48 protein-coding genes and 1 tRNA gene (1 of these 49 only partly in view) are annotated in these 49963 nt (G+C 53.3%); 34 read left to right on the forward strand and 15 right to left on the reverse strand.

Annotated features, from left to right (window positions below; all coding sequences use genetic code 11):
• Positions 1-643 carry the start of a radical SAM protein gene (locus VFA09_14565; GenBank protein ID HZU68497.1) on the reverse strand. It extends 695 nt beyond the left edge of the window, so 643 of the gene's 1338 nt are visible here — the first part of the coding sequence; it begins with the start codon at positions 641-643; the stop codon falls past the left edge of the window.
• A 184-nt stretch (positions 644-827) separates the two neighbouring features.
• On the opposite strand from VFA09_14565, the gene VFA09_14570 reads away from it, so the two are divergent.
• The 10 genes from VFA09_14570 to VFA09_14615 all read left to right on the forward strand — a co-directional run bounded on the left by VFA09_14570 (position 828) and on the right by VFA09_14615 (position 9061).
• Positions 828-1259, forward strand: a complete 432-nt coding sequence (locus tag VFA09_14570) for a YtxH domain-containing protein (GenBank protein ID HZU68498.1) — start codon at positions 828-830, stop codon at positions 1257-1259.
• A 42-nt stretch (positions 1260-1301) separates the two neighbouring features.
• A complete protein-coding gene (locus tag VFA09_14575; GenBank protein ID HZU68499.1) occupies positions 1302-2081 on the forward strand; it encodes a hypothetical protein in 780 nt (259 codons plus the stop codon).
• A gap of 82 nt (positions 2082-2163) precedes the next feature.
• Positions 2164-2958: a YsnF/AvaK domain-containing protein gene (locus tag VFA09_14580; protein HZU68500.1), complete on the forward strand. Its 795-nt coding sequence runs from the start codon at positions 2164-2166 to the stop codon at positions 2956-2958.
• 125 nt (positions 2959-3083) lie between these two features.
• A complete protein-coding gene (locus tag VFA09_14585; GenBank protein ID HZU68501.1) occupies positions 3084-3869 on the forward strand; it encodes a YsnF/AvaK domain-containing protein in 786 nt (261 codons plus the stop codon).
• 454 nt (positions 3870-4323) lie between these two features.
• Positions 4324-4653, forward strand: coding sequence for a MarR family transcriptional regulator (locus tag VFA09_14590; GenBank protein ID HZU68502.1), 330 nt, complete (start codon positions 4324-4326; stop codon positions 4651-4653).
• A gap of 12 nt (positions 4654-4665) precedes the next feature.
• Positions 4666-4950, forward strand: a complete 285-nt coding sequence (locus tag VFA09_14595; protein HZU68503.1) for a hypothetical protein — start codon at positions 4666-4668, stop codon at positions 4948-4950.
• 166 nt (positions 4951-5116) lie between these two features.
• A complete protein-coding gene (locus VFA09_14600) occupies positions 5117-5770 on the forward strand; it encodes a sigma-70 family RNA polymerase sigma factor (GenBank protein ID HZU68504.1) in 654 nt (217 codons plus the stop codon).
• A 14-nt stretch (positions 5771-5784) separates the two neighbouring features.
• Positions 5785-6153: a zf-HC2 domain-containing protein gene (locus tag VFA09_14605; GenBank protein HZU68505.1), complete on the forward strand. Its 369-nt coding sequence runs from the start codon at positions 5785-5787 to the stop codon at positions 6151-6153.
• A gap of 42 nt (positions 6154-6195) precedes the next feature.
• The gene (locus VFA09_14610; protein ID HZU68506.1) at positions 6196-7086 is read left to right on the forward strand and encodes a hypothetical protein; all 891 of its coding nucleotides are present in this window, start codon (positions 6196-6198) and stop codon (positions 7084-7086) included.
• Positions 7087-7510: 424 nt separating this feature from the next.
• On the forward strand, positions 7511-9061 hold the full coding sequence (locus VFA09_14615) for an ATP-binding protein (GenBank protein HZU68507.1): 1551 nt from the start codon (positions 7511-7513) through the stop codon (positions 9059-9061).
• A 245-nt stretch (positions 9062-9306) separates the two neighbouring features.
• On the opposite strand, the gene VFA09_14620 is transcribed toward VFA09_14615, so the two are convergent.
• A tRNA-Leu gene (locus VFA09_14620) sits at positions 9307-9390 on the reverse strand.
• A gap of 135 nt (positions 9391-9525) precedes the next feature.
• Entirely contained in the window at positions 9526-10521 is a 996-nt protein-coding gene (locus VFA09_14625) for a GAF domain-containing protein (protein ID HZU68508.1), read from the reverse strand.
• A 215-nt stretch (positions 10522-10736) separates the two neighbouring features.
• Between VFA09_14625 and mnmG the strand changes: the two genes are divergently transcribed.
• The 3 genes from mnmG (at position 10737) to VFA09_14640 (ending at position 15008) form a co-directional block, all read left to right on the forward strand.
• Complete coding sequence (gene mnmG / locus VFA09_14630; protein HZU68509.1) at positions 10737-12809, forward strand: tRNA uridine-5-carboxymethylaminomethyl(34) synthesis enzyme MnmG; 2073 nt, start codon at positions 10737-10739, stop codon at positions 12807-12809.
• Positions 12810-13164: 355 nt separating this feature from the next.
• Complete coding sequence (locus VFA09_14635; protein ID HZU68510.1) at positions 13165-13848, forward strand: response regulator transcription factor; 684 nt, start codon at positions 13165-13167, stop codon at positions 13846-13848.
• Positions 13849-13898: 50 nt separating this feature from the next.
• On the forward strand, positions 13899-15008 hold the full coding sequence (locus VFA09_14640) for an ATP-binding protein (protein HZU68511.1): 1110 nt from the start codon (positions 13899-13901) through the stop codon (positions 15006-15008).
• 61 nt (positions 15009-15069) lie between these two features.
• On the opposite strand, the gene nfi is transcribed toward VFA09_14640, so the two are convergent.
• The 4 genes from nfi to VFA09_14660 form a co-directional block, all read right to left on the reverse strand.
• Positions 15070-15792: a deoxyribonuclease V gene (gene nfi / locus VFA09_14645; GenBank protein ID HZU68512.1), complete on the reverse strand. Its 723-nt coding sequence runs from the start codon at positions 15790-15792 to the stop codon at positions 15070-15072.
• A 7-nt stretch (positions 15793-15799) separates the two neighbouring features.
• Entirely contained in the window at positions 15800-16558 is a 759-nt protein-coding gene (locus tag VFA09_14650; GenBank protein ID HZU68513.1) for a class I SAM-dependent methyltransferase, read from the reverse strand.
• A gap of 17 nt (positions 16559-16575) precedes the next feature.
• Positions 16576-17292 (reverse strand): hypothetical protein, encoded by a 717-nt coding sequence (locus tag VFA09_14655; protein HZU68514.1) that lies wholly within the window; start codon positions 17290-17292, stop codon positions 16576-16578.
• A gap of 163 nt (positions 17293-17455) precedes the next feature.
• Positions 17456-18694, reverse strand: coding sequence for a toll/interleukin-1 receptor domain-containing protein (locus VFA09_14660; protein HZU68515.1), 1239 nt, complete (start codon positions 18692-18694; stop codon positions 17456-17458).
• Between the two features lie 181 nt (positions 18695-18875).
• On the opposite strand from VFA09_14660, the gene VFA09_14665 reads away from it, so the two are divergent.
• The 12 genes from VFA09_14665 (at position 18876) to VFA09_14720 (ending at position 30410) form a co-directional block, all read left to right on the forward strand.
• Positions 18876-19637, forward strand: coding sequence for a vWA domain-containing protein (locus VFA09_14665; protein ID HZU68516.1), 762 nt, complete (start codon positions 18876-18878; stop codon positions 19635-19637).
• Between the two features lie 17 nt (positions 19638-19654).
• On the forward strand, positions 19655-20593 hold the full coding sequence (locus VFA09_14670) for a serine/threonine-protein kinase (protein ID HZU68517.1): 939 nt from the start codon (positions 19655-19657) through the stop codon (positions 20591-20593).
• 196 nt (positions 20594-20789) lie between these two features.
• On the forward strand, positions 20790-21083 hold the full coding sequence (locus tag VFA09_14675) for a WXG100 family type VII secretion target (protein ID HZU68518.1): 294 nt from the start codon (positions 20790-20792) through the stop codon (positions 21081-21083).
• Positions 21084-21099: 16 nt separating this feature from the next.
• Entirely contained in the window at positions 21100-21480 is a 381-nt protein-coding gene (locus tag VFA09_14680) for an EsaB/YukD family protein (GenBank protein HZU68519.1), read from the forward strand.
• Positions 21481-21495: 15 nt separating this feature from the next.
• A complete protein-coding gene (gene eccCa / locus VFA09_14685) occupies positions 21496-25626 on the forward strand; it encodes a type VII secretion protein EccCa (protein HZU68520.1) in 4131 nt (1376 codons plus the stop codon).
• Positions 25627-25639: 13 nt separating this feature from the next.
• Complete coding sequence (locus VFA09_14690; protein ID HZU68521.1) at positions 25640-25939, forward strand: WXG100 family type VII secretion target; 300 nt, start codon at positions 25640-25642, stop codon at positions 25937-25939.
• A 19-nt stretch (positions 25940-25958) separates the two neighbouring features.
• On the forward strand, positions 25959-26957 hold the full coding sequence (locus tag VFA09_14695) for a WXG100 family type VII secretion target (GenBank protein ID HZU68522.1): 999 nt from the start codon (positions 25959-25961) through the stop codon (positions 26955-26957).
• Positions 26958-27035: 78 nt separating this feature from the next.
• Entirely contained in the window at positions 27036-27851 is an 816-nt protein-coding gene (locus tag VFA09_14700) for a hypothetical protein (GenBank protein ID HZU68523.1), read from the forward strand.
• Between the two features lie 13 nt (positions 27852-27864).
• Positions 27865-28116 (forward strand): WXG100 family type VII secretion target, encoded by a 252-nt coding sequence (locus tag VFA09_14705; protein ID HZU68524.1) that lies wholly within the window; start codon positions 27865-27867, stop codon positions 28114-28116.
• A gap of 20 nt (positions 28117-28136) precedes the next feature.
• A complete protein-coding gene (locus VFA09_14710; protein HZU68525.1) occupies positions 28137-29123 on the forward strand; it encodes an alcohol dehydrogenase catalytic domain-containing protein in 987 nt (328 codons plus the stop codon).
• Between the two features lie 157 nt (positions 29124-29280).
• Positions 29281-29586 carry a hypothetical protein gene (locus VFA09_14715; GenBank protein HZU68526.1) on the forward strand — a complete coding sequence of 102 codons (306 nt, stop codon included), beginning with the start codon at positions 29281-29283 and terminating at the stop codon, positions 29584-29586.
• Between the two features lie 359 nt (positions 29587-29945).
• On the forward strand, positions 29946-30410 hold the full coding sequence (locus tag VFA09_14720) for a nuclear transport factor 2 family protein (protein HZU68527.1): 465 nt from the start codon (positions 29946-29948) through the stop codon (positions 30408-30410).
• Positions 30411-30483: 73 nt separating this feature from the next.
• Here the strand turns inward: VFA09_14720 and VFA09_14725 are convergent, their stop codons facing one another.
• A complete protein-coding gene (locus tag VFA09_14725) occupies positions 30484-31443 on the reverse strand; it encodes a TIGR03560 family F420-dependent LLM class oxidoreductase (GenBank protein ID HZU68528.1) in 960 nt (319 codons plus the stop codon).
• Between the two features lie 60 nt (positions 31444-31503).
• On the opposite strand from VFA09_14725, the gene VFA09_14730 reads away from it, so the two are divergent.
• Positions 31504-31725 (forward strand): hypothetical protein, encoded by a 222-nt coding sequence (locus VFA09_14730; protein HZU68529.1) that lies wholly within the window; start codon positions 31504-31506, stop codon positions 31723-31725.
• A gap of 77 nt (positions 31726-31802) precedes the next feature.
• On the opposite strand, the gene VFA09_14735 is transcribed toward VFA09_14730, so the two are convergent.
• The 3 genes from VFA09_14735 to VFA09_14745 form a co-directional block, all read right to left on the reverse strand.
• Positions 31803-32207: a VOC family protein gene (locus VFA09_14735; protein ID HZU68530.1), complete on the reverse strand. Its 405-nt coding sequence runs from the start codon at positions 32205-32207 to the stop codon at positions 31803-31805.
• A 129-nt stretch (positions 32208-32336) separates the two neighbouring features.
• Positions 32337-33041 (reverse strand): 16S rRNA (cytidine(1402)-2'-O)-methyltransferase, encoded by a 705-nt coding sequence (gene rsmI / locus VFA09_14740; GenBank protein ID HZU68531.1) that lies wholly within the window; start codon positions 33039-33041, stop codon positions 32337-32339.
• An 83-nt stretch (positions 33042-33124) separates the two neighbouring features.
• Positions 33125-34699: an AMP-binding protein gene (locus VFA09_14745; protein HZU68532.1), complete on the reverse strand. Its 1575-nt coding sequence runs from the start codon at positions 34697-34699 to the stop codon at positions 33125-33127.
• A gap of 639 nt (positions 34700-35338) precedes the next feature.
• On the opposite strand from VFA09_14745, the gene VFA09_14750 reads away from it, so the two are divergent.
• The 3 genes from VFA09_14750 to VFA09_14760 all read left to right on the forward strand — a co-directional run bounded on the left by VFA09_14750 (position 35339) and on the right by VFA09_14760 (position 38969).
• Positions 35339-36721 carry a tetratricopeptide repeat protein gene (locus VFA09_14750; GenBank protein ID HZU68533.1) on the forward strand — a complete coding sequence of 461 codons (1383 nt, stop codon included), beginning with the start codon at positions 35339-35341 and terminating at the stop codon, positions 36719-36721.
• Positions 36722-37129: 408 nt separating this feature from the next.
• On the forward strand, positions 37130-37939 hold the full coding sequence (locus VFA09_14755; GenBank protein HZU68534.1) for a hypothetical protein: 810 nt from the start codon (positions 37130-37132) through the stop codon (positions 37937-37939).
• 19 nt (positions 37940-37958) lie between these two features.
• Entirely contained in the window at positions 37959-38969 is a 1011-nt protein-coding gene (locus VFA09_14760; GenBank protein HZU68535.1) for a hypothetical protein, read from the forward strand.
• Here the strand turns inward: VFA09_14760 and moaC are convergent.
• Positions 38966-39484: a cyclic pyranopterin monophosphate synthase MoaC gene (gene moaC, locus VFA09_14765; GenBank protein ID HZU68536.1), complete on the reverse strand. Its 519-nt coding sequence runs from the start codon at positions 39482-39484 to the stop codon at positions 38966-38968. The genes VFA09_14760 and moaC overlap by 4 nt on opposite strands.
• 336 nt (positions 39485-39820) lie before the next feature.
• Entirely contained in the window at positions 39821-41179 is a 1359-nt protein-coding gene (locus VFA09_14770) for a helix-turn-helix transcriptional regulator (protein HZU68537.1), read from the reverse strand.
• 412 nt (positions 41180-41591) lie between these two features.
• Here VFA09_14770 and VFA09_14775 point away from each other — a divergent pair, with 412 nt between their 5' ends.
• Together VFA09_14775 and VFA09_14780 are read left to right on the forward strand one after the other, a co-directional pair.
• The gene (locus tag VFA09_14775) at positions 41592-42401 is read left to right on the forward strand and encodes a phosphatase PAP2 family protein (protein HZU68538.1); all 810 of its coding nucleotides are present in this window, start codon (positions 41592-41594) and stop codon (positions 42399-42401) included.
• 154 nt (positions 42402-42555) lie between these two features.
• Complete coding sequence (locus VFA09_14780) at positions 42556-44349, forward strand: penicillin-binding transpeptidase domain-containing protein (GenBank protein HZU68539.1); 1794 nt, start codon at positions 42556-42558, stop codon at positions 44347-44349.
• 19 nt (positions 44350-44368) lie between these two features.
• Here VFA09_14780 and VFA09_14785 read toward each other — a convergent pair whose 3' ends face one another.
• Positions 44369-44860 carry a transcriptional repressor gene (locus VFA09_14785; GenBank protein ID HZU68540.1) on the reverse strand — a complete coding sequence of 164 codons (492 nt, stop codon included), beginning with the start codon at positions 44858-44860 and terminating at the stop codon, positions 44369-44371.
• Between the two features lie 265 nt (positions 44861-45125).
• Here VFA09_14785 and VFA09_14790 point away from each other — a divergent pair, with 265 nt between their 5' ends.
• From VFA09_14790 to mnmE, 3 genes are read left to right on the forward strand one after another with little or no spacing between them, the layout of a single operon-like run.
• On the forward strand, positions 45126-45386 hold the full coding sequence (locus VFA09_14790; protein HZU68541.1) for a hypothetical protein: 261 nt from the start codon (positions 45126-45128) through the stop codon (positions 45384-45386).
• On the forward strand, positions 45387-46250 hold the full coding sequence (gene fdhD / locus VFA09_14795; GenBank protein ID HZU68542.1) for a formate dehydrogenase accessory sulfurtransferase FdhD: 864 nt from the start codon (positions 45387-45389) through the stop codon (positions 46248-46250). It abuts the gene before it with no gap.
• Positions 46251-46286: 36 nt separating this feature from the next.
• Complete coding sequence (gene mnmE, locus VFA09_14800) at positions 46287-47687, forward strand: tRNA uridine-5-carboxymethylaminomethyl(34) synthesis GTPase MnmE (GenBank protein HZU68543.1); 1401 nt, start codon at positions 46287-46289, stop codon at positions 47685-47687.
• 3 nt (positions 47688-47690) lie between these two features.
• Here mnmE and VFA09_14805 read toward each other — a convergent pair whose 3' ends face one another.
• Entirely contained in the window at positions 47691-49298 is a 1608-nt protein-coding gene (locus tag VFA09_14805) for a phospholipid carrier-dependent glycosyltransferase (GenBank protein ID HZU68544.1), read from the reverse strand.
• Positions 49299-49963 lie beyond the last annotated feature (665 nt).

Genomic DNA, 49963 nt, shown 5'->3' on the forward strand with positions numbered 1-49963 from the left:
GATCGTATTCAATCCCTGGCATGACTTTGAGGTGTAAATAGCCCTGGTAATGGTAGCGCTTGCGCACGATCTCTGCCGTATCGATGATCTTATCCTGCGTCGTCACGCTGCCCCGGATGATACCTGATGAGAGGAACATTCCCTCGACCTGCCCCGCGCGTTGCAGTGTATCCAGACCCGCCGCCAGTTCATCCGGCGTGAAGGTAAGACGCTTCGCCTTACTGCGCCCGGCTCGAAAGGGGCAATAATTGCAATTTCTTTCGCAAGCCGTGGTTACCATTGTCTTGAGGATAGGCTTGCTCCCTTTAGGGGTAGACACATTCGTAATGCATTCTGCCAGGCTATGAGACTGGTAAGGCACGCGTTTCTGTTCCGCCTGTGGTTGGTCGCCAGCCGGTTCGTATTCTGTGGCATCGCCCATCAGTGCCAGCTTTGTCAGCGTATCAGGAAGCGTTTGCACTAGCATGGATATAGTATAACGAACTTGTGTTCTATAGTCAATAGGCGGCGCATAAAATTCCAGGCTTGCGTTCTGCGAAATATTTAACATATTGAAACCAGGAAACGAGTACGACCATGTACTCTTTTGATAAGGAATGAAGGTCGTCTGATTGCTCAAACCCTCGACAGTAGGGGCGACCATGGCGGTCACCCTGGAGTTCAATCTTTACGAACACTTCTTCCTTCTCAGCCTTGCATTCGTCACATGCAAGAGTTCTCATAGAACGATGCGCGAACGAGCTGAAAAGCAGGTCATCCATCCTTCTCTTATTAGGAACAACATGAAATGGATATGACCTGACAACATGAAGAAAGGAGGTACATACATGGGTCGTTTTCTTAATGGCGTCTTCATCGGTATAGGAATAGGACTGCTGGTCGCACCGATGAAAGGTGAAGAGATGCGCCGTCTGCTGAGCGCACGCTACCAGGTGTTGCGTCGTAACCTGCCAGACAATGAGCAACTGAAGCAGGTAGGACAACAGGTAGTGGCAACGACGACGCAGACGGCTGGCCAGTTAAAAGGCTACGCGCAGCAGGCGACATCACAGGTCAAGGCCACTGGCAGCAGCTTAGCTGACCTGGCCCAGCAAGCTGCCACCAACGTGAAGCAGACCGGGCAGGATGTTGCCAACGCTACCAAACAGGCCGCGACATCTCTCATGCCAGGCGGGCAGCAGTCTACAACCACTGCTGAGGAAGAGCCTGAAAAAGAGATTGTCTTTATCGACGACATGGCTCTTGATGAGACGCCATAGGCCTGGTTTTGGAACGTTTCATCGAGCTAGAAGGAGGAGAACATGATTACGAATTGGGGCACAGCGATATTTAACGCGTTAAGTAACGCCGTCAACCTCATCCTCACTTTCATCCCCAGGTTGATCGGGTTTCTGGTCATCCTGGTCGTTGGACTGATCATTGCCACATTGGTTAGCAAAGCGTTGACCTTCCTGTTGCGCAAGATCGGTTTTGACCGGCTCTCGGATCGCATTGGTCTGACGCGCTTCGAGCAGCGCATGGGTGTGCGGATGGATGCTGCCGGCATTTTAGGCAAGATCGTGTACTGGTTCATCCTGCTGATCTTCCTGGTTCCTGCGGCGGATGCGCTCGGTCTTCCCACCGTGAGCAACATTTTGAACACCCTGGTGGCCTACATTCCGAATGTCTTTGTGGCCATTTTGGTGCTGTTCCTGGGCAGCCTGGCCGCCACCGTCGTGGCTGACCTGGTACGCGGAACGGTGGCTTCCGCCAACATTGGCAATCCCAACATCCTCGCGGGCATTGCGCGCTGGGCCATCATCGGCTTCGCCGCGCTTATCGCGCTGGAGCAGTTAAAGATTGCCCCGGCCCTCATCAACGAACTGTTTGGTGCCATGGTAGCCGCGCTGGCGATTGCATTTGGCCTGGCCTTTGGACTGGGCGGACAGGATGCAGCCCGCCGCTGGCTCGCGCGCGGTGAAAGCACAGTGAGCAATGCTGCCGAGCAGATCGACCCGCAACAGGTCAAGGAGCAGGCACGTGCTGCCGCGCAGGTGCAGGAAGATCAGATGCGGCCAGGAGTCAGACGCGTTAGCCGGTGAGACGACACCTGGTGGCCTTGCTGCTTGCAGGTTGGAAGCACGAGGCAGGCTTGCCAAAACGTCTTCTGAAAGGAGCATATGCGTGGCAACGACGGAACGTCCCATGGTGCTGGGCGTCTTTCGAGATCGCTCCCTGGCGCAACAGGCCATCGATGAACTCCGACACGCGGGTTTTCGAGACGATGAAATCTCGGTAAATGGGCATGCGGCCAGAGCTGGAGGTCTTATCGACCATCTAGCAAGCGCAATCACCGGGCATGAGGCGGCAAATGGGCAGCTTTCTGCTGAACTGGTAAGCAAGGGCGTGCCCGAAAATGAAGCGGACTACTATCAGCACGAGTTAGAGGCTGGCGCTACCGTGGTCGCGGTCGAGTCCTATGGACACCAACAGCAAGCTCAGAACATCCTGCACCGCTTTGGCGCCTATGACAGCAGTTCTCTCCGCGAGGAGGGTGATCGCGTCATCCCGGTACGCCAGGAGGAACTGCAGGTTCATAAGCAGGCAGTGGTCACCGGTGAGATCATTGTTCGCAAAGAGGTCATCACCGAGGAAAAAACCATCACCGTGCCTGTGACCCGCGAGGAACTGGTCATTGAGCGCCGTCCTGTTCCTGGTCAGCCATCGGATCAACCGGTGTACCAGGGTGAAGAGATGCCTATCGAGGTTCTCAAGGATGGCGGAACGCTCAGGATTGTGCTGCGCGAGGAACAGGTACGCGTTGAAAAGCAGACTGTGGTGAAGGAAGAGGTCTTCATCAGCAAGCGACCGGTCCAGGAGCTTAAACGCGTCCAGGAAACACTGCGACGAGAGGAAGCGCATATCGAGCGGACCGGTCAGGTAAACATGCATGGGAATGATGTGGAGGATGTCTCATAGTAAGGGCGCACCCTTGAGATCGCCCTTTTCTCCTGCCTTTCCCCACATCAGAGCTGAAGGCAGAGGGACTTCACTGTCTCCTGCCTTGCAAACGTAGTGAAACAACGACGAAAAGGAGCATACTGATGACAACAATGAATCGTTCAACCGTGATGGGCGTCTTTGCAGATGACGCTCAGGCACAGCAGGCAATGAATGATCTGCAGCAAGCTGGCTTTAGCTCGGATCAAATACGGTATTCGGTGCGTAGGGGCGGTAGTGGGATCACCGACTCGCTTGAGAATCTGGGCTTACCAGAGCAGGAAGCGACCTTCTATAACCAGGAGTTTGAGGCCGGGCGCACAGTGGTGATGGTCATGACGAATGATCGCCAGCAAGAAGCATATGATATTCTACGCCGCTATGGAGGGTATGACTTTAACGGCCAGGCTGCCCAGGCTGGTGGGTATGCTTCCACTCCAGCGAGTACGCAGACGGCGGACTACACTTCCACTGCAACAGGGACAGAGGTAGAGGATGCGCAGCGGCTCAAACTGCGTGAGGAGCAACTGCAGGTCCAGAAACAGCCGGTGGAAACCGGTGAGGTACGCCTGCGCAAAGACGTGGTGGAGGAGCAAAAGAGCATCGATGTGCCCGTTACCCACGAGGAAGTCTACATCGAGCGGCGACCCGGCTCTGGGCAGCCCTCTGATGCGCCGATTGGCGAGAGTGAGACCTATCGCATTCCGGTCCGTGAGGAACAGGTGACGACTTCCAAGCAGACCGTCGAGACGGGCGAGGTTGCTATTGGCAAGCAACCAGTCCAGGAGACACAGACGGTCTCTGATACAGTCCGCCGCGAAGAGGCACACATCGAGCAGGAGGGCGATGTCGATGTGCAGGGCACAGATGGGGAGTCCATCTCAGGCTAACTCTCCCAAGTAGGAGAAACCTCTGGGGAAGGCTTAGTGGCCTCTCGCCTCTTCTGCTGTACAGAACAGGGAAGGATAAATTGCATCCTTCCCTGTCCATTATCGCGCTATTTCAAGCGTGACTGCCTTCGCCAGCACATCTTCACCACTCATCTCCGTAGCTGGTAGTAGCCTCTCCAACCTGTCATGAATCATTCTCCATATCCATATCCTCTATCAAGTGTGGCGCTTTCTTTCAAGCGGTGATTACGTTCCTATTGCCCCTCGCCGCTGCCATCTCCAGACCGGTCCGCACCAGCGTCACAATAGCAGGCGATACAGAGGACATATCGAGTGACTTTTTCAAAAAAAAGCCGTCTAATCGGAATATCCTACCCTTTCCACAAGAAGAATGAGTCATGGAAAAAGATAGGAGACACAGGTGGCCCTAAGCAAAGGAGAGTACCTGTTCAGCATGAGTTGTATTGACATTGACTATCAATGGTCGGAGATGAAAAGGATGGTTATGGTTCCCCAGAAGTCTAACACTGTGACATCACGCCAGGTTGAGGTGCTGGTAGTGGTGTCACGTTCTACCTCCTGTTCTATAGGAATGATTGCATCTGCCTTTGGTGTGAGTTATGCTGCCGCATCAAAAATGATTAATCGCCTGGAAGAGAAAGGCTTAGTGACCCGTTCTCTTCATGAGATGGATAGACGCTCTACCGTTATACGGATTACAGGGAAAGGTACTCAGATCTTGCGCCTTTTTGATGTCCGTATCGATAAGGAAAAAAGTGAGTAGAAAAGATATATTATGGAACAGAAACAGAACATTCTGACATCAGCTCAGCAAACGTATCTTCCTGCCATACGCGATGCTTCTCCAGTATTTGAGCATTCGCTGCGCAGGATTCCTATCGTTGCGATAGACGCACCTGACATTGTATGCGGAGTAGCATACCGCATAGGAAGCACAGGAAAGAGCGGCAACGATCTGGCAATGTACCGCTTGAAGCTGAAGACGAGTTTTAGTAGCTTGAAGACAGCAACCCTTCCTGGCTTCTTCGTCATCGAGAATGGTATTTTTGTCGAGTTATGAAAGGTGTTTCCGGGGGGGCAGGTAGGGGCGTACCCTTGAGGTCGCCCGCCTGCCGCCCGTCTAGACAAGCCATATAACTAAGCGTATAATACTCCCGGTCATGGTTGCTCGTAAGCTCAGGCGTGTCGTGTCATTTCTGTCTCATTGTAAGGAAGTAGTTCACAGTATGGCGGCACTCACGGATGAAGACCTGGTAGCGCGTTGCAAATCTGAGTTGCCTCGGAATACTCGCAGTTATGAGATCCTGGTGCAACGGCATATGAACCGCGTCTATAGCCAGATTTACCAACTGGTTTCTAACAAGGAAGAGGCCGAGGACATCACTCAGGAAGTCTTCGTCAAGGTCTACCATGGCTTGCACAAATTCGAACAGCAGGCATCGTTTTCAAGCTGGTTGTACCGCATTACCGCCAACACCACCATAGATGCGCTCGATAAAATCAAGCGTCGTCCTAAAACTATCCGTCCTGGAAATAACCGCAATGGGAGCGAACATGACGAAGATAATGACCCCCTGGCATCTCAAGCCACGCCCATAGCAGGTCCTGAGGAGAGCGTCATGCGGGCGGAACTCAGAGAATGCATCAGGAATGTGCTTCAAAAGCTTGATCGTGACCAGGCGCGTCTCCTGGTGATGCGTGATCTCAATGATGTCAGCTATGATGAGATTGCAAAAGCGCTTCAGGCAAGCCTGAGCGCCGTCAAGATGCGCATTCACCGCGCGCGCCTGGCCTTCCAGGAAGCTTTCAACCAGCTCTGCGGCAGATATCTGAATTTCACCGTTCCCTCTCGCCTTAGTCCTAAGGAAAAAGCCAGATAAAAAGGAGTGAAACCATGAACTGTGAAGAGTTAACTCAGTTATTACCGGATTTAGTTGACGGTACGCTTCCAGACGATCTGCGGGCCGAGGCCGAAGCCGCTCTATCTCAATGCCCAGACTGCCAGCGCGAGCTAGAAGCTGCTCGCCAGATTCGAACGTTATTTGCCGCGCTTCAAGCTGAAAATGTTCAACTTCATGTACCGGCCGGGTTTGAGGTCAGGCTACTGGCGCGCATCCACAGGCAACACAGCGGATTAGAATTGCTGGATTTGTCATCAAAAACCTTTGCCATGTGGGTGATAGAACTCATCAATCTGATAGGCGGTCTCGTTGCCCCGCCTTCTGTGCCAGGAGCAACCCGCTCTCAGGCGACTGGAGCCTGAGAGCGCAATTATTTCCAAATTTGGAAAGGGGAAGGACCTGCAATGGATTTTCAGCCACTTGTCAACTCACTTACCCAAACCTTTCTCGAAATCATTAATTTTATTCCACGCCTCATTAATGGCTTAATTATTCTCATTATTGGCTACCTGATAAGCTGGCTGGTGCGCTGGATTGTACGCTTTATCCTCCGGCACATCGGCTTTGAGCAAGTAGCCGAACGTACTGGCATCCACAACACGATGAGAGGAATGCGAGTAAACACAGGCTTGCCCGAAATAATAGCTCAAATCGTCTTCTATTTCCTGCTGCTGAGTTTTGCGGCATCGGCGCTACGCTTGATGGCGTTTACCGCGGTGGCCGACTTGCTGGACAATGTACTTAGCTTCTTACCGAGGGCCATCGGCGCAGCCCTGCTGATCATTTTTGGCTCAATGCTTGCGCGCTTCCTGGGCAATACCATCATGACCATAGCTGATAATGTGAATATCACATATGGCAGAGTGCTGGGCAGAATTATCGAATATATGGTGGTGGCATTTGTGATCGTGCTGGCAGTTTCAACGCTCGGAGTAGATACCACCATTCTCACCACCAGCCTCACCATCATCATCGCCTCAGCGGGCCTGGCAGTGGCTCTCACCTTTGCATTGGGATCGCGCGAGTCAGCTCGCAACGTCATAGCCGGTTATTATGTAAGGCAAAACTTTCAACCCGGCCAGCAGCTTACACTCGGTGATTATAGCGGTACGGTTCGCACGACTTCTGGCGCCTACACAGTCCTTGAGGTAACTGGCGAAGAGGGCCAGCTCAGAACAATTTCGCTGCCCAACTCTCTACTGCTGCAAAGTGCGGTTGCGGGCCAGGAAACCAGTTCTGAGGCCACGAACCAGGCGAATGACAAAACTGAGGGGTCAGATAATCCAACTGAGTAGGGCGGGAGGGAATCGAACCCTCACGGACTCACCGTCCCGGAGATTTTAAGTTCTACCTTCAGCGCGGCGGTGAGGTCTTTAAGCTCTCGCGTGAGATGGGACATAGCACGGTACAGGTAACAGAAATCTATCTCAAAGATTATCGTAGTTCTGAAGCCCGGCGTGAACACACGTCATATTCTCCTATTGCTGAGATTGACTCGGTGGGGAAGAAGAGGAGGAAAAAAGAGCAATAGTGATTCCCGTTTACATGCGTTCTACATCCGCTACCTGTCCGATAATTTCATCAGACTTTTCCAATATCGGACATCAATTAACGGGCACGAAAAGTTCTAAAACGTAAAATATGTACAAAAAGAGAGGATATCGGACAAGATATCGGACAAGGTATCGGACAGGTGGCGATAAGGCGGGAGAAGGCTGTTTGAAGTTACTTGTTTCTGCTACAATGAAGCTGTTCAAGGACACCGGGTTTTATGCTGTGGAGGTCGCAATGGCAAGGTTAAATGAAATAGCTCTCAGGCGTTTGATTAAAGGTGGTGAGACCGCTACCGTTGAGTTCAAAGTAGCGGTTCCCAGACCTGTCGAGATGGCTGAAAGATTGTGTGGTATGGCTAATGCCCAGGGCGGAATGATTATTATTGGAGTTGAGGATGCAGAGCGTAAAGTAGTGGGTGTCCCTGAAGAGCGCATGGCACTGACAAAGGATGTGATAGTAAGAGCTACTCGCCAGATCATTAAGCCTGCGCTGGTACTTGATCCCCCTGAGCCTGAAATTTATGAAATAGATGGAAAGCAGTTAGTAGTTGCCACAGTGCCCTCAAATAATGGATCTATCTATCAGTCAGGCGGAGTTTGTTGGGTGAGGCTTAGTACACATACTGTGCCATTAAGCGTGTCCGAATTAATCGAAATGGCCAATGACCGTGCGCTTATCCATTGGGAATTGCTGCCGGCTCGCAATGCTGTCATGGAAGATATTGATTTAGAGAAAGTAGAAGTTTATTTACGACGGCGTTCGATGGGAGGCCGACAAACTGGTCGTTTTGAGGATATAGAGCAGGTATTGATCGGCATGGAGTGCGCTGTTGTCGTCGATGGAAAAGTAGTTCCTACGAACGCTGGCATATTGTTCTTCGGGCATGAGCCACAAATGCGAATAATGCAAAGCGAGATAGATTGTGTTTTATTCCGTGGAGCAATGGGGGCGAGCCGCTATACTGATAAGAAAGTCATCATGGGAACGGTGCAGGAATTAATAGATGGCGCAGAGACTTTCCTGCGGAGCTATATGCCAGTGGAGGGAAAGGTAGAGGGATGGAAGAGGGTTGATATACCGGAGTATCCAGTCGAGGCACTGCGAGAGGCGCTTGTAAACGCGGTCATACATCGCGATTATAGCCGGTACGGAGAAAGCATACGCGTGTTTTATTATGCCGACCGCATTGAAATACACAGTCCAGGTATGCTTCTTCCGGGGGTCACGGTTGAACAGATGGCAAAGGGGGAGGTGCAATCGAGGCTGCGCAATCCTGTGTTAGCGAATTTGCTGAGGGATGTTCCGGGTTATATGGAGCGCATTGGAAGTGGCATTCGATTTATGTTGGACGAGACCAGACGTGTGGGGCTTCCCGCCCCTCAGTTTCGGGAAATGAGCGAGTTTATCGTTACTTTTCGCAGTGCTGCTATCTCACCTGGCTTGAGGACGCGAGAGCTGCGTATGAGCGAAACTTTGTGGGATGATGAACAGTTGCCGCCTTTGCCCACCTCGGCTGAGGAGCTTTCTGACCAGGAGCGAAGGCTAGCAAAAGCGATAGTGTATGTTCATGAACATGGCTTCATCACGAATGGTTTGTATAGAGAAATAACGGGTACGACAGAAAAAAGGGCTTTTCGTGATTTGGAAGTGCTAGTCGAGCGTGGAAGATTAAAGCGTATGGGCTCAAAACGGGGGAGGCGGTACGAACTACCATAGGGAACATCGATAGGGATGGTTCCGGTGGTTAGGGCAGTACAGGAGAGGAGTAGGATGAAGGAAGAGCAATAGCAACTTCCCAGTAAAAAAGATGAACAATAGCCCTCCACAGCGGAGATTGATGCGTCTCCGTTGCGGAGGGCTATTGTCTCCATAACGGAGACTTTATAAAAATGCACAAAAAACAGTCCCCGTTGTGGAAACTGTTCTTTGTGAATCGGCTCTAGAAGGGCTTCTAGCCTGAGTAGGGCGGGAGGGAATCGAACCCTCACGGACTCACCGTCCCGGAGATTTTAAGTCTCCTGCGTCTACCATTTCGCCACCGCCCCTCGCTTGCCTGTCATTGTACCCACTCATGTCATTCTGAGTGAGTGAGCCGAAGCCCTGAGCGCAGCGAACGGGGAAGAATCTACGCGCCATGATAGTATCATGCTCCGCGAAATTCGTCAATCGTCTTCTTCCGCTTACTCCGACTTGAGCGGCAATTGCAACAGTTCATCCTCTAACCGTTGCCACACGATGCGTTCGGCATCCATCACATTGATGGACCGACCGGCTTTATAGGACTCCAGCATCACCTCTGAGATGCGCTGCCGCAACTGGGCAATATATGCTTGCTGTTCTTCTAGCGAAGGCATGGGCAGCAGTTCAATATCCTCTGGCGCGTAGAATTCGTCTGCTTCAAAAGCCAGCACCAGCAGGTCTGCATAGTTCTGGATAAGCTGCAGGCGAAAGGGCAGGAAATAGTGCGGCTGTGTGCTTGAGACAAGCAAACAACCGGCTAGACGCCCTTGAAATATAATCGGGCACGCAGCCGCACTTTCCTCAAATTCAGTCCATCTTTCGGTGAACTGAATCTGGCTCTCGTTGCGATCCTGGATCGTCATCAGGCGCTGCGAGGTCAGCGCGTATCCTGCCAGCGACTCTATCCCCAGGAACAGGGAGCGTTGCTCGATATTTGTGTTCCAGGGCCTGGTGCCGCGCCCTGTTCGTTCGCGCAAGCTCCGTACTTTACTGCCATGAGCCGGCGGCATGCATTGCGCTATCGTGATCTCCATACCCAGCAGATTGGAGTCGAGTTGTCCAAGTGCCTGCTGTAAAATAAGGTTGCTGATCGACCAGAAGCGCTGTTGCTTCACGGTTGTCGCGTGCGCCCGTAATACGCTTGTATAGAATGCCGAGGGAATCTCCTGCAGGGACTTCTCGTCTAGGGGGTCTTGTATCAGGCGCGCCATATCTGGAAATTCTACTATCAACAAATTTGTCATCGACTCGCGATATTTTGCAGGAATAGCCCGCAGGAGCTGCTGCAGATTCTGCACGCGTGGCTTCGTCTCATTGTTCGCCCAGCGAATTAAAGTCATCGGGTTCATACCCAATTCGTTCGCAATGCGTTGCCGTTCCTGGCTATCTGAAATAATGGTTCCCAGCAATGCACGCCATGTTTGCGTTTCTTGCATATAAATTCACTCTTTGCCCTAATAACCCCTGGTTGCTCCTGTTGGGGATAATGATAGCAGAAAAGGCAGCATCTCGCAAGGGGAAGCGGTTCTCTTTCCGTCTCATGGATATTGACGGATGATAAGGACAGGAGCATAATACATAGCAGAAATAGTATGAAAAATCGTTCACATCTCTGGTTTTCTCATGAAGAGAGAGTAAAGGTCGCCGGTGTATGAGCAACGGAATTGAACAGTATGTCCCTCCCGCCGAACACATCATGCGGGGAAGATACGAGGTGATTGTCGTGGGAGCAGGGCACGCGGGCTGTGAGGCTGCGCTGGCCTGCGCGCGTATGGGACGCAAAACGCTGCTGCTTACCATGAATCTGGATAGCATCGCCTTGATGCCCTGCAACCCCTCGATGGGCGGGCCTGCCAAGGGGCATTTGCTGAAGGAAATAGATGCTTTAGGCGGCGAGGCCGGACGTAATACCGACCGCACGTTTATACAGATCCGCCTGCTCAATACTAGCAAGGGACCGGCGGTGCAGGCCTTGCGCGCCCAATGCGATAAACAGGCCTACCGGCTTGCTATGAAATTTGCCCTCGAAAGCCAGCCCAACCTCGAATTGAAACAGGCCACCATCACGCGCCTGCTCAGCCATGTTGGAGATGATGGACGGACTGTGGTAACGGGTGTCGTCACCAGCAATGGCTGGCAATACGAGGCGGGAGCGATTATCCTGACCACCGGCACGTTTATTAATGGCCGTCTCGTTGTAGGAGAAAAGACGCAGCCCGGTGGACGAGCCGGTGAAGGCCCGGCCCTGGGCATCTCCGACTCCTTGCGTGCTATGGGACTGGAAGTGCGGCGCTTTAAGACCGGTACACCTCCGCGCATCGACGCCCGCACCATCGATTTCAGCAAAACGGAGCCACAGCCGGGAAGCCGCCTGCCGCTCTACTTTTCGCAGGATGAATCCGCGCGCCAGGATGTGCAACTGCCCGGTGGCCGTCCAAATCCCATCTATCCCGTTACCGATGAAGACCTGTATGGATGGCGACCGCAATTGCCTTGCTACCTCGTTCATACCAACGAACGGACGCACCAGGTCATTCGCGATAATTTGCATCGTTCGCCGTTGTATACCGGCATCATAGAGGGAATTGGCCCGCGCTATTGCCCCTCCATCGAGGATAAAATCGTGCGCTTCGCCGATAAGAGCCGCCATCAGATTTTCCTGGAGCCAGAAGGCTGGCGTACCGGCGAAGTCTACGTGCAGGGAATGAATACCAGCCTGCCGGAAGACGTACAGCTCGCCATGATGCGCAGTATCCCGGCCCTCGAACATGTCGAGATGATGCGCGTTGGCTATGCCGTCGAGTACGATTATGTGCCGCCCGACCAGCTCTTCCCCACCCTGGAAACCAAACCCGTCGCCGGTCTTTTCCTTGCCGGCCAGATCAATGGCACCTCCGGCTACGAGGAAGCCGCGGCGCAGGGAATTATGGCCGGTATCAACGCGGCCCTGCGCGTGCGCGGCGAAGCGCCTTTTGTACTGGGCCGTCACGAAGCCTACATCGGCGTGCTGATCGATGATCTGGTGACGCGACCCATGAGCGAACCATATCGCCTGCATACCTCGCGTGCCGAATATCGCCTCCTGCTGCGCCCAGATAGCGCGGACCTCCGCCTGAGCGACTACGCCTATCACTATGGCCTGATCGATGAGGCTCGTTATGCGAAAGTGATACAGAAGCGTGAGAGCATCGCTCGCACACTGGAGCGCCTCCCGGCGGTCGTTTTCACCTCTTCACGAGCAACCGAGGCGTATGCGCAGCAGGTTGGCATCGCCCCGCTCGGTCAGATGCTTTCGGCCCGTGATTTGCTGCGCCGGCCTGAGGTCAGCTATACGCAGGTAGCGCAACTGGCGCAGCTTGTAACAGGCGATTCCGGGCAAGAATTGCTGCCTGGACTACCCGAAGTGGCCGCACAAGAAGTCGAATTGCAGATCAAGTACGAAAGCTACGTGCGCAAGCAGGAACAGATCGTGCATCGCGCTCGTCGCCTGGAAGAGCATCTCATACCCGAAACCATCGATTATGAAGCCGTCTCGCATTTGCGCACGCAGGCTCGCCAGAAACTCACACGAACTCGCCCGCGTACCATCGGCCAGGCATCGCGCGTCGAAGGGGTCACCCCTGCGGATATCGCCATTCTGATGGTCTATCTCGAAAAGATGCGCTCCACAGAATTATCCGGCGCTCAATCGTCCGGAAAGGGAATAGCCGCAATGGAGACTTGACAATCTCATGTATATATGTGTAACATATCCCACGGTATCAGAACGCACTTGCTCGCGTTCCTGTAGGGACAGCGGCTTGTCCCTGTCCTGGCTCGCAAATAGAACCGGCATCGCGCATTTTCCCCCCAATGCCGTGCCAGAGTACAGCGAAAGTTTAATCATCGCTCGCATAGCGTAATAGCTGTGGCGCTATCCAGGTTGTGAAGCTATTCATTGTATGGATGCATGTGATAGAACAACCGGCAAGTAATGATAGATGACATGTAGTGGTGCCCCTTGTGGGTGCCAGGTTCAGTCGCAGAAATCCTGTAGGGGCAGTGCCTGATGCCTGTCCTGACTCAAGAGGGGGAAAAACGTGTATATTCTTGTCGTAGATGATGACCGTTTCGCAAACACGCTCGTTCAATTCGTACTCAGCAAGGAAGGCTATGAAGTCGAAACCACCGACAACCCACGTGGCGCCTTGCAGATGATTCAGAAGCGCGAACCCGACCTGCTCATTCTTGATGTCATGATGCCCTATATCAACGGCTTTGAATTTTCCAAAACACTGCGCGCTCAGGGATATGAGATCCCCCTCATCTTCATGACTGCGCAGGATGGCATCGAAGCGAAATTGCAGGGATTTAATATCGGCGCCGATGATTACATTTGCAAACCCTACAATCACCAGGAACTCGTTGCTCGCGTGCAGGCCGTCATGCGGCGTATCAAAAAGCAGAGCAAATTGAACGTAACCAGCCTGCGGAGTGGCCGCATCGAGCTCTTTCCCGCGGAACTCAAAGTCGTTTTATCCGATGGCACATCCGTCTTGCTCACTCCTACCGAGATGCATGTCTTACGTTCGCTTATGGCATCCACCGGTCAGGTTGTGCATCGCGACCAGCTGCTATCTGAAGTCTGGAACGACAATGAAAGCAACAGCAATATCGTAGACGTGTATATTCGTCGCCTACGTATGAAACTCGAAAACGATGCCGAAAACCCGCAGTACATTGTCTCAGTACGCGGGCTTGGCTACAAGTTCCAGGCCAAATGAGGGCCGGTATTTGAAAATATATCTTCACAGGTGGAAAGAGGAAACAGCAGGTGAATCGTCAATATCTGGAGGCCCTATTTATCAACTCACCTAACGCAGTTGTTGCTATTGATCAGCACTTTCAAACGCTCGACTACAATCCTGCCGCCAGTAGCACCTTTGGATGGGAAGGCGCAAATATCCGCGGTCGTCTCTGTTCCGATGTTCTGAAGTGCCAAAATCTCAACGGCATGGTTCTTTGTGGCACCTCCAGTTGTCCATTGCAGCGCGTAATGCAGAGTCAGAAAGCGCTCGCCAACGAATCGCTGCTGATCGGTACAATCTCCGACCACACGCATGAATATTCCATCAGCGTCACACCGGTCAATGTGGATCAGGACGACGATGATAGCGATAACTCAGGTGTTGTCTTCAGTGCTCGTGATATGTCCGCTGTTCGTATCGCCAACCAGCTGCGTGCCAACTTCGTCTCCATGGTTTCGCACGAACTGCGCACCCCCTTGAACTCGGTGCATGGCTTCATCGACCTGCTTTTGCAAGGACATATCGGCCCCCTTACCGCTGAGCAACAGACCTACCTCGGCTATGCCCAGGAAGGCGTCCAGCAACTCATTTCCATCGTCGAAGACATACTCTTCCTGACACGTTCGGACTCAGGGCAATTTGAAATTCGACCGGAGCAGGTCAACCTGCGCGTCCTGGCACGGCAGGTCATCAACAGTTTGCAGCCGCAGGCCATCAAAGCCGCCGTCATCCTCAACAAAGACATTCCCGCGCCATCACCCATTCTCTACGTCGATCCCCAGCGTATGAAACAGGTTCTCAACAACCTTGTCACCAACGCCATCAAATTTACACCGCCGGGGGGAACCGTCACCATTCGCGCTCGCCCTTACAACGAACACTTCCATATGATCTCCGTTGAAGACACCGGCTATGGCATTTCCGTCGAAGACCAGCCGCATATCTTCGAGCGTTTTTACCAGGCCAATCATCACCTGCAATCGAAGATGGGGGGCTACGGCCTTGGCCTCTCCATCGCCAAATTGATCGTCGAACAACATGGTGGGCACATCGGCTTCGATACCGTACACGAAAAAGGTACCACCTTCTACTTTACCGCGCCCTTGTATGTAGAAGCATCTTCGCCTGTACCATAGGAACCTTGATCCAGTAAGGGCCGGGGTGGAGCAAGCTCCCCTCCCCTACTGCTCTACGCGCTCATTCCCACAATCGTTCCTGTTCCACAGCCTCCGGCTCGCGCCACGCGTTATCTTTCGATAGCTTATCCGCCTGGCGTGTCGGCTCAGGCAGGCGATAGCCCTTATCACAGGCCATCACGTAACGAATGCTCGTCTCAAGACTGATGCGATGCCCCAGCGAGATAAACATCGGATTCACGCCCTTGCGCGTGCGCAGCGCCGCTCCAAGCACCTCATGCTTACGCCTGTCAACCAGCGGAACCCAGGAGCCAGGCTCGTTGCCCAGCGCCTCTTTATCGAAATCTCCGCGCAATATTGACTTCGCGCACCCAATCGTCGGCAAATCCAGCCACAGCCCCAGGTGCGATGCGATCCCCAGCCGCCGTGGATGCGCGATGCCCTGACCATCCACCATCACCAGTTGCGGGCGCTGTTTCAGCTTGCCAAAAGCTCCCAGGATACACGGAATCTCACGAAACGACAGCAGACCGGGGATATAGGGCATGCGCACCGGCTCTTCATACACATGCCGCTCCACTATCTCCAATTCTGGAAAAGAGAGCAGCACTACCGCAGCGCGCGCCATCTCGCTCTCCTCGTTAATCGCCATATCCACTCCAGCGATGAAGCGCATCGGCTCCTCGATGCGATCCTCGCGTATCACGCGCGCCGCCAGTTCGCGCTGCAAGGCCACCGCCTCGGACGGCTCTATCACCCATGCATGTAAAGGTTGTATCGACATACGAATATCACCGTGCTTCTGTTAAAAAAATCATCCGCGGGCTGTTCATTTCGAACGATCCCAGGTGAAAATCACCGTAGACCTCTTTCACCGCGAAACCCGCCTGCTCCAGCAACAGTTCCATCTCACCGCGCTCAAAAAGATATAGCTGCGTCTTGCTGATCGTCCGCCGCATAACTCCGCCCTGCTCATGCACATCGTAAAAATGCGTCAATTCTAACAGGTGCTGCCGGTTAGACGAAGCGGGGCTGACAAAGTGTGATACGAAGGCGCCATCCTCGCGCTGCCATGTCCCCTGGTGCAGCACCTGCCCGCTCAGATTCTCCATATAGCGGGCATCCGCGTTGCTGATATCCAGGATGAACTGCCCGCCTTTTACCAGCGCATCGCGAATGCCGCGCAGTGCCTGCTGCTGCTGCTTGCGAGTGACCAGGTGCGCAAACGACCCTAGCGCCACAAAAGCCATATGAAACTGCTGCTTCAAGCGCAAGTCGCACATATCCTGTTGCACCAGCGTGCAGTGGCTCATCATCCCTGCCTGCTGCAGCCTCTGTTCCGCCAGGCCCAGCATCTGTGCCGAACTATCCACACCCGTCATCTCGTATCCTGCCTCCGCCAGCGGCAGCAATAACCGCCCGCTGCCACAAGCCAGCTCCAGTATTGTTCCAGCGCTTAGCCCGGCATAATTCAGGTACATATCGATATCTTCATCGAAGTGCGCGTGCTCGATATCGTAAAAAGCCGCTATCTCATCGTAGTCACTCATGCCCATCGTCGCGCATTCTAGATCTCGTCATACGAGCTGATCTTCCACCCGTCGCTTGTGAATGTGAACTTGAGATGAACCGTATAGGTCGAACCTTGACTACGAGTCACCGTCACTGTAATGCTATTTGGATCATTTGAGTCGGCAGCCACAGAGAAATTCGTCACCTGGCCCAGGCTTGCATCCCTGGATGTTGCCGCCTGCGTATACAAATCCTGCGTCAGCGGCTGCCCGTTCGATGCCACCAGGTTGCTGTCCAGGTATGAATACGCCGTCGTGTAGTCCTGCGCCTGGATGGCGGCATAATATGCTTGAGCGGTTACCTGTGCTCCCTCTGCGCTTACTGCCGTAGCGGTTTGGTCAACCGAAGTGGTGACAGTATTCACGGTATTTTGCACCCCTTTGCCGATCAGGCCAAAAACAAGCGCGCAGCCTCCACAGGCAAGCAGCAGGATTCCCGCGATAATCCCCAGCACAATCCATAGCGTGCGATTCGACTTCTTCGGCTGCGGTTGCGCGTAACCAGGAACCTGCGGCGGGACATATGGCGGAGTGCCATATTGCGTGGCCGCGTATGGCTGTGGCTGCTCATAGGGCGGCTGCTGGTAAGGTGGCTGTTGATAGGGCGGTTGCCCGTATGGATAAGGGGATTGAGGTTGCTCATATGGGTTCTGGTAATCAGGTGGTTGCCCATATGGATTGGGGGATTGAGGTTGACCTGGATCATTATACATAGGAAATAAAGACCTCCTAATTTGTTCGTAAATCAGCTTTCTGTTGTTCGAAATCTCGCGTCAACAGTATAGCGTTGCCTGAGCTGATTGGCAAGCCATGAAAAAGACCCTCTCCCATGGCTTTGCCGTAGGACAGCGCCTTGGGCCTGTCCGCCCCGGAGTTCTAAATTGCCCATACTTTCATGTTGCTGAACTCCACCTCTGTTGGGTCTGAGAGGTCGTATGCGTACATCCCTATCTCGCCTGACTGGAAACTTGCATCTGATTTAATCACAAGCGACTGCCCATTAGCATAGAGATACAAAAGGTCTTTGATTGCGATCACCGTCAGCGTGTAGGTTTGATGAAGCTGAACAGGTAAAGGGCTTGGATTTGAGATCGGGCGGCTCTGGCCTGCTGCTTTCCCTACCAGCAAATTGTAATGCTGCTGCGCGATATCCAGCGAGAAACGATAAAAATCGCTCAGCGAGTTATTAGCGCGGAAGAGAATCCCGCCGGCATCTCCCGAAATAATCTGCATCTGCACCTGGTAGGCAAAATTACTGAAAGACGTAAAATGCTCAAGGCAGTTTGTATAACTGTATTGCGTCGAAATAGACACAACATAGCTGCCATTTTGGAAAGCACATCCGCCGGTATCGTCCCAACGATATATATCCTGCTTGCTCAAGGAATCTGCCAGCGTGGGAGAACGCCTCGTTATGTATGAAAAGAGTTGAACCGGGTCGGTGGGCAGGACAGTGGGAGTGGGTGTGACGGCACGCCTTGCGCCTGTTTGACCGCGCGCGATAACCATACCACTGAAAATCAGCAGGAAAATCAGTATCAATGCCAGAGCAGCCGCCAGGCCGCGCCTGCCCGTCAAAATCGAAAGCGCCGGGAAAGTACGAATGGCCGAACTCTTCCTGCGCCTCTCGCGTAGTAGTGCCGTCAAGGGCTGCCTCGTCTCTTTTGGCAGGACAGCCGGTGGTGGCGCCTGTAATCGCACCAGGTTGAGCGTCAGAGCGATTGCGGCCAGCGCCCTTGCGTAGTCCTCGCTGGCATCGAATACACGCGCGGCAGACCATGCCGGAGATAGAGCCTCAAGCGGCAATGGCGCCGGCAACACCGCCAGCACCCCTCGCAGGCGCTGCTGCCCTGCCAGCTTCAGCGCCACCTCCACTTCTCGTTGCACCTGCCTGGACTGTAAGGCATCCGGCGTCAGAATCACAAGCATCCACTGGCAGCGCGAAACCTGCTCATAAAGGTACGGATCGGGTAGAGTGGGAGGAAAACGTGAGCTGTCAGCTACAATTTCGGCTCCCCGCGCCTTCAGGTCCCTCATGCATTGTGTCGCAAACAGGTAATCAGGATGCATTCTATTCGCGGCGTAATAGCTGACGAAAATACCAGGACCCCCCATCTTGTATCTCCTCCCTCGAAAAGTTTCAACATATGATTGCACTTCCTTAAATGGCATCAGTAGTATAACAGATTTGCAGGTTTCAGCACAGCAGGTGTACCTCTTGCGCTCATGCTTATCCACTGGTACAATGGGCCGGAAAAAACCATCCAGGCTTTCTTTCATTGGAAGAAGAATGCTCATGTATACGCAACCCGCCACAGCGCACGCGCCAGCCCTCATCACCTACCTGGTAGATGCCGGCGCTTCAATGAGTGATCTGGCCGGCACAACAACAAAAATGGATATCGTCAATGCAACTCTCTACAAAGCCTTGCAGATCATGGCTCAGCGATCCATGCGCGAAACCCTCGTCTTGCCGCGTTACCGCGTCGCCATTTTTGCCTATAATAGCGTTGCTGTCGTCGACGTACTGGATGGCATGCGCAACCTTCCTGACGTCATCGAAGCTGGAAGGCCCATCATCATCCCTGGCAGCGAAAAAACAGATATGGCAAGAGGTTTTACCGTGGTAGAGAAATTTTTACAGGCAAACATGCTCGCATTCCAAAATAGTCCTCCACCGCTTGTCTGTCATATCACAGATACTGCCCCCTCACAACAAGAATGTTCCACCGTCATGCCTATCGTGCGGCGCATTCAGGCCATGCAGGTTGACGATGGCCCTCTCCTGGTAGAAAATATCTACCTGGCGGATGATGCGTTGCGGCCCGCGGTCCAGGATTGGCGGCAGTGGGGAGGCGTATTGAAAGAAAAACAACTCGCCAGCAACGGCGCAAAATTGCTCTATCGCCTCTCATCATTTCTGCCGGCCACCTATCGCCAGAACATCAACCAGTATGGCTATGCCCTGCAAGCGGGCGCGGCGCATTTCTTCCCCGGACTGCATCCTGACCTCGTCGCGCTGGCATGTATGGCTTCGGTTGTCGTCCCCATCAAATAAGAAAAGGAATTGCTACAGTGTTGAGTTTTCAACCCGCGCCGGGAATGCCGCTACGTATCGCATCAACGCGCTATGAATGTACCGCGCACCCACTCTTTGCTCACAGCGCCTTCATCATCGAGGGCAGCGAATCGTTCGTCTATCAACTGCGCGACCCGGCACGCAACACCCTCCATGCCCTCAAAGTCCTCAAGCCCTCCTATCGCGGTGAGTATATCGCCCGTCGTGCCATCGACCTGCGCCCTCACCACAATCAACCCGGCCTGCTCCTCTGCAATCGCATCTGCCTCACCACAGAAACAGCTCCTGACGCAATCAGCGTATTTCCCGACCTCCAGTATGCCATCTTCATGCCCTGGGTGGACGCGAGAAGCTGGTCTGGACTCATGCAGAACAAGGCCGCATCGGCAGCCTACCGCCCCGCAAACGCTCGCACCCTCGCGCTCCAAACCGCTCGCGTCCTGCGCTACCTGGAAGCGCATCACCTCGCGCATACAGATATCGCGGGCAGCAATATTTTCCTCGCGCCCGGCCTCAACCAGGTCCAACTGCTTGATCTTGAAGGGATGTATTACGAAGGCGCCATCCCCCCGGCGCTGCCCAGCCGCGGTTCTCCAGGTTACCGGCATCCACGCTTGCCGGGCAACGGGCAGTATTGCCTTGCCGGCGACCGCTTTGCCGGAGCCATACTCCTGACCGAAATGCTCACCTGGTGCGATCCCGTTGTGCGCGCATTGATCGCAGACCAGAGCGAATCCCTCTTTCAACCCCAGCAACTGCAAACAATCGACAACCCTCTCTGGCAGGCAGTGCGTACCTCATTGTCCGCAATTGATGCCTCGCTCCTTGCCCTCTTCGACCAGGCGTGGGCCTCATCCCAACTGAGCGATTGCCCCGAATTTACGCGCTGGAACCAACACCTTGAGCGCATAGCCGCAGCCCCCATCACACGGTAATATTTCACACAATGGTAGGAATCTTGTCCAAAACGTTGACTTTTTGACAGTTGATCGAGTAAAATCACAATTGTTCAATCCTTCGTGGAGGGGGATTCTTTGCTAGTGAAAAAGCCCTATGCCGAATAATCGGCGCCTCACATTTCTAGCAAATTGATTTTTAGTTCGTACAGTACCAATGAAAGGCAGGAATCTCATGTCAGGTCGCATTATGGTAACCCCCGAGGAACTGCAACAGGCTTCCTCCCAGTTTAATGCCAAAGCCGCCGAACTTGAACAGATGTTGCAATCTGTTCAGTCTCAGATCGAATCGCTGCGTTCAACATGGCAGGGCCAGGCCGCGGCTAATTTTGATGCTCTTATGGCCCAGTGGACGCAGGATGTGCAGGGCATTAACCAGGTTCTGAGCCAGGTCAGCCAGCATTTGAATCAGGCTTCTCACGCCTATTCCGATACCGATACCAGCATTGCGCGTGGTTTCCAGGCCTGATTATTCTTGATCAGGTATGCAAACGCTGCTCGTTACAATTATCGGACCTCGCCGTACTATTGATCTGGAGATGCCGGGGGAAGTTCCGATCAGGGAATTGATACCGATCATTCTTGCTCTATGTGGGCCAACAGCTGTTTCTGGTCCACATAGCGACCCCTCGGTCTGGGGGCTTGGAGTAGTCGACGCGGATAGACCCCTGCCATCGTCCAGTTCTTTAAGTGCCGAGAAACTTGTCAATGGTACCATCTTGCAGCTGCAAGAGCTGTCAGCATGGAGCGCTAACCGGCGTGTACACAAAAAAGCGTTCATGCCCAGGACCATTACTCCTACACCGGCAACCGGCGGCATTGGAGTAAGATGGAGCAAAGACGGCCTCCTCAATGGAAGCGGATAGAAAGAGCGAATCTCAATGCAGGGCACAACATTTTACCGGCTTGCCAGAGAATATCCTCCCCGCCTGCCCGACCATGAGATACTCATCAGCCCGCCGCCTGTATTCCAGGCTCCTCAATCAAATGGTGCGGCCTGGCTGCAATCGCTTATTCCTCTCGTTATTGGCAGCCTGGGCTCGCTTGTCCTCTTTGTCGTCTCTCGTGATAATCCCGTCATCATCTATGCCATGATCGGCGTCCTGCTGCTCTCCGCCGGCCTCACCGTTGGCATGCGCCTATGGATGCAGGTCTCGGTGAAAAAACAGCAGCGCGCCCAGTACCAGGCCTATCGCGAATCCCTCGCCTTGCAAGCCGCCGAACTGCGTACCATTGCCGCGAAGCAACGCCAGGTCAGCCGCCAGCTGTATCCCGATCCAGAGCAAATTGTAGAGATCGTCGACCAGCGCATCAGTTTATGGGAACGCCGCGCTGAGGATGCCGACTTTCTCGATGTACGCATCGGCACCGCCTGTGTTCCCCTCTGCTGTCCTGTGCATCTCAATCTGGGGAGTGATCCTATGGGAGCGCACATGGCTAGAAAAAATTTCGATCCCGATTTGCTTGCGGAAGCAGAACGGCTCGTCAGTACCTATAAAGAACTGGGAAACGAACCGTTTGTCGTATCACTGCGCACCGCCGGCACCCTCTCTATTACCGGCCCCTCTACAGCCACTCGCTCTCTTACACGCGCCATCCTCTGCCAGCTTTCCGCGTTCCAGGCCCCGGAAGATGTCTCCATCATGACCTATGCTCCCGCAGAGGCCCTACAGCACTGGAGCTGGCTCAAGTGGCTACCACATGCCCGCCGCCTCCGGCAGGTCAAGATCGACAAACAGCGGGCATCCGAACCCCTCTACCTGCTTGCCTCAACGCTTGATGAGTATCGCGACCTTCTTAACACCCAGATACTTCCCGAGCTGGCACGCCGCCGTGAAACTCCAGAGGAGAAGCAGCAGGGAGCCGAACAACAGGTCGTCAAACCGCACTTTATTCTCATCTTCGATGGCTTCACGCCGCGTCTGCTTGCCCAGATTCCCGAACTTGATGATCTATTTCGCAACGCCGCCAGGCTCGCCGTTACCATCATCTGTCTTGTTGACGGTCATGCCACCGAGCCATTCACACGCCAGGCGCGCATCTCCATCTCGCCAGATCGCAAGCTCACATTCGAGCAAACCATGTATGGCGGGAAAAGGGTAGAGCATATTCAGGCCGACGGGTGCAGCGTGCAAATCTGCGAACGCATCGCCCGCGCTCAGGCCCCGCTCACCCTTGCCGATAAAGGCAATGTCCTCGACCTTTCACAGGATGTGCGCCTGCTTGACCTCCTGCACATACGCGCTCTGGATGATATCCAGGTGCCTGCCGTCTGGAAGCCGCGCGCCAGGAAAGAGGTTCTCAATATTCCCATCGGTTCTCGTGCCAATGGTGAGCCGCTTTACCTCGACCTGAAGGAAAGCGCCGAGAAAGGCATGGGCCCGCATGGCCTGATTATCGGCACCACTGGCTCCGGCAAAAGCGAACTGCTGCGCACCATCGTCACCAGCCTGGCCCTCACCCATGATCCCGAAACCGTCAACCTGGTACTCGTCGATTTCAAAGGCGGTGCCTCCTTTGCCGAACTCGCCGCCCTCCCTCACGTCGCGGGCGTCATCACCAACCTGCAAAATGACCTCCGGCTCATTGATCGCATCTACGCCTCCCTCCAGGGTGAGTATACTCGTCGCCAGCGTGTCCTGCACGAAGCTGGCAAGCTGGACAACATACGCGAGTATCACATCAGGCGCCAATCGCATCCCGAAATGTTGCCTCTTCCCCATCTCATCATCATCGTCGATGAGTTCGCCCAGTTGATCAGCAATCGCCCCGAATTCCTCGATCTCTTCATCTCAATCGGCCAGGTTGGGCGCAGTCTCGGCATGCACTTGCTGCTCGCAACCCAGCGCCTCGAAGAGGGCCGTCTCAAGGGACTCGAAAGCTACCTGCACTATCGTATCTGCCTGCGCACATTCAACAAAGCCGAAAGTACCACCGTCATCGGCAACTCCAACGCCTATTACCTCCCTTCTATTCCTGGCGTTGGCTACATCAAGACCGGGTCAACAGACAGCGAGCTTTTCAAAACCGCCCTGATCTCTTCACCCTACCTGCCTGAAAAGAAGCATCGTTCGCCCGCAGCCTTTATTCGTGAATTTACCTCTACCGGCCAGCTCGTTCCCCTCTCCATCTTGTATGGACTCTCCACCGGGTCTTTTATCACCAGCAAAGATGGAGTCGATACGCTTTCAACCGAAATGGATATCGTCATCAGACGCCTGGCTCAGGGCGCAGCCGCGGCCCGTTTGCCGCGCGTCTATCAGGTATGGCTTCCTCCTTTGCCGCCAAACCTGCGCCTCGAAGCAGTGCTCGACCGTGCCAGGCTTTATACGGCACAGGGGACAGATAATAACGGCCATACGCAGTATATTCCTCTGGATGGAGGCGCGTGGCGAAGAGAGCCGCCTTTTGGTATGCTCAGCACCCCTGTAGGACTGCTGGATAAGCCGCGCGAGCAGGAACAGGTTCCCTTATTGCTTGACTTCTCAGGCTCTGGTGGTCATCTCGCCATTATTGGCGCTCCTCAATCGGGCAAAAGCACGCTCTTGCGCACCATTATCGCCTCGTTCATGGTCACGCATACGCCGCGTGCTGTCCAATTCTATTGTATCGACCTTGGCGGAGGCTCCCTGCGTATCTTCCAGAATACGCCGCATGTCGGTGATATTTGCAGTGACCCCCGCCACGAGGGAGAGAAGATACGCCGCATGGTTCGCCAGATGCGCAAGATCATCGAAGACCGCGCCTTCCAGTTTCGTGAGTGGCGCGTGGATACTATCAATATGTACCGCTTGCGCCGCCAGGAGGGTGAATTTGCCACCGAGCCATTTGGTGATGTCTTTCTGGTCATCGACAACCTCGGTCAACTCCAACGTGACTTCGAGCAGCTGGACCCTGATATCACCGAGATCATCGCCAACGGCCTCAATTACGGCGTGCATGTCATCCTGGCCACCAATCGCCGTGCCGAGATTCGCCCTAAAGTCTCCGATAACATCGGTACCTATATGGAACTCTACATCAATGATCCCGGTGAGTCCCTTTTCGGCAAGGCCCTGGCTGCCTCCATACCCCCTGGCGTTCCTGGCCGGGGCCTCTTCAAGGATGCGTTGCAGGAGAAGCTCCAGTTCCAGGCCGCGCTGCCCTGGATCAACAGCCGCAATGGCACGATGCAAGACAGCCTGGAGGCGCTTGTCCGGCGGGTGAGCAGGGCATGGACCGGTAAATTCGCCCCGCCTGTCCGTTTGCTCCCGGCCAGTGTCGGATGGCAGGATATTCCGTCCGTCTCCTCCTGGCATTCGGGCGTGCCGGTGGGACTCGATGAATTCCGTCTCGATCCCGTCTACATCGATCTCATGTCCGGCGACCCCCATTTCCTCATCTATGGGGATACGGAATGCGGCAAAACCACTTTCCTGCGTACCTGGATGGTAGGCCTCAAAAAACGCTATAGCTCTCAGGAGGCGCAGTTCGTCATCGTCGATTACCGCAAAAATCTGCTCGATCTCGCCGAGGGTGACTACCTCTTCGCCTACACCTGCACGCAGCAGATGGTGAAGGATGCTGTCGATAAACTGAAAAAAGAACTTGAAAAGCGCGTCCCGTCGGGTGGAGCGCTCTCACTCGAGCAATTGCGCAAGCCGCAGAAATGGACAGGGCCGCATTACTTCGTCTTTGTTGATGATTATGAATCGGTCGTTGGCGCCACAGGCAGTCCATTGGCCCCATTGCTCGATATGCTGCTCAATGGGCATGATCTTGGATTGCACCTGATCATTGCGCGGCGCGTTGGAGGCGCCAGTCGCGCGGCTTTTGAGTCTATCCTGCAGCGCTTGAGAGAAATGAGCAGCCCCGGTTTGATTATGAGCGGTGACCCACAGGAGGGTGCCTTGATTGGCACTCAACGTGCCAGCGTACAACCTCCGGGCCGCGGCTATTATATCCGGCGCAACCAGCCCCCAACGTTGATACAGGGAATTTTGACCGCGCCGGAACTCATGCAAGTGAATTAGGAGGGAAAACACAATGTCTGTCGAAGGAACCCATATTGATATTACCCCCGCGCACCTGCGCGATACCGCATCCCTTTTCTATAAGGCCTCGCAAGATACATTTCTTCTGCTGGAGGACCTCAATAGGACCGCGCAACAACTCATCGATGATATGTATACCGAACTGCACCAGTCACCCGGTGCTCTCCAGGTGCTTTGCAGCCGCTGGCGTGAGGCCACTCTCAGCCTCAGCAACGCGCTTGAACTGGTAGCGAAGAATCTCACTGTGGCCGCCGACAATTTCGAGGCAACGGACCGCACCGTTATGCCGTAGGGAAGCAGAGGAGAAAAACATGGCAGACAGCGCAAAATTGGCATATATAGCAGGTGAACTGCAATCCAGGGCTGGCACCTTCACCAACGCCGCCGAGTCCTTGCGACAGCAGGCCACTCGGCTCAACTGGGCCTCGCAGGGGCTTACAAATGGCTCCTGGGCCGGGCAAGGCAGCCAGGCTTTTCAGAACGCCTGGAACCTCTACCACCGCGACACCACCCGGGCTGCCGACGCCCTTGATAGCACCGCTCAAACCCTTACCACCTTAGCCGGTCGTCTCAATGCACAGGTGCAGGCCCTGTACCATGCTCAGGAACTCGCGGCAATCGGTATGGGCGCGGCAGCCGCCATCGCTACCGCTGCGGCGGAAGTAGCGATCTTCAGCGCCGACTTTGAAATAGGCTCCATACTTGATGCCATCACCGGCGGCATACAGGTAAGCAACGAGCTGCTTACTTTGCTCGAAAATCCGGGAGTGCAGTCGGGTATCAACGACTTCCTTTCCTCGTGGGAATATGATCCCGGCGAGGGAAAGGTCGGCTTTAGTGCCGATGGCTCCATCTGGCAACCGGTAGAAGATAAGAGCGCTGGAAATTTTGATGGCGTTCCCACCAGTAACGACTTATCAGTCAAGGTCGGCTATAGCAAACTTGATCTGGGCATAGAGCCAGGAGATAATGGAGAGACAGACGTAGCTTTCGGCGGTGAGCTCGCGCTGTTGAACATCTCCGATGAAGCCCGTCTTGGCAATGAAAACCTCGGCTTAACCGGCAGCTCAGAAACGGAGGCGCTGGGCGTTGATGGTGAACTCGGCTGGCACGATAACTCTCTGGGCGCGACAATCGGGGGAACCTGGATCTCCGAAACGGGTAGCGTTGGAGCGAATATTGGCGGTATAAATGTAGGAGTGAATGGTACCATTGGCCTGAAAGCAGAGCTTGGATTCGAGATAGGCGAACATACAGAAATCAAATTACCTTTCATCTCGTTCGGTTTCTCAATTGGTAAGGCTCTGTAACCACCCTGTAGGGACAGCGCCTTGTGCCTGTCCTATCCAACTTGCGCCATCCTTCTATTGGAGAGAAAAGGTACTCAAATGAACGAACTATTCCTGAATCAAGCCGAATTACTTGCCGCGTTGGATGCCGTCTCCGCGCGGGCGCTGGTCAGCATCAGCCGGGAGAAGCTGTTTCCCACGGATATAGATGAACGCAGGACTGTCCTCGAACGAGGAACAGAGTCCCTGAAGCAGCGCGGGATGCTCCGCGTCGATACAGATAACAAGGCTGTGCTGGACGCGCAACTCGCCACCATCATCAGCACCATGGCATTTCCGCGTATAGCTATCGCCGTTGTCACGAATGATCAGCAGGCCGGTCTGAGGCTCCTCTGGTTCTATCAGGCCAGAGACCATATCATTGAACACGGCCTCACCCGCCAGAGACAACATCACATCACCGAAGTACCGGATGTGAGCGCTCTGATTGCGCGCATCCAGGCATTTCTTGCCGTAAAGCCTGCCTCGAACGTCGTTTCCGGAGCGGGGCCAGAGGCAAGCCTGGAGATGGAGCAGGAAGTATTCTTTACCGTGAAGCGACTCGCCGAGCAACACGAGCTTGAACGCGCAAAAGAGCTATTGCTTAACTGCGGGTTTGCTGCCGGCGACGCAAATGCGCTATTACAAGTACTCGAGCAGCCGCTGGCGGCGGGCAACATCGCTATTTTGCGCTGCGCTCCTGAGAGCGAAACCATCGTTGACGGGCGCAATCTTGCCCTGTTGCAAGATGGACGCGCCGCCTGGTCCGCGCGGCAAAAAGTGCCAGGGGAGCCGGTGCTGGTAGTGGAAACAACCGCCGCAACAGCCATCAAAGAACAATTACGCGCGTACCTGGAAGAATTAGCTCAGGTGTAAAGGTAAAAGTAAGATGGCAGATATAGGAAAATTGGAATATATTGCGGGTGAACTGCGCAGCAAGGCAGGTAAGTTCACCGGGGCTGCGGAAACACTGCGGCAGCAAGCAACACAACTGAACTGGGCTGCGAGCAACCTGGCAAATGGCTCCTGGTCGGGACAGGGCAGCCAGGCTTTCCAGAATGCCTGGAACCTCTATCACTACCAGAGCATATTGGAATTTTTCACCCCGTTTTCAATGGCTTACAAAGATCTGACCCATTGATAAAATAAGGAATTTGTTGCATGCGCGCGCTCGTATACCACAACCACACATTGATATTTGAAAAAAACTATCAGCTGCCCGTCTTGAGATCTGGTGAAGCCCTGATCCGCGTCCTGCTCGCCGGTATCTGCAATACCGACCTGGAAATCACGCGTGGCTACCTGGATTTTCAGGGCGTGCTGGGGCATGAATTTGTTGGCGTCGTCGAGGAGGTGTATGAAGCACCCGGCGCATCGTTGATTGGGCAACGCGTCGTTGGCGAGATCAATGCGGCCTGTCATCGCAGTGATTGTTTCTATTGCCGGCAAAATATGCCCACGCACTGCCCGAATCGCACCACGCTGGGCATCGTCAACCGCGACGGCGCCTTCGCTGAATACCTGCAGCTTCCTCTTGAGAACCTGCATATCGTTCCTGAGAACGTGAGCAATGAGGAGGCTGTCTTTGTTGAGCCACTCGCCGCCAACTTTGAAATCCTTGAGCAGGTACATCTGAAGCCGACCGATAGCGTCATCATTCTTGGCGATGGCAAAATGGGCCAGCTGGCGGCGCAGGTTCTCGCCTTGAGTGGTTGCGAACTCATCATGCTGGGAAAGCACGAGGAGAAGCTCGCACTGGCAGCAAAACGGGGAATACAAACTCGCCTGCTTGCCAACGAGCAAGAAGTTGCCTTAGAAAATAGGAAGCGAGTAGATGTGGTTGTTGAATGTACCGGTTCAACAAAAGGGCTTGAGATGGCGCTTCAGTTAGTAAGACCACGCGGCACTATCGTTTTAAAGAGCACAGTAGCCGATCAAAGTTCTCTCCACCTTGCCCCAATTGTGATTGACGAGATTCGCGTGCAAGGATCGCGCTGCGGCCCGTTCCCTCCTGCCTTACGCGCATTAAGCCAGAAGCTGGTCGATGTACGACCGCTCATTAGCGCGCGCTATAGCCTGGATGATGGCCTGGACGCCTTTCGCCATGCTGGCGAAAAAGGCGTATTGAAGGTACTCCTCCAGATGTAACCAGTAGGGACAGTGGCCTGTCCTGTGTGAAACGTAGAGGTTGGTTGCTGCGTGCTAAAAGCAGGAGTAATGACGTATCCTCATTGATAGGGAAATAGCCGTGTGGCGAAGAGGATAGGTCACCTATACTGCGTCAATGCAGAAAGGAAAGAGAAGCATGAACCGTAAGATGATAGGACTGCTGATGGCAGTCATGGCTGTTGGTACCAGTTTGATCGTACTTCTACGGGTAGAAAAGTCGCGGCGCTTCTTGCAAGCACGCGTCGAGCAAGTCCGTGGTGCTCTCCCAGAGCCCGAGCAGGTCCGGCAGTCTGCCCAGCAAGTGGTTACTCGTGTTTCACAGCTGACTGGCGATGCGAAAGACACCACCCAGCAGGCAATGAACAAAGTGAAGCAGACCGGAAGTGATCTGGCAGAAAAAGCCAAACAGCTCACCCCCGTTGGAAATCAGAATGGGCGCTGATTACCTCGTCCGCGTAAGAAGTCTTTTTGTTATGCTCACTCCCCCGCTAGAGAGTCGGGGGAGTGGTTTTTTTCTTAACTGGCGGTGATGAGAGAGGTCTCAGCTAATCTTTTCTCAGCAAATTCTTAATGACATGCCCAGATATGCCTGGTGTCTCCGGGGCCTGTCATGCTGAGCGCAGCGAAGAATCTCACGCCAACTTTCAAGGAATCGCCAGAAGCTGAAGTCCCTGTTATTTACCCCCACGTCTAAAAACGCCCGTCAAACGTGCATATGGTAGAGGGCCATATCATTCTGAGCGCAGCGAAGAATCTCGCGCCTACTTTTTGGGTAATCACCAGAATTTCAAGGAGTATCGCATGACGAACGCGCAAGATATTGTCAGCGCCTTTATGCGGGCGTTGGAAGCAAAGGACTTTACTGGCGCAGCCAGCTTATTGGCGGATGATTTCTACTTTAGTGGCTCCATGTCTCGATCTTTAGGCAAGGACCAGTTTATCAAATTCTTTCAGGAACTGGCTGCTGGCATTCCCAATCTCACATTTCACACGCATGATGTGCGTGATATAGAAGATAACTCAGAGGGCGACAGGGTAGAGGCAAGCCTTCAAATCACAGGTCGCCAGGAAAATGCTATCAATCTCTACATGCTGAGCCTGCCCATCATTCCCCAGATGGGCCGATCCGTCTCGCTGTCACCGGAACAGTGGCAGTTTGTCGTGCGCAATAATCTGATTGCGGCGATAGATGCTCAGCCTGCTGCGGGCGCCGGCATCGCTGAATTGCTTCATCAATTAGGCGTTGACGCAATGATGCTGGGATGATGATTTTCCACTGTAGGGAAGCGGCCTGTCCCTGTCCTCATGCCTCAACCGGTACAGGGACAGGCCGCTATCCCTACACGTGTGGTAGTACGCTCTCGGCGAATGCGCGCAGCCCATCGAGATCATCGAGATCGAACCATTGCAGCATCAACTCTTCCACGCCTGCCTGCCCATAGGCATGAATCTGCTGGATGATCATATCGGGCGTTCCAACAATCGCTCTCCACGAGCTTTGCATGCTTTCGATCACCGCCTCGAGCGATTTACCGGCATATTCCGTGCGCCCGGAGCGAAAGCTGAGCCGTCGATCCAGTTCGGCCATATCGCGTCCAAAGTGCAGCGTATGCATCATCGTGCGACGCACATCGCCGGGATTGCGCCCTGCCTGCCGCAAAAGGCCATCGAGAATCGCCGAATGTTCGCGAAACGCGTCAGGAGAAAGGAAGGTACCATTCCAGATATTCGCGTAACGGGCCGCCAGGGGTAAGGTACGTTTAGGGCCATTGCCGCCAACCATGATGCGTGGCCCTCCAGGTCGTTGCGGGCGAGGCAAGAGAATTGCATCGCGCAGCTGGAAATAGCGCCCCTCGTAGGTGACAGGTTCGTCGCTGTGTAAAAGGCGGGTAATCACCTCAAGCCCCTCTTCGAAGCGCGACATCCGTGCCGGAACGTCGCCAAGGTCGAGGCCAAAAAGCCGGTGTTCGCGTTCCTGCCAGCCCGCGCCCAGGCCCAGGATCATGCGCCCACCACTCAGATCATCGAGCGCCGCGGCCTGTCGTGCCAATAGTGCCGGATGGCGAAATGATAGTGGAGCGACCAGCGTCCCAAAGTGGATATGCTGTGTATGGTCCGCCAGGTAAGTGAGCGAGACAATTGTTTCCAGGGCTTCTCTGTCAGGGGGATTGGCGTTCGTGAAGTGGTCTGAGCGGAACAGCCCGGCAAAACCGGTTTCTTCTACCGCATCCACCAGTTTTTTCCAGCGCGCCCATGTCAATCCGTTCTGACCCTCGATTTGAATAGATAGTGCGACCATGTTTCTCTCGTGTCCTTTCTCTTTCGGCTTTTGCATAGTATCGTAGCCTATGATCGCGACATGAGTCAAATTCTGCGGTACTACTCGATTTGCTTGAGCGAATTCGCCAGTGAACAGCAGTTTAGAAAGGAATTTCCCCTGGCAGATTTAAGTAAGTGGAATCGCCTCGCCCAGCAGGGACAGCGGCTCATCCCTGTCCCGGCCCCCAATGTATACCAGGCCTGTTGTCTGCCTCAAGACCCCATGAGGACAGGGATGAGCCGCTATCCCTACTGGACATAATGATCCTGATTCCCCTTTCAGCTGTCAACATTCACCGAGGACCTTCTTGTTCCTCGACTTGTGAAAGCCCTGAATATTTATTGCTGGGACTTGCCGCCTAGAGGGAACCGATCCCAGGGGTTCTCGTTGGCCGTAATCCGGTAGCCATCGGGGTCGGCAAAGACGAAAGTGCGACCAAATGGGCCGTCGTATGGTGGCGTAATGATCGTAACTCCCGCCGACTCCAGCCGGGCATGTATCTCATCCACGGAATCGCAGTCGATCCACAGCGCCACGCCCCATCCCGGCTGCGGCGCCTCGTCAAGATTCACCTTTGCCTGGGTGAGAGCAAAAGGGATCGAATTGGTATCGAACAGAACAAAATCGGGTGCATCGAAGCGCTCATCGACAGTAAGGCCCAGCATTTCAGTATAGAATTTGCGCGAGGCGGAAAAGTTGCGTACCTGCAAACTGATAAAATCGGGTCCGCGAAGTCTGGCCATATACATCCTCTCCTTTCAAATCAACTCGAAGCTAAGGGGGTCGTCTCGACACCGCCCCCAGATTTCCTTCACACTCATAGTTTACACAATGCCAGTGACAACAGTATGTCAGCAGCGCGAGGAAAATAACTAATGCTCGTCTTCCATCTCTGTCTCCGCCGGCTTCTTTATATCCCTTCCAGCGATGACAACGATGTACTCGCCCTTGAGCTTCGCTTCGCTTGTCGATGCCAGGAGCGCTGAGAGCGTTCCTCGCCGGACGGATTCGAAGACTTTCGTGAGTTCGCTGGCGAGTGCGGCTTCCCGGTCGCCGTAAACTTCGAGCGCATCTTGCAGGAAAGAGGTAAGCCGGTAGGGGCTTTCGTAGAAGATAAGCGTGTGCGGAGCGTCTTTGTCGATCTCTAAAAATTTGCGTCTAGGCCCGGACTTGCGCGGCGGAAAACCACGGAATGTAAAGCTGTGAACGGGCAATCCGGAGAGGACCAGCGCCATTACAAATGCCGTCGGCCCTGGAATCATAGTGACATCGATGTGCGCCGCGAGCGCTCGCCTTACCAGTGTAAAACCGGGATCGGAGATGCCGGGCGTGCCCGCGTTGGTCACAAGCGCCACCGATTTCCCCTGCTTCAGCAGGTCCTCGATCTGCTGGCCCGCGCGCTGCTCGTTGTGTTCATGAAACGCGACCTGAGGTTTGGAAATATCGAAGTGCTTGAGCAGCAAGCCAGTCTTGCGTGTATCCTCGCTCGCAACAATATCTACCTCGCGCAAGGTATTGAGGGCGCGCAGGGTAATATCATTCAGATTTCCGATAGGAGTCGCTACAAGGTAAAGCATAGCTGTCCTTTTCGTCCAGGGTAGGGGCGACCACGAGCGCGGTCAATCGGCTCTCTACCGGTCGCCCTGAATAGGGTCTCTCGTTAGCTTTCGGCGCGTATGCCTTTCCTGATCAATTGGAGTTTATCGAGCACTTCAGGGCGCTTGACTTTCAAGGTATGGGTGCGCGGAAAATCCTCTTCCGGCCAGATGGTGAAGCCCCGAATTTGCTGGTGAGGGGCAAGTTGTTTGTTGGCCTGCGCAATCACAGCCTTAGCCTTTTCAGGTTCGTTCAACAGCAGGATAGCATGCACAGTCGGACCATCGTTTTCTTCCATCAGGCCCACGACCACAGCGTCCTTTATAAGCGGGTTCGTCAGAAGCACGTTCTCGATGTCCTCGGGATAGACATTGAGTCCGTTGGCAAGGACGATCAGGTTTTTCTTGCGCCCCTTGAGGTAGAGGTTGCCATTCTTATCCTGGTAGCCCAGGTCGCCGGTATGGTACCAGCCATCCTGAAACGCTGCCGCCGTGGCTTCGGGATTCTGCCAGTAGCCCAGGGCGACGTTCGGGCCGTGTACAAGCAGTTCGCCGTCTTCGGCAATGCGAACTTCCTCGCCGGGCAGCGGCTTGCCGATGGAATCATAATTATGCTCATTATAAGGAGTGACTGAGACAACCGGCGCGCATTCAGTCGCTCCATAGCCCTGCATGACCCGGAAGCCCATATTCTCCCAGCGCCTGGCCAGTTTCGGCGGCAGGTAAGCCCCGCCACTCACAAAGAAACGGAAATGCCCCCCGAAGCGCTTATGTACCGAATTGAACGGCAGGCGCCGCAGCCGGAATGGGAGATATGGCGCAACACGGTGAAGCATCTCCCACTGCTTTTCGCGTTTTTGCCTGCGCACCTCGCGTTCGATGCCATTCATAAAAAGCTGTAGCGCCTGTGGCACTAACACCATGCAGGTCACATGTTGTGTCGCAAGCAATTTCAAGAGTCTATCGGGAGCCAGAGTGCGGGCATAAACAACGCTGGCGCCGGTATAAAAAATGGCTACTTCGATGGTCAATTCGAACATATGACTCAGGGGCAGAAGCGAGAGCGCGCGATCATCGTTGCGAATGCGAACGACTGAGACGGCGGCTATAGCGTTGCTCGCAATGTTATTGTGGCTCAACATCACCCCCTTGGGCTGGCCGGTAGTACCAGAGGTAAAAACTAATTCCGCCAGATCGTGGCCGGTAACGACCGGAAGCTGTGATGGGTCAAATAGCCCTGATGGTAAAGCATCGATATCGATGAGCGGTGGCCCGGGTTGTGGTAGTTTCTCGTAATCTTTTTGCGAAGTGATCAGAAATTTTGCCCCGGTCACATCCGCAATCTTCGCCAAAAACTCCGGCCTTGAATTAACATCGAGAGGAACGATTACAGCACCGGTGAGGAGCGCCCCAAGATAACTAATCATCCAATTGATGCGACTGGGAGCCCAGAGAAGCAGGCGATCACCTTTCTGTAGATGTTGCTCCTGCAGGTAGCCGCAAAAATCGTGGATTTTCTGTTGCAGCATGCCATAGGTGAGGCAAACGATCTCGTCGTCTTGAACTGGTTCGAGTAATGCCGGTCGATTAGCATAACGCGTTGCAGTATTTGCGAAAAGTTCATTAATGGTAGTCTCCATATGTCCCCTCTTTCTGCCGGATGCAATGCTCTTCGTTCTATAAGGAAAAGGCGTTCAAGCCACTGGTTGATATAGCAGGCTCATTATAAAGGATAGAGAGACGTTTTGCCAGTGAGAGGTATTTCTTCGCTTTTAGCATTGGTAATAGTACTGTGTTCTCAATTTGCTATGTAGAGGTATAATAAACATAGAGCAGTATGCGCACCTGATCTTTTACTGCCGGGTTTGTGCGCGGGTGTAAAGCTGTTTTTACTACAATTTTCAAAGTAAATAATTAAATATTTTTTATTAAAAAACTCGTAAATATCAGTTTACTTCCCTCTCAATCTCACAACTTGACTGACAAGCAGCAAAAATAAGAGATAGAAGACTAGTGATCACCAGGAAGAATTTCTAGTGCAGAAATTATAAGATTCCTTCAAAAGCATATTGACATCCATACCGGTATATGTTAACATAAGTTCATAAGATGGTGTACTGGGGAGCTCTTAATCTCTAACTTCAAGTTACAGATTCCCTTTCAAAAAGGAATACCGGAAATGATGTATAAAGAATAGGGGCATTCCCCGAATCAGGCAATCCATCTCACAAAAATAGGGTAATTCCCCCCACACTCTAAGAAAGGAACACGAACAAATCATGGCTACAATCGAAGCGGCAAATGTCGGGAAAGCCGTGGCCGCTCGAGTAGGGACCAATATCCGCGAGGTGCGAACCAAGCTCGGCCTTACTCAAGCGCAACTGGCTGCTCCCGAATTTTCCATTTCTTACATCTCAGCTATTGAGCGCGGAAAGATCCGGCCATCGCTCAAGGCACTTTCCATCCTTGCAAAGAGGCTTGATGTACCGTTAACCTTTTTGTTAGAAGGATCCCCTGCTGGTGCTGCCGAGGCGCGTGCTGTCGGCTATTCTCCGGCGGACTCCGGGCCAGATCAAAGAATCGATGTGGATCTCTTGCAGGCCAGTGTACTGGTTCACCAGCACCTGTACCAGCAAGCTGCGGAAATATTGGCGCCAATTCAGCCAGAACGTATTACGACCGACCAGGTGTATCGACTGTACCTGCTGCGAGGGCAAATCCATTTAGGCTTGAATGAGAATCAAGAAGCTGTCGTGGATTTACGCGCGGCGGTCACGCAAGGAGAAGGCCTTAACGATATCGAATATATCGAAAGGGCGCGCAATCTCCTGGGCAGGGCCTACTTCCTGCTGTATAACTATACCCTGGCTATGGAAAATCACTTGCGCTGCAATAGTGCCATCGAAAGCGGCCACATTACAGATCCAATTTTTGCTCTTGATGTCTATAGTAATCTTGCCAATGATTATTTCCGGCATGGAGATCTCGAGAAAGCCGTCAGCTTTTATCACAAGGCGTTAGAGACCCTCGAGGGCATGAACCGGGATAGTAAGAGCTTTGCGCAAAAGTACATGGAGGTTGGGCAGCACTATAAGTCCGTTGGCAAACTCTCAATGGCCCACGATTATATGATGAAGAGCCTGGCGATTTATGAGATGCGCGATGAGCAGCGGCTCGTCGGCCTGACCCATCAACGCCTCGGCAAGACACTCGAGCGCCAGAATAACCTGGATGCGGCAGAAAAGGAATATCGAGAAGCCATCGATATCGAGCAGGAACTCGACGATGATGTCTCGGCTTCCATTTGCCACACCAGCCTGGCCGAACTCTTGTTGAAGCGCGGGCAAACAGCAGAGGCCGAGAACGAAGCTCAGGAAGCGCTCGACTTCGCGAGGAAGAGCGGGGATGCTCAGACCCAGGGTCAGGCCCTTATCGCTCTGGCGCAGATCCGGCACGCTGCTAACGACTACGCCGGTGCGGATCAGCTCTTCACACAAGCGCTGGACCTGCTCGATTCATCGAATGCGCATGAGATTGCCGCGGGAGCCTACTTCCGCTATGCCAACTTGTTGGAACAGCGCGGAGAGGTGCAGCGCAGTTTGAGTGCGATCAAGAAGGCCTATGAACACCAGCGTCAGGGCAATCGCGGCGACCTGGAATAAATAAATGCAGCGCCGAGAACACATCGGGTAGGGAAATATCCTTGTCAGCCGGTGTGAGATTGCCGCAAGATAGCTTACGACGCAAGGCGACCATCGCAAAAAAGTAAGGTGATCGCCAAGCAGAAGGCAAAAACACATAAGCCCCTTCCTGTCGAAAATACAGGACGTTATAACGTATAATAGAGTGGTAGGGGCTTATGTGTTTTTGCCTTTCATTTTTAGAGATTTTGTATGCAAAACATGTAAAATACCTTCAAATTTTGCAAGATCCTGGCTTCTGGGAGGGTTTCGCGAATGCTATTCTCTGCTCACAATCTTCGTTATCATATAGAAGATTGTTATTCATCCTTTTGTAGTTTCTTACAGCGGCGCGCAAAGTTCTATTTACGGCAATTAGCGCATGACTCCATGGAAGTAGATGAGGTCGTTGATCATATTATCGAGCAACTTACTCGTCTTGGCCTGATAGGCGCCAGGGATAATGAGCCTCCAACTCTACTCGAGCAATTGACCGATGCCCAGTTTCTCGCCTTTCTTAACCGGAGTATCAAGAATAAAGCGATTGATCGATTGCGCAAGAAGCGCTTGCAGATAAGTCCGGCTGCGGACCTCGAGAGCTATGGAGAAGTGGAGGAAGAAAAAGACCCGTTCGAGGATAAAGTAGAAACGGCCTGGAGCAAGCCTCCATTCGCAACGCCTGAAGAAGCGGCACTCGAGGCGGCAAAAAATACGCTCTTGTTCGTTCTCCTTAAGGAGTGCATCAGGTTATTAGGGAATGCGCCGCATCAATTGCTGGCCCTGGAGCAGGAATTTGAGGAGCTGGGCGTGGAAGAACTGGTTCAGTTCATGCATAAAGAGTTCGATGCACAACTTACCAATGTAGAACCGGACCATATGAGCCAGCATAAGGACCATGCGCACAAGAAGTTAAGGATTTGTTTGCAAGGCAGCAGTAACAATTTGAGAGTTCTCGTTGCCTTACGTTTATCACAATATGCGCAACGTGTCACCAAAACAGGTGAAATATCAGTTTCGATCCGGCAACTTATGAAGGATACACAAGGAAAACAAGATTTGTCTGACCAGGAAGTCAAGCGCGCCCTGGAGTACCTGGTCTCCAGGGGATTGCTGAATTGGCAAGGCGAAGAAATAGTGCGCTTTTCCTCTGCCCAGGCAAAGCGTATAGCGCGCTACTATGAAAAAGATGACGAGCAATAGCAACCCTGGAGGAAAACCTATGGCTGAAAAAAATGGATTCGATAATATACAGCTTGCACAATGGCTACAACAAGTATTAGCGACACCACCGGGGCAGGTGCAAACACAGATTGATTCTTTACGTGATGAAGGGGAGCTTGCAGGGAATTATCATCCTCAATTCTATACGCAATTACCAAATTTTGCGATGGCTCTATTGAAAAATGAACCCTATGTAATCTTGCGTTATGCTCCTCTCATATATCATTTAATAGGGTGTCGAACCTGTCATACTGCATACCTGGAAATCTATGATGCAATGAAAGCAGCTATCCAGCCGGATATACCGGCTATTGAGGTGGAAGAGGATGAGCAAATGCATTCCATGGTCAATGTTCCTGTACGCATGGTGGAATTGCTGTGCGAATTGCTGATCGACCAGGCCGGTGCTTTACTCAGGCAGGGGCGCCACGAACATACAGATAACGATGTGCGGGCGCGCGCACTCTTGCAACAGGCTATCTACATCAGCCTGCATATCAAGCAGAATAATATGCGGCAACATGCCCTGCGGAACCTGGTGGAAGTCGCTTCGTTGGCAGATACTACTCCCGATCCCATCGAACAGAATCCTGCTGCGCATTCCTATGCATCCCTGGTAGGAAGTGGAAATGGCTCGCGCAACGCAAGAGCCTGGCGAGGCGTGCATACCTTAGAGCGACCCGATAGCCAGCAGGTCATCTACCTTCAATCGGGCAGGCTCTCAGGTGCGATTACCCAGCATGAAGACACGCTGGAGCTGCATCTTGTAGACCTGGATAAGGAGTTGCGCGGGCGTTACATTACCATCTCTGTGCTGCTTGGAACGCTGCTCGAACCGGTTCGCTGGCTCGGCGGAAATCCACGCGCTATTCGCAGCCAATCTCCTGTCGCCGCGGATGGTTCGCTAACAACCTCTCTTGGCAAGACCGAACTGCACCTGGGTAAGGCGGAAGATCGTTACCTGCTGGAAACGCTGTTCAAAAAACTGGATGTCAGGCCTGCTGACTAATGCGGCTCAAATTCAACGGTACCGCTTTTGCCCCCGCTTTTGCGCGCCACATAGGCTTGTTCGAGCGTAATCGTTGTATCCACACCTTTACACATATCGTAGATCGTTAATGCGGCGACGGTTGCCGCCGTCAGTGCCTCGACATCTACGCCGGTCTTATAGGTCGTGCGGGTGCGCGCTTCGATATGTATCAATCCCCTGGTGCTGTCAAGCCTAAAGTGCAGCTCGATATGCGTCATGGGCAGAGGGTGACAAAGTGGGATGAGCTGGGGCGTTTGCTTGGCAGCCATAATTCCCGCGATCTTCGCTACTTCCAGCACGCTGCCCTTAGAAACCTGGTTGTGTTCGATCAGGCGCAGCGTTTGCGGTGCCATACGCACGCGCGCTTTTGCCACGGCTTCACGCATCGTTTCCGCGCGTTCCGTAACATCGACCATAAAAATATTACCGCTCTCATCCAGGTGCGTCAGCTGCTCCGCGGGTTTTTCAGGTTGATTCGTTGATTGAGATGGCATAAGTACATCGGCCTTTCATGAAGGACAGCATTTTTCTCTTTGCTTATCAAAAATCATTTATGGCAGTATATCATAGCTGATGAAAAATCCGTTGCCAGCCTAAAAGCTCCTGGTGATTGCCCAGCAGTCCCCAGGACAGGAGAGTTCACGTGAGTTCAGGAGCGCGCGTGAGATTCTTCGCTGCGCTCAGAATGACATACCTTGAGCATGTCATTCTGAGCGCAGCGAAGAATCTCTACTCACCTTCCAGGGAATCGCCCGCAAAGCACGAGGGGATAGATGCCCGGCGATGCGTTCCAGGTATCCATCCCCTCGTGCTTTGCGCAGCTCGAATTCCTATTCTGAGGTGTAAACCTGCATGCGCCGGCGAGCGGCGAAAGCCTGTTTCATATAATTGAAAGCCTCGTTCATTTTGCCATGTTCCTCTAAAAGTTGCGCATACATGGCGCATCCATCGGCCAGTTCCTCAAGAGCTTTCAACTGCTCCAGCATCTGAAGCGCAGCTACGAAGTGTCCATCACCTGTTTCGGACGCTTTCTGCGCATAGGCAATCTTGCCCAGCGTCATAAGCGCTTCGGCCTTCATCATCGTATCTTCGTACTGAGATGCCAGGACCAGGGCCTTTTCCGCCTGTTCCTGTGCCTCTGCAAGCTGATCGTTCTCAAGGAGCCATTGCGCGTACTGGCCGGTGACAGTCGCCAGAACCAGTTGATCTTGCATCGCCTCCACCTGCGCCAGTGTTTTCTCAAGGTATGCAAGAGCGCTTTGCCGGTTGCCACGCAGCATCGCTCGTCCAAGGTAGTAATAGAGGCCGCTCTTGAGTGATTGACTATATTCCTCTGAAGAGACCTGCATCAATTTGTACCCATAGAGCGTGGCCTGCTGGTAATCCTCTATTTCTTTATAATGTTGGAACAAATGCAAATAGAGTGATCGCAGTTGATCGGGATGAGAAACCGCCTCAGTCAGTGTCAGAGCGCGCTGGAACATTTCAATCGCTTGCTGAAACCTGCTCAAATACGTATAATGCAGACCCATATTCATATACACTTGCGCCATTAAAAAGGGATTCAAGGGCTGCATGTTTTCAAGCATGTCAAGGCTCTGCTGGTGCGCCTGCAGTCCTTGCGCGTAATTGTGCATCGCGGCATAGACATTCCCTAATAAGTTGAGGATTTGCAACCCCATATGATCGTTTGGATCTTTGATAAGATGCAGCGCCTCGGAAAGAGCGCTTTCCCCTTCCTGGAATTGAGATGCGATGGAGTAGGCCCAACCAAGGAGATAATGCAACTGTATCTCTTGACGCACAGTCAGCTCCCTGGATGTCAGTTTGCGTAGTTGAGCGATAGCGCTCTGTGCGGCACCTTGCCAGATAGCGATTTGCGCCTCAAGCAACTGAATTTCAATATCTGCCGCGTTTCGCGTTGCCTCATTTGCCGCGGCCTCCGCGTGTGAATTATTTGATGAAGCATCCGGTAGGAAATCGGCTGAGGAGAGACCGAGGCGATTTGCCAGGATCTCTAAAGCCCGCAGCGACGGGTGAATCTGGCCCCGTTCTATAGCAGAGATGTAACTGACTGAGAAATCAGGTTGAGCGAGGTGGCTTTGGGTATACTTCTTAGCTATGCGCGCAGCACGGATTTTGGCCCCGACCGATTGACCAATGTTTTGCTGCGATGGATCATATGGCATAATGCCCTCCTACATAATCGCCAAATTTTTTTGCGAAGGGGAAATCAATAAATAACAAAATGGCTTACCATGCTTATTGTAAAATACATCCTTGCTTCTGTCAAGTCTAAACGGAATAGAATTTATCAACAAACAGGATGACTCATACATACTATCAAATTAGACGAAAATTAGTAAAAGTTATTGTTTGATAGCATGCTATCGCCTTTAAAATGAAAAAGAAATACACCTCAACTGTTTGCATCCTGGAAAAACTCTTTTCATCGAGCAACCTGGACGAACTTCCTATTAGGGGTCAGGAACGCTATGGTTTTCCCGGATTATTCGTTCCTAGTCTCAAAGGATAACTCAGTATCAGCGTTTGATTGCTGTATCCTGCTTTATTCCTGATGAAGCTCAACAATGGAAAGCCATGAATCTAAAATTGCAACGTATTGCAGCAGAAAAGAGATGGTATTTCGTTTCATTTGTGCTGCTGCTGCTTTTCTTGCTGTATACCGCCATTTTCGCGAGCGGTATCTTCACAAATTTGACATTGAGCGCCGACCAATGGCTCTTACACCGGCCCCTTACCGGTGCTGATTGTGTGTTTCGCCAGTGGAAGCTGTTAGGAGACCTCCCTTTTAGCTCCTTTCTTACTGTGGTATTGGGTATTGTATGCCTGTGGTTGCGATATCGCAAACGCGTACTACTCTATATAGTACTTTTACTTGTGTTGGGTCTGGGCGTCGAGTTTGTGGGCAAGCAAGTATTTTCGCAGCCGGTTCCAGATTCTCTCGGTTACGGCATGAATGTTCTGGCATGTCCGCAGGAGCTGCGCCAACCCCGTTCGGTACGGCTGATGATTATGCTGGGTATGTGGTGGGATGCGCGCCCCGCTTCGGCGAGAGCGATTCGTAAAGAACAATATAGCGCAACGACTCCCTTTTCGCTAGCCGATACGACTCCCGATAATGGCTATCCCAGCGGTCACGCCATACGTTGGAGCTTTCTTGGCATCGTAGCCGGTTGGCTCTGTTGGAGACACGTAAGGCGCCGGTTCCTGCGCGGGCTGTTGATGGCAATCGCATTTGCTATTGCTGTCGCAGGTGGACTGATCATGTTCTATATTGGCCTGCATCTTCTGACCGATGTCATTGCCGGTTACCTGTTTGGGGCAAGCCTGGCATGCTGCGCCATTGCCCTCTTACTGCGCAATGAGAAGAAGAGCAGATTTGTGTGACCCATATTGCTTGCCAAACGCTGTTAACAATAGTACACTTTTCGCTGGCAGTAATGTTTTTTACGTTTCCACCACAAGTAGGGGTGGGGAGCTTGCTCCGCCCTGGGCCTCATCGATGGTGGAATCTGTTTTTATCGCAGACAAGGATAGCGCAGTGTATATAGGGAGAAGCATACGCAGACTCACGTATCTGTTTATCATACTATTTGTCTTGCTGAGTGTTGGCCTGGTTTACTGGCAGGTATGGGCCGCGCCGGCGGTGACAGCAAATACTTATAGTACCTTTACCCGTCATTGTCTCGGTGATAGCGCGCCCAAGAGAGGGCGTATCCTTGACCGTAATGGCGTCGTGCTGGCATATTCGATACCCAGCACCAATCCCGCCCTCTGCGGTTACCAGCGCGTTTACACCGATCCTTCCCTGGCGGGACTGATCGGCTATTATATCAGTCCTTTGTTTGGCTCGACGGGCATTGAACACCAGTACAATGCCTATTTGAACGGCACAGTAGGCATTACCGGCCTCAATAATACCTTGAACGGCACATTACACCGGCCTCCTATCGGCGATGACATTTACCTTACCATTGATGATCGCATCCAGCGCGCGGCCAATGACTTCTTTGATAAGTACGCCGCCACACCAGATGGTCAGTTTGTATTTCCCTCTGATCGTGGTTCCATCGTTGTTATGGACCCTCACACGGGCGAAGTACTGGCGATGGTGAGCCGGCCCGGATTCGATCCTAATAAAGTTGCTTCTCTCGCCCTGGTCAACCCTGATCAACCCCAGAGCGCCTCGAATCCGACGTACATTGACTCGCTTATCAAGCTCGATCAGAGGCATGACAAGGAAGACCCATTGCCAGAGCGTCCCCTTGACTACCGCTATGTGCCCGGCTCGACCTATAAAACCATGACACTCGTGGCGGGACTTGATTCTGGCAACTGGCAGTTGAATAATCAGTTCGGCAAGCAGAACGCGCTAGGTCCGGTGGTGATAGGTCCGCCAAATGGTACAACAACTGCCAGCTGCACAAATTGCGCCAGCCCCGTGCAATATGGGCAGCAGAGCTGTATTGTGCTTCCTCCCAAGAACTGTGGAGATGGGCAGGAGACATTTGGCATTAACGGTGTTGGAAATAACATCCAGACCTTCACCTTCCATTTCCCGGTGGATGTCGAGTATGGCTTTTCGCATTCGGATAATATCATCTATGCTCAGATAGGCGCGCAAATAGGCGCGGCCACCTGGCTCAAATATAACCAGGCCTTTTATGTTGGCCAGTCGCCGCCTTTTGATCTACCGGTAACGCCAAGTTCGGTTTTGCCTGCGGGCGCGACTACGCTCAGTGTTTCCCGGCTTGCCGAGAACGCCTTCGGGCAGGGTGTGGATCTCGTCACGCCATTCCAGATGTCGCTATTGGATAACGCCGTAGCGAATAATGGCGATTTGATGCGACCCTGGCTGGTGATGAAAGTTACTGACCCAACAAATTCTGCTGTCGTGCAATCATTTGGCCCGCAGGACCTGGGTTCCAAGATGAAGGCAAGCACAGCAACGCAGGTGCGCCAGGCGATGTTGGGCGTGGTGCGTTGCGGTTCGGGGCGGTTCGGCGATCCCCCTTCTCCTCTCAACCCTGAAATGTGGACCTCGCCTTACGCCATTATCGCCAAGACCGGCACAGGCGAAGTTGGCGGGGGGCTGGGAGCCGAAAGCTGGGTAATCAGCCAGGCGCCATACCAGAATCCAAAGCTGACAATTGTCTCCATGAAGGAAAATGCCGGTGAAGGTGGCCTGGTGAATGGGCCAATTATTAAGCAGTTGTACAATTACATCTTTCAGAATATTCCCCAGTACAAGTTAGCGCCCGTGGAGTCAACTGATCCCGGCCAATTGCAGGCTCAGGATAACCAGTATTGCGCGCAAACAGGACTGCTGCAATGAGAGATGTTGTACAACCGGATTATAGGTCGTTCTCGGCTACCGTCGCGTCAGGCCTTTCTTCTTTATTGCTGTTCTCTTGCTGTATGATCGTCCAACAACTGTCACAGTAGCCCGCCGCTACCAGGTCGAGCGTTAAGTTATGGAAGTGGTATTGGTCTTGCAATTGTTCGTTGAGATTGCCGAGCAGGGTATCGTCCAGGTGGAGCATTGAACGGCAGCGGCGGCAGACCAGGTGATGGTGCGCCTTCCCCTCTGCGATCTCGTAGCGGGGTTGCTGGCCGGGCAGGTGATTTTCGCGCACAAGGCCGAGTTCCCGCAGCAATTCCAGCGTGCGATAGATCGTGGACAGGCTGACGTAAGGATTGCGCTTCTGCACGCGTTCCAGAATCTGGTCGATGCTCAGGTGTTCATCGGCCTCTTGAATGACGCTCAATATCATATAGCGCTGAGGCGTCAGGCGATAGCCGCGCTTGCGCAGTGTTTCGTTGCTTGAATTTCCGTAATGATGCATCCTCTAATCTCGTTCCTTCGTTGGAAGAATGGTGTGTTCATATCGTAGCATCGCTTTGTATTGGCGTCAACATATAGGAAAGATTGTTCACGTATACGACAACTTCTCACCTGCGCGTTGATTCTTCTTAAGGGGGTTGTCCCGATAAGCGTGTGATCGGAGGGCTGTTGGGGTTGAAGGGCAGTCGCCCTGGTGAGGATACCGATTCGCTGCTATACTACTGTATACAAAACGCGATAGTTTTGCCTTGAGAGGATAGGAGACTATGGTACGCTGGGAGCATCGTTACCTTTTGGGTACGATGGTGTTTACGATTGCAGGCGATGTTGTGCGTGACTTTGATGAAGAATATGAGGCATGGAGCTGGCTGGAGCAGGAGGGTTGGGGCCTGGTAGCCATCGAGCCGCCAGACCCTGTACGTCCCGGCGCCTGTAAATACTACTTCAAGCGGCAGAATTTGCAGGTATCTACGCGCGTGACCGGGTCTCAAGCCATACCAACCTATGAACAGAGGGGCAGGAAATAAATGGTCGTTCCGGGCTTCTGGCGCTCGCAGCTCGATCCTGAGCGCGTGATGAATGTCCAGGTGACGCACTGGCACAAAGATGAGCAGGAGCAGCGCGAAGAATATCTGACGGTTGAAGAGCCTTTCGAAATACGTATCGCCGGTCGCAGCCTGGCCGTGATTATGCGCACACCTGGACACGACTTTGATTTGGCGATGGGGTTTCTCCTGACGGAGAGCGTCATTGCAAGCGCCAGTGAAGTACTCGCAATTGAAGGCGCGACCGATGCAGATGGCTTGCCGCTGGCAAATGTGGTCAATGTAACGCTGCGCAAGAGCGAGCAGCCAGAGGCCCTGGTACCCAGGCAGGCGACTTTCGAGCGCCATTTTACGGTCTCGGCAAGCTGTGGTCTCTGTGGAAAAAACAGCATCGATGATTTAATGCTTGCGCTACCACCGCTCGAGTTGGGCGATGTACGCTTTTCAGCCGCAGGCATCTACGATTTGCCGGCAAAATTGCGCGCGGGCCAATCGGTGTTCAGTCATACCGGCGGCCTGCACGCGGCGGCCCTGTTTGCAGAGAATGGCGAATTGTACCTGCTGCGCGAAGATGTTGGCCGCCATAACGCTGTAGATAAGATTATCGGACACGGCCTGCGGCATGGTGATTTTCCCTATGACAGGCACCTGTTGCTGGTGAGTGGTCGCACCTCATTCGAGATTCTCCAGAAGGCTCTGCTGGCGCGTATACCCTGTGTTGCCGCCATTTCAGCTCCATCCAGCCTGGCGGTCGAACTGGCTAACCAGGCCGGAATCACGCTGATCGGCTTTTTACGGGGCCGGGAGATGAATGTGTATACGCATGCGGAGAGAATAGTAAAATGAATTGCGTCCAGTATATCGTTGCTGTATAATCCGCTCATGCAGAACGATACGATAGCCGCTATTGCCACGCCGCCCGGTATAGGGGGCATAGGCATCATCCGTGTGAGTGGCGCGGACGCATTTGATGTAGTATTGCCACTCTTACGCCGCCCAGGTGGAGGTACTGGCGTACCGCCATCGCACGTACTCACCTATGGTCATATTGTCAATCCTCAGACGCAAGAGATCCTTGATGAGGTGCTGGTCGCTTTCATGCATGCCCCTCGTACATACACGCGTGAGGATGTTGTCGAGATTTCGGGGCATGGCGGACCGCTGGTACTCCAGCGCATGCTGCGCCTGGTGCTGGCACAGGGGGCCCGCATGGCGAATCCTGGTGAGTTTACCTTGCGCGCCTTCCTCAATGGCAGGCTCGACCTCGCGCAGGCCGAGGCGGTGATGGACCTGATCAGTTCCCAGACCGAGGCCGGGCAGCGCCTGGCGATGCACCAACTGCGCGGGCGCGTCTCAGAACAGGTGCAGGATGCCCGCCACGCCTTGCTGGGGGTAATCGCACGCATCGAGGCCAGCATCGATTTTCCTGAAGAGGACGTGCCCACTCCCCAACCTGAAGAATTGCGACCGCTGATTGAAATAGCGCAACAGAAGGTGGATACCTTACTCGCTGGAGCAGAGCAGGGAAGGCTCTACCGGCAAGGACTGCGTACCGCGATTATTGGGCGGCCAAATGTGGGAAAATCCAGCCTCCTCAATGCCCTGCTGCGTACCGAGCGCGCCATCGTCACGCCCATTGCCGGAACGACTCGCGATACAGTTGAAGAGGTGGCGAATCTGCGCGGCATTCCACTTCATCTCATCGATACCGCCGGTATCACGCCCAGTGATGATCCTGTTGAGCAGATTGGCGTCCAGCGCAGTCGTGCGGCCGCTGAAAGCGCGGACGTTGTGCTGCTCGTGTTCGACGGTTCCGAGCGACTGAACGAACAGGATATGCAGGTTTCCGCGGAACTACATGCCATGGGATTTGGCACAAAGAACAGGCCGGTGATCGTAGTGGTGAATAAATCGGACCGGCCCCGGCAACTGCAAATCGACGAAGCGGGTAGCATGTGGCCGGAGGCGCCGTTCGTCTCCACGTCGACGCTCACCGGCGCGGGGCTTGACCGGCTCGAGGAGACGCTTGCCGACCTGGTATTGGGTGGGAAAGTCTTAAGCGGCGAAAGTTCGCTGATTACCAGCGCGCGCCACCAGGAAGCGCTGCGCAGGGCTGCTGAGCATCTACAAGCCTCACTGCTCCCACTCGAACAGCGATTGCCGCTCGATTTCGTCTCCATCGACCTGCGTGCCGCCTATGACGCGCTGGGAGAAGTGACTGGTGAGACGGCCAGCGAGGACCTCCTGGAAAGAATCTTCAGCGAATTTTGTATTGGAAAGTGAATGTTACCTTACCCACAGTTCTTTTCCTCCTCCATAGTTATGCAGCAGTCGAAAATGCTGCGCGACCCAGGCGCGGAAAGGGGCCGTTTGCCCTTCTCCTAAACGTCCGGTATAAAAGAGAATCGCGTGAACCTGGGGTTGAGAAGCCGCATTTTCAAGCTGGGCCAGGGTGAGATAGCCGCTCTCGATGCGCACCGTCGAGGTATCGACGAGGGACGGCGGGGTATTGCGATCTGCCAGCCCCGCGATGAACTGCGCATCTGTTATCACCAGTTGATCCGGGGTAATAGCATGCTGCAAATCTGCCGCGACACGTAATCCCTGTTGTGTTTGCTGGTCGGTAGCCACATACGCCACATTTCTGTAATACGCTCTATCTTGCCGGATCGCCAGCACAACCGTTATTCCTATCAAGATAAGTGCGGTCCATAGCAGGATATTTTCTATGGATGCCAGGAATCGATTCGCTCTTCTCTTTTCTGAAATGGTATGCCCGCTCCTTGTAAAGATGGTGTAATACCCGGCCAGGCTTTCCCAGGTCAGGCTATTGCCTATTCCTATCACTGCCAGTCCGAGCAAAGGAGGAATCAGCGCTATGAGATGGTGCTGGAAAAGTGGAACCTGGCGCCAGAGTATGTAAATCGTCGCAAGCAGCCAGGCAATTAATGGGAGAACGCGCCAATCCTTGCGTAAGAAAGAAGCCACAATGCCAAACAGCGCGGCCAGGCTCAACCACGAAATAAGGGCGCCTTTGATGAGGGAAAAATTGCCCCTCTGAGAGGATGCAAATGCTGTCGCGGCCTTCGTGTGGAAGGAAATCACGGTTGAGATCAGCGTTTGAGACGAATTCAGAAAAGGGACTACCAGCAGCAATGCTGTCACAATACATGCCAGGATACCGGCAGCGATTGGTACGAGCGGTATATTTCTGGCTCCCATTCGCCTCTGCAAACCTTGCCAGATGCGTGCCAGCATCAACAGTACAATAGGTACCAGGCAGGTGACACTCAATAATTTGCACATGATAGCCAGCGAGACGGTGACGCCTGTAAGCGCTGCCCAACACAGTCCCGCCATTCCCCCGGGCTGCTCCCACCACATATAGGCCAGTCCGACCGCGAGCAGCGAAAATGCCGTAGATGATGCCTCGGCCTGAATCGTCTGCGATTCTGCGAGATAGACCGGATTGACGATCAGCAGCAAAAGCCCTGTTACTGCGCCCAGGCGTCCTCCCAGGGCCTTCCCCAAAAGAAATGCTCCCAGCAGGCCGAAAAGGGATATCAGGGCGATGCCCAGGCGAGCTGACCAGAGGGTGTTGCCAAACAGAACGTAGCCAGGAAAGCTTGAAAGTAAAAAGAACGGTGGCTGCGAGTAAAAAATACTCTGATACAGGGCATGACCGGCGCTCATAGCACGCAAGGATTGCCAGTATACTCCCTCATCATAACCATCACGGTCGAATGGAACATCCAACTTATAGAGACGCATGAGAACAGCGGCAATGACGAGCGCTACAACCACTCCCCACATAAGAAGCGTTTGCCAGCGGAGCGTATCTGCCGCACGCACTTGATTATCTTTTGCCTCGTTTTCTATCGAACTTACCGGCATGCCTTTACCTCATTGTTGCCTGGCGGAATAATATCCTGTGTATGCCCTACAAAGTAGAACGTATCAAGAAACAAATTGGTATTAAACCGGAGTGAATTAAACTACGCGGATGTTCTATTCTTTGCGCTTTAACAACTTCAGGGGCGCGCGGGATCGAAAAAACAGAAAATACAATTTTGTAAATTTACAAAAAATGATCCCCAAAACCCCTTGACAACGGATTAGGAGCTATGGCATAATACCGTTGTCGCCGTAAAGACGGTAAGAACTTCGTAAGCGAACCCCTTAAAAGGATTTCCTGAAGAAAATTATAACCCAGGGCTGCGTTTCCCCTCGTGGGTATCGGATCCCTGGCATTCTGTATCTGTCTAAACCGGCGATTAAGAAGCAAGAGTACTTGCTTCGGGAAGTACCTTGACAATTGAAAAGTGGAAAGCAGAACAGCAACTGTTTGGCGTCTGAATACGAACGAACACAGAACCTTCCGAGCGCCGCAGTTTCTGTCAATTCGGCCCCGCTGTATGAGCGTACAGGTGGGGCAATCTGCGAACAGCCAAGTGCAACAACTTTAGTACAGCAACTTGGCCTGGATCGCAACTTGGCACTGGTTCATGTGCTCTCTCCTGCTTGGGAGGGAGTCACCATAGAGTACTGGATGGCGAGTT

The organism is Ktedonobacteraceae bacterium, from assembly GCA_035653615.1.
In the GTDB taxonomy this organism is placed as follows: Bacteria; Chloroflexota; Ktedonobacteria; order Ktedonobacterales; family Ktedonobacteraceae; genus DASRBN01.

What these genes read in the sequence shown, in the direction of transcription:
- VFA09_14570 (HZU68498.1), top strand. Translation starts at nt 828, where the DNA reads ATGGGTCGTTTTCTTAATGGCGTCTTCATCGGTATAGGAATAGGACTG.
- VFA09_14575 (HZU68499.1), top strand. Translation starts at nt 1,302, where the DNA reads ATGATTACGAATTGGGGCACAGCGATATTTAACGCGTTAAGTAACGCC.
- VFA09_14585 (HZU68501.1), top strand. Translation starts at nt 3,084, where the DNA reads ATGACAACAATGAATCGTTCAACCGTGATGGGCGTCTTTGCAGATGAC.
- VFA09_14590 (HZU68502.1), top strand. Translation starts at nt 4,324, where the DNA reads ATGAGTTGTATTGACATTGACTATCAATGGTCGGAGATGAAAAGGATG.
- VFA09_14595 (HZU68503.1), top strand. Translation starts at nt 4,666, where the DNA reads ATGGAACAGAAACAGAACATTCTGACATCAGCTCAGCAAACGTATCTT.
- VFA09_14600 (HZU68504.1), top strand. Translation starts at nt 5,117, where the DNA reads ATGGCGGCACTCACGGATGAAGACCTGGTAGCGCGTTGCAAATCTGAG.
- VFA09_14605 (HZU68505.1), top strand. Translation starts at nt 5,785, where the DNA reads ATGAACTGTGAAGAGTTAACTCAGTTATTACCGGATTTAGTTGACGGT.
- VFA09_14610 (HZU68506.1), top strand. Translation starts at nt 6,196, where the DNA reads ATGGATTTTCAGCCACTTGTCAACTCACTTACCCAAACCTTTCTCGAA.
- VFA09_14625 (HZU68508.1), bottom strand. Translation starts at nt 10,521, where the DNA reads ATGCAAGAAACGCAAACATGGCGTGCATTGCTGGGAACCATTATTTCA.
- mnmG (HZU68509.1), top strand. Translation starts at nt 10,737, where the DNA reads ATGAGCAACGGAATTGAACAGTATGTCCCTCCCGCCGAACACATCATG.
- nfi (HZU68512.1), bottom strand. Translation starts at nt 15,792, where the DNA reads ATGTCGATACAACCTTTACATGCATGGGTGATAGAGCCGTCCGAGGCG.
- VFA09_14650 (HZU68513.1), bottom strand. Translation starts at nt 16,558, where the DNA reads ATGAGTGACTACGATGAGATAGCGGCTTTTTACGATATCGAGCACGCG.
- VFA09_14655 (HZU68514.1), bottom strand. Translation starts at nt 17,292, where the DNA reads ATGTATAATGATCCAGGTCAACCTCAATCCCCCAATCCATATGGGCAA.
- VFA09_14660 (HZU68515.1), bottom strand. Translation starts at nt 18,694, where the DNA reads ATGGGGGGTCCTGGTATTTTCGTCAGCTATTACGCCGCGAATAGAATG.
- VFA09_14665 (HZU68516.1), top strand. Translation starts at nt 18,876, where the DNA reads ATGTATACGCAACCCGCCACAGCGCACGCGCCAGCCCTCATCACCTAC.
- VFA09_14675 (HZU68518.1), top strand. Translation starts at nt 20,790, where the DNA reads ATGTCAGGTCGCATTATGGTAACCCCCGAGGAACTGCAACAGGCTTCC.
- VFA09_14680 (HZU68519.1), top strand. Translation starts at nt 21,100, where the DNA reads ATGCAAACGCTGCTCGTTACAATTATCGGACCTCGCCGTACTATTGAT.
- eccCa (HZU68520.1), top strand. Translation starts at nt 21,496, where the DNA reads ATGCAGGGCACAACATTTTACCGGCTTGCCAGAGAATATCCTCCCCGC.
- VFA09_14690 (HZU68521.1), top strand. Translation starts at nt 25,640, where the DNA reads ATGTCTGTCGAAGGAACCCATATTGATATTACCCCCGCGCACCTGCGC.
- VFA09_14695 (HZU68522.1), top strand. Translation starts at nt 25,959, where the DNA reads ATGGCAGACAGCGCAAAATTGGCATATATAGCAGGTGAACTGCAATCC.
- VFA09_14700 (HZU68523.1), top strand. Translation starts at nt 27,036, where the DNA reads ATGAACGAACTATTCCTGAATCAAGCCGAATTACTTGCCGCGTTGGAT.
- VFA09_14705 (HZU68524.1), top strand. Translation starts at nt 27,865, where the DNA reads ATGGCAGATATAGGAAAATTGGAATATATTGCGGGTGAACTGCGCAGC.
- VFA09_14710 (HZU68525.1), top strand. Translation starts at nt 28,137, where the DNA reads ATGCGCGCGCTCGTATACCACAACCACACATTGATATTTGAAAAAAAC.
- VFA09_14715 (HZU68526.1), top strand. Translation starts at nt 29,281, where the DNA reads ATGAACCGTAAGATGATAGGACTGCTGATGGCAGTCATGGCTGTTGGT.
- VFA09_14720 (HZU68527.1), top strand. Translation starts at nt 29,946, where the DNA reads ATGACGAACGCGCAAGATATTGTCAGCGCCTTTATGCGGGCGTTGGAA.
- VFA09_14725 (HZU68528.1), bottom strand. Translation starts at nt 31,443, where the DNA reads ATGGTCGCACTATCTATTCAAATCGAGGGTCAGAACGGATTGACATGG.
- VFA09_14730 (HZU68529.1), top strand. Translation starts at nt 31,504, where the DNA reads ATGAGTCAAATTCTGCGGTACTACTCGATTTGCTTGAGCGAATTCGCC.
- VFA09_14735 (HZU68530.1), bottom strand. Translation starts at nt 32,207, where the DNA reads ATGGCCAGACTTCGCGGACCCGATTTTATCAGTTTGCAGGTACGCAAC.
- rsmI (HZU68531.1), bottom strand. Translation starts at nt 33,041, where the DNA reads ATGCTTTACCTTGTAGCGACTCCTATCGGAAATCTGAATGATATTACC.
- VFA09_14745 (HZU68532.1), bottom strand. Translation starts at nt 34,699, where the DNA reads ATGGAGACTACCATTAATGAACTTTTCGCAAATACTGCAACGCGTTAT.
- VFA09_14750 (HZU68533.1), top strand. Translation starts at nt 35,339, where the DNA reads ATGGCTACAATCGAAGCGGCAAATGTCGGGAAAGCCGTGGCCGCTCGA.
- VFA09_14755 (HZU68534.1), top strand. Translation starts at nt 37,130, where the DNA reads ATGGAAGTAGATGAGGTCGTTGATCATATTATCGAGCAACTTACTCGT.
- VFA09_14760 (HZU68535.1), top strand. Translation starts at nt 37,959, where the DNA reads ATGGCTGAAAAAAATGGATTCGATAATATACAGCTTGCACAATGGCTA.
- moaC (HZU68536.1), bottom strand. Translation starts at nt 39,484, where the DNA reads ATGCCATCTCAATCAACGAATCAACCTGAAAAACCCGCGGAGCAGCTG.
- VFA09_14770 (HZU68537.1), bottom strand. Translation starts at nt 41,179, where the DNA reads ATGCCATATGATCCATCGCAGCAAAACATTGGTCAATCGGTCGGGGCC.
- VFA09_14775 (HZU68538.1), top strand. Translation starts at nt 41,592, where the DNA reads ATGAATCTAAAATTGCAACGTATTGCAGCAGAAAAGAGATGGTATTTC.
- VFA09_14785 (HZU68540.1), bottom strand. Translation starts at nt 44,860, where the DNA reads ATGCATCATTACGGAAATTCAAGCAACGAAACACTGCGCAAGCGCGGC.
- VFA09_14790 (HZU68541.1), top strand. Translation starts at nt 45,126, where the DNA reads ATGGTACGCTGGGAGCATCGTTACCTTTTGGGTACGATGGTGTTTACG.
- fdhD (HZU68542.1), top strand. Translation starts at nt 45,387, where the DNA reads ATGGTCGTTCCGGGCTTCTGGCGCTCGCAGCTCGATCCTGAGCGCGTG.
- mnmE (HZU68543.1), top strand. Translation starts at nt 46,287, where the DNA reads ATGCAGAACGATACGATAGCCGCTATTGCCACGCCGCCCGGTATAGGG.
- VFA09_14805 (HZU68544.1), bottom strand. Translation starts at nt 49,298, where the DNA reads ATGCCGGTAAGTTCGATAGAAAACGAGGCAAAAGATAATCAAGTGCGT.